Here is a 57215-nt window from a genome sequence, read left to right on the forward strand (position 1 = left end):
CCCGGCTGCCAAGCCACACTGCCCGTTTTAAACTGATAACTTACAGTATATTCATTACCCTGTGCTTCCATATCATTAAAAGGGCGATCGGTATCATCACCACCGGATTTTGAGATAGCTTCGATAGCAAAACCAAAGCCGTTTGCAAAACGATGCGAGATATAGGCACGGTCATAATTTGCCTTACTATCATCAAGATACTCATGGCGAACATCAACATAAACCGCGTGAGCGCTGGTTGCAACCAGAGGTAATAAAAGAAGAAGCGCTTTTTTCATATAATAATATCCCTATTAAATAGATTTTAATATGTACCAATAGCACAGACACTAACGTTAATGTCCTTGAAAAATCAATTCAATAGAGTTCAATATTTTTATTTAAAAATGAGCCAGCATTCAAATATACGAATAAAATAAATGAAAAATATATTCATGACATGAAATAAAACATTAAAAAATAGTCGACTTTATAATATTTAAAAACCTGCTTGATTGGTAAACACATGAATTCAATAGTTATTTTTACATTATTTAAAAAACAAATTGAAAAAACATTGCCATTTTCAACACTAATATATAGTTAATAAGTCTTATTTTTTGAAAGGCAACAGGAGATCTTTGTTTGAATGCCAGATTAAGCTACACCCTGGCACTAACAATAAGGAAAAAATAACGATGCTATGATAGCTGATTTACTCAAGGATGCGGAATAAAGAATATCGTTCATGCCCCACAAGAAAATCAAAAAATAAGCTATTATTGCGTTTTAACGCGATCACGCTGAAATAGCGCCACGCATTCAAGCACCAGAATATTATGCCGGAAGCCGACTCCGTTGCCGCCACTGCCCTGGCGTCATCCCAATTTCGCGGTTAAAGACCACCGAAAAGTAGTTACTATCCTCGAAGCCGCAGCGCATCGCCACTTCGCCAATTAGCAGTTCGGTGTGCTGAAGCAGATATTGCGCGTGGCAAATCCGCAGTTGCCGCAGGTAGTGGTTAACGGTCATGCCGGTCTGGCTGCGGAACTGCTGGCGCAGGGTGCGCTCGCTACAGCCCTGCTGCTCGCAGAAAGTATCAAGCATGAAAGGGCGGTTCAGGCTACCCGCCAGCACGGTCAGCAGCTTATCGAGCAGTGCTTCGCTTTGCGTGGCCGCCTGATTATCGGTGGCATAGCGGTAGCGCTTAAGACAGACCACCAGCTGGGCAAAGAGCAGTTCGGACATTTCATTGGCTAGCGCGTCGTCTTTGCGGCTCTCCTGTTCCAGCTGAGTCATTATCTGCCGTGCCTGCGTCATACCGGTGCTGCCTATGCGCCAATGCGGCGCCCAGTGGGAACCGTGCAGCCCGGGAATATGGGCCACCCAATCAAGATTGAGCTTTAAGCGCTCGGGGCAGTAGATAATATTCTGTAAAACCAGATCGTTAACCGAGGCGTAGGAGTGTTTGTCTTCCGCGCGAATATAAAACAGATCGCCGCGGGTGATGCGATAAGGACGGTCGTTGAGGATGTGTAAGCCGTTGCCGCGCCAGACCAACACCAGCTCGTTAAATTCGTGGGTATGCTCAGCAAAAACGTTTTGCGGGTAGCGGTCAGCCACCGCCACGGCTTGCGCCGGATTGGCAAAAAAATCTGCTTTTCGAAGAATTAACTGGCCTGGCACGCTGGCACCTCACGACTAACAACTCTCTATTATTAGCCGTTTCGAGGCAAAAAACGGTGATTCCCTTCGCGTTACTGAAGCAGGGTATCCCGTCCCTGGCGAATATCTCGCGGCGACCAGTTGAATTCACGGCGAAAAAGGGTCGAAAAGTGGTTACTGTCGCCAAAACCGCAGCGATAGGCGATATCGGTAACGCTCTCATCGCTGTGGCGCAGCAGATGGCGGGCTTTAATCAGGCGCAGGCGGTTGAGATAGCGCTGCGGCGTCAGGCCGGTACAGTGCTTCAGCTGGCGGTGAAGCGTGCGCAGAGACAGCGAGAATCGGTCCGCGACCCCTTCCCAGCACACTTCTTCGGCGAAATGCTCCTCCAGCCATGCCATCAGTTGATTCAGACGAGCGTCGTTATCCATCGCCCCCTGTTCCTGGCTGCCTTTACGCAGCAGCACCAACAGCTGCATAAACAGAATTTCGCGGTTCGCCAGCGACATCATATCGGTGCTGTCATTCGCCTCTTCCATCTGTCCGACAATCGTTCTCACCTGCTGCAAGGTGCTCTGGTTTACGCGCCAATGGGAAGGATAGTGACCATCCTGCTCCTGCGGCAGCAGCTTATTAAGACCTGACAAGAACTGGAAAGCATCCGGCGCACGGTACAGCACGTTGGTCAGACACAGGTTTTCCGTGTGCTCATAGAGGTGCCGGTCGAAGTCACGGACGAAGCAAACCGTGCCGCCGCAAATGGTATGCGGCTGACCATTGAACACGTGAATACCAGTGCCATGTTCAACGATAACAATCTCATTAAAATCATGATGATGTTCAGGAAATGCCGCCTGAGGAAGTCGAGGTTCAATCGCCACGGGCAGCTTACCTGAAGAGAAGAAATCCACGCTGTGTAGTACGGTCATCGCGACCCCCGACAAATGAGAAATGTTATCAGGATAGTAATATCGGATGAGGGATCTGACCTTGACGTTTTGACAGCAAACCGCGCAAAGCCGGTCGTTTTTTCAAGAAACAGCCGGAAAGATCGGGAAATGCGGTCAGCATCACACCCCCTCATCGGCTGAATTTGTGAACTCTCTCACGTTCATCTTTGCTTTCTTGCCAGCGCCGAATTTCGCCTGTCAGTAACGAGAAGGTTGTGGCATTGCGCTTTTTCTAGACTGAGCAGCAATGACTCATAGAAGGACTCTTGCCATGACTTTTCGCCATTGTGTGGCCGTCGATTTAGGCGCCTCCAGCGGACGCGTAATGCTGGCTCGCTTTGATAGCGCGCAGCGTTCGCTTTCACTGCGCGAAATCCACCGCTTCGTCAATAACCTGCATAAGCGCGATGGTTTTGACACCTGGGATATCGACGCGCTGGAAGCCGAAATCCGTATCGGCCTCAACAAAGTGTGCGACGAAGGCATTCTGATCGACAGCATCGGCATCGATACCTGGGGCGTGGACTACGTCCTGCTGGACCAGCACGGCCAGCGCGTCGGCCTGCCGGTGGCCTACCGCGATAGCCGCACCGACGGCGTGATGGCGATGGCGATGGAACAGCTGGGTAAAGACGAGATCTACCGTCGCAGCGGCATTCAGTTCCTGCCGTTCAATACGCTTTATCAGCTACGCGCGCTGGTTGAACAGCAGCCGGAGCTGGTGAGCGAGGCCGCACATGCCCTGCTGATCCCGGATTACCTCAGCTTCCGCCTGACCGGCAAGATGAACTGGGAATACACCAACGCCACCACCACGCAGCTAGTCAATATCGATAGCGATAACTGGGATGAAGACCTGCTGAACTGGACCGGCGCACCGTCGTCCTGGTTTGGCACGCCGACGCATCCCGGCAACGTGATCGGCCACTGGGTCTGCCCGCAGGGCAATGCTATCCCGGTGGTTGCCGTTGCCAGCCACGACACCGCCAGCGCCGTCATCGCTTCGCCGCTGGCTGACCGCGATGCCGCCTACCTCTCTTCCGGCACCTGGTCGCTGATGGGCTTTGAGAGCAAAACGCCGTACACCAGCGAGCAGGCGCAACGCGCCAACATCACCAACGAAGGCGGCGCGGAAGGGCGCTACCGGGTGCTGAAAAATATCATGGGCCTGTGGCTGCTGCAGCGGGTGCTGAAAGAGCAGAACATTGCCAGCCTCCCCGATCTGATTGCCGGGGCAGAGAAGCTACCGGCCTGCCGCTACCTGATTAACCCGAATGATGATCGCTTCATCAACCCGGAAAATATGAGTGCCGAGATTCAGGCGGCCTGCCGCGAAGCCGCGCAACCCATTCCCCATACCCCTGCCGAGTTGGCGCGCTGCATCTTCGACAGCCTGGCGCTGCTGTACGCCGACGTGCTCAACGAGCTGGCGCAGCTGCGCGGTAAACCGTTCAGCCAGCTGCATATCGTTGGCGGCGGTTGTCAGAACCAGATGCTGAACCAGCAGTGCGCCGATGCCTGCGGCATCACCGTGGTCGCTGGCCCGATTGAGGCCTCAACCCTCGGCAACATCGGCATCCAATTAATGACGCTGGACGAACTCACCAACGTCGACGATTTCCGCAAGGTGGTGACCGGCAACTACGGTCTCACCACGTTTACCCCGAATTCAGACCATGAAATTGCCCGCTACGTTGCGCAGTTTCAGCAACAACGACAGACAAAGGAGCTTTGCGCATGACCACTCAACTTGAACAAGCCTGGGAACTCGCGAAACAGCGCTATTCCGCTGTGGGTATCGATGTCGAAGAGGCGTTACGCCAGCTGGACCGCTTACCCGTATCCATGCACTGCTGGCAGGGCGATGACGTCGCGGGTTTTGAAAATCCAGAAGGCAGTTTGACGGGTGGCATTCAGGCAACCGGTAACTATCCGGGCAAAGCGCGTAACGCCACCGAGCTGCGCGCCGACCTGGAGCAGGCGCTGAGCCTTATCCCAGGGCCAAAACGTCTGAACCTGCACGCTATCTATCTGGAGTCTGACACCCCGGTGGCGCGCGACGAGATCAAACCTGAGCACTTCAAAAACTGGGTTGAGTGGGCGAAAAAACACAAGCTGGGCCTCGATTTTAACCCGTCCTGCTTCTCACATCCGCTCAGCGCCGACGGCTTTACGCTGTCTCACGCCGACCCGAAAATTCGCCAGTTCTGGATTGACCACTGCAAGGCCAGCCGCCGCGTTTCCGCCTACTTTGGCGAGCAGTTGGGTACGCCTTCAGTAATGAACATCTGGATCCCGGACGGCATGAAAGACGTGACCGTTGACCGTTTAGCACCGCGCCAGCGTCTGGCCGCCGCGCTGGATGAAGTCATCAGTGAAAAACTGGACCCGGCGCATCACATCGATGCCGTTGAGAGCAAGCTGTTCGGCATTGGTGCTGAGAGCTACACCGTCGGCTCCAACGAGTTCTATATGGGCTACGCCACCAGCCGCCAGACCGCACTGTGCCTGGATGCCGGTCACTTCCACCCAACGGAAGTTATCTCCGACAAAATCTCCGCCGCCATGCTGTACGTGCCGCGCCTGCTGCTGCACGTGAGCCGACCGGTACGTTGGGACAGCGACCACGTGGTGCTGCTGGACGACGAAACCCAGGCCATCGCGAGCGAAATCATCCGCCACGACCTGTTTGACCGCGTGCACATCGGCCTCGATTTCTTCGACGCCTCCATCAACCGCATCGCGGCATGGGTTATCGGTACTCGCAACATGAAGAAAGCCCTGCTGCGCGCGCTGCTGGAACCAACCGAACAACTGCGCCAGTTGGAAGTTGACGGTGACTACACCGCGCGTCTGGCGCTGCTGGAAGAGCAGAAATGCCTGCCGTGGCAGGCGGTATGGGAAATGTATTGCCAGCGCAACGATACCCCTGCGGGCAGCCAGTGGCTGGAGAGCGTGCGCAGCTACGAGAAAGAGATTCTGAACAAGCGTGGGTGATTGACCCTCACCCCGACCCTCTCCCTGAAAGGGAGAGGGAGAAAACCGAACCGTTCCCTCGCCCCTTAGGGGAGAGGGCTAGGGTGAGGGGAAACACCTCACCGAGACAACAGGACAACAAGACTATGCAGACCATTACCGATTCCTGGTTCGTCCAGGGCATGATTAAAGCCACCTCTGACGCCTGGTTAAAAGGCTGGGACGAGCGCAACGGCGGCAACCTGACGCTGCGTCTGGACGATGCGGATATCGCGCCTTTCACCGCCGATTTCCACGCCAAACCGCGCTATATCGCCCTGAGCCAGCCGATGCCAATGCTGGCGAACACGCCGTTTATCGTCACCGGTTCCGGTAAATTCTTCCGCAACGTCCAGCTCGACCCAGCCGCCAACCTCGGCGTGGTGAAGGTCGATAGCGACGGTGCGGGCTACCATATTTTGTGGGGGCTGACTCACGAAGCCGTACCAACCTCCGAACTGCCAGCGCATTTCCTGTCACACTGCGAGCGTATCAAACTGACCGGTGGTAAAGACCGCGTCATCATGCACTGCCACGCGACTAACCTGATCGCGCTGACCTACGTACTGGAAAACGACACCGCGCTGATTACCCGCAAACTGTGGGAAGGCAGCACCGAGTGTCTGGTGGTCTTCCCGGATGGCGTCGGCATTCTGCCGTGGATGGTGCCGGGTACCGATGAAATCGGCCAGGCGACCGCCGTCGAAATGCAGAAGCACTCTCTGGTGCTGTGGCCGTTCCACGGCGTCTTCGGCAGCGGCCCAACGCTCGATGAAGCCTTTGGTCTGATCGATACCGCCGAAAAATCCGCAGAAGTGCTGGTGAAGGTGTACTCGATGGGTGGCATGAAGCAGACCATCACCCAGCAAGAACTGATTGCCCTCGGCCAGCGCTTTGGCGTCACCCCGATGGCCAGTGCATTAAATCTGTACAAGTAAGAACATCGCATAACCCCTGCGGGCAACGATCCGCAGGGGAAACTCTGTTACCTGCAAACCAACTAACTCAAAACCGTGGAGTACAAGCAATGAAAATAAAAGCAAGCTTCATCCTCACCGTTGCCGCCCTGGCGTTGTCCGGTTCCGCTTTAGCTGAAGTGAAAATTGCCCTTGTGGCGAAGTCATTAGGCAATGGCTTCTTCGAAGCCGCGAACGTTGGCGCACAGGAGGCGGCCAAAGAGTTAGGCGATGTAAAAGTCATTTATACCGGCCCGACCACCACCACGGCGGAAGCGCAGATCGAAGTGCTCAACGGGTTGATCGCCCAGGGCGTCGATGCGATCGCTATTTCCGCTAACGATCCCGATGCGGTAGTGCCGGTGCTGAAAAAAGCCATGCAGCGCGGCATTAAGGTCGTGTCATGGGATTCCGGCGTTGCCGCCGGTGGCCGTCAGATTCACCTGAATCCCTCGAACAACCAGCTGATTGGCGAAACCAACGTTAAGCTCGCCGCCGATGCGCTGAAAGCGCTGAACGTCGAGAAAGGCGACGTCGCCATTCTGAGCGCCACCCCTACCTCCACCAACCAGAACATCTGGATTGGCGAGATGAAAAAGGTGCTGCCGAACTATCCGTCCATCAACCTGGTGACCGTGGCCTACGGCGACGACCTGTCGGATAAGAGCTACCGCGAAGCGGTTGGGCTGCTGAAGTCTTACCCGGACCTGAAAGTGATTGTCTCCCCTTCCTCCGTCGGTATCGTCGCGGCGGCGCAGGCGGTGAAGGATCAGGGCAAAATTGGCAAGGTTTACGTCACCGGGCTGGGGCTGCCGTCAGAAATGGCTGGAGCAATTAAGTCTGGCGCGAGCAAAAGCTTCGCCATCTGGAACCCAATCGATCTGGGCTATGCCGCCACCTACCTCGCCGATGACCTGGTAAAAGGCACGGCAACCAAAACCGAAGCCAGCATGGGTAAACTGGGCAAAGTGAAGCTCGATGCTGACGGTAATGGCGCGATGTCCGAGCCGTTCGTCTACGATGCCAGCAATATTGATAAGTTCTCGAAGATTTTCTAATCCTTTGACCTTCACCCCGCCCCTCTCCCTAAATGGGAGAGGGAGAAAAGCAGGCGGCAGTGAGGGGAAATTCTCCGGAGAACTATCATGACCGCATCGACTCCGCTATTGCAGCTTAAGGGGATCACTAAGGTCTTCCCCGGCGTGCGCGCACTTGAAAACGTACAGCTCGATCTCTGGCCCGGCAAAGTCACCGCGTTAATCGGTGAAAACGGCGCGGGCAAATCCACATTGGTCAAAGTGATGACCGGCATCTATCAGCCCGAAGAGGGCGAGATTCTCTACAAAGCCATTCCAATTACCCTGCCCACGCCGGACTCCGCGCACCGGGTGGGGATCACCGCGATTCATCAGGAAACCGTCCTGTTCGATGAGCTCTCGGTCACCGAAAATATTTTTGTCGGCCAGTACCTCTATAAAGGCTGGCTGAAAAAGCTCGACTGGCCTGCCATGCACCAGAAAGCACGGGAAATACTCACCCGCCTCGACGTGCAGATTGACCCGCGCGCCACTTTAAAAACCCTTAGCATCGCCCAGCGCCACATGGTGGCCATTGCGCGCGCACTGTCGTTTGAGGCGCAGGTAGTGATCCTCGATGAACCCACCGCCGCCCTCTCCCAGCACGAGATTCTGGAGTTTTATCAAATCGTTGAGCGCTTGAAGCTGGAAGGCAAAGCCATCCTGTTTATCTCGCACAAGTTTGATGAGATTTTTGAGCTCGCCGATCACTACACCATTTTACGCGACGGCGTGTACGTGGGATCCGGCGCAATCAATGAGATAACCGAAGAGCGAATGGTCGCCATGATGGTGGGCCGTGCGATCACGCAAACCTACCCGAAAGTGGCGTGCGAAAAAGGCAATGTGGTGCTGGAGGTAAAAGACCTTTGTCACCCGACCGAATTTGCCCATATCGACTTCACCCTGCGCAAAGGCGAGATCCTCGGCTTCTATGGCCTGGTCGGCGCCGGGCGCACCGAGCTAATGCAGGCGCTCTCCGGCGTAACGCATCCCTCCTCCGGCGAGATTGTCCTCAACGGCAAGGCAGTGCATTTTCGCCAGCCGGCCGATGCCATCAACGCCGGGATCGTCTGCGTGCCGGAAGAGCGGCAGAAACAGGGGGCGATTATTGAACTGCCGATTGCCCAGAACATCAGCCTGCCGCAGCTTAGCAAACTCAACCCACGCGGTGTGCTCAACGACGCCCGCGAATGGCAGCTGGCCGACGAATACGCGCGCCGCCTGCAGGTGAAAGCCTTTAGCTGGCGGCAGCCGGTGGAGACACTCTCCGGCGGTAACCAGCAGAAGGTGGTGATCGGCAAATGGCTGGCGACCCACCCGGACGTGATCATTCTTGATGAACCCACCAAAGGTATCGATATCGGCTCAAAAGCCGCGGTGCACCAGTTTATGTCCGAGCTGGTTGCTCAGGGGCTGGCGGTGATTATGGTCTCATCAGAGCTGCCGGAAGTGATGGGTATGGCCGACCGTATTATCGTAATGCATGAAGGGCTGATGGTCGCGGAATATCAGGCCGGTGAAGCCACCGCAGAAACCATCGTCAGCGCCGCCAGCGGCGCCGGGAAGGAGGCAGCATAAATGTGGCAATCCTTATTTAAACACCGCGAAGCGCTGCTCGCCGCAGTGATCATTTTGATGATCGGTGCCATCGGCAGCCGCGTGCCGTCGTTCGTTTCGCCGGGCAACCTGGTGGAGATGTTCAACGATACTGCCATCTTAATTATCCTCGCGCTGGGGCAGATGATGGTGCTGCTGACCAAAGGCATCGACCTGTCGATGGCCGCCAATCTGGCGCTCACCGGGATGATCGTGGCGCTGCTTAACTTCCACTATCCAGCCGTGCCGGTCTGGGCGCTGCTGCTGCTGGCGACGGCGCTGGGGCTGGTAATGGGGATGATTAACGGCCTGCTGGTCTGGAAGCTCGGGATCCCGGCGATTGTGGTGACGCTTGGCACCATGAGCATCTACCGCGGCATTATCTTCCTGCTCTCTGACGGCGGCTGGGTTAACTCGCACCAGATGAGCCCCGATTTCCTCGGCCTGCCGCGCACCTCGCTGCTGGGCCTGCCGGTATTGAGCTGGTTTGCCGTCGCCGCGCTGCTGCTGGTCGGCTACTTCCTGCGCTTTAGCCGCACCGGGCGCGCGCTCTACACCGCCGGAGGTAACGCCACCGCCGCCTACTACACCGGGATCAACGCCGGAAAAATGCAGTTCGTCAGCTTCTGCCTCTCCGGCGCGCTGGCCGGGTTCTGCGGCTATTTGTGGATCTCGCGCTTTGCCGTGGCCTACGTCGACGTGGCGAACGGCTTTGAGCTACAGGTTGTCGCAGCCTGCGTCATCGGTGGTATCAGCACCATGGGCGGCACCGGACGCGTCGTCGGCTGCCTGTGCGGCGCGCTGTTCCTCGGCATCATCAACAACGCCCTGCCGGTGATCGGCATTTCGCCGTTCTGGCAGATGGCCATTTCCGGCGCGGTCATTGTGATTGCCGTCCTGCTGAACGAACGCGGCAATAAACGCAAAGGACGGCTGATCCTGCGCGATGCCGCGCTGGCCCGACAGAAACAGGCGGTGCGCTCATGAGAAAAATAATGATGCCGGACGAGATTAAAACCGAAGTCGCCGCACCGTCGTTCTTCCAGCGGCTGCTGTGCTGGGAAGGCTTTTTGCTGGCGGTAACGCTGCTGGTGTTTGTCGGCAACGCGCTGGCTTCACCCTACTTCCTCAACATCTGGAACCTGTCGGATGCCACCTTCAACTTCACCGAGAAGGCGATCATCGTGCTGCCGATGGCGATGCTGATTATCGCCCGGGAGATTGATCTGTCGGTGGCATCGACCATTGCCCTGAGTTCCACGCTGATGGGTTTCTGCGCCGCGGCGGGAGTCGATACGCCGCTGCTGGTCTGCGTTGGATTGGGAGTCGGCCTGCTGTGCGGGCTGTTTAATGGCCTGCTGGTGACCCGCTTTAACCTCTCGTCGATCGTTATCACCATCGGCACGATGAGCCTGTATCGCGGCATTACCTACATTCTGCTCGGCGACCAGGCGCTGAACAAATACCCGGAGAGCTTCGCCTGGTTCGGCCAGGGCTACGTATGGGGCGCGCTGTCGTTTGAGTTCGCGCTGTTCATCGTGCTCGCGGCAGCATTTGCCTTCCTGCTGCACAAAACCAACTTCGGTCGCCGCACCTATGCCATCGGCAATAACCCCACCGGCGCATGGTATTCGGGGATTAACGTCAAGCGTCACAACCTGCTGCTGTTCGCACTGGTAGGGTTGATGTCTGGCCTGGCGGCGGTACTGCTGACCTCGCGCCTCGGCAGTACTCGCCCAACGATTGCGATGGGCTGGGAGCTGGCGGTAGTCACCATGGCGGTGCTCGGCGGCGTCAACATTCTTGGCGGCTCCGGCAGCATGGTCGGCGTGATTATCGCGGCCTTCCTGATGGGGCTGGTGACCTTCGGGCTCAGCCTGCTCAACGTCCCCGGCATCGTGATGTCCATCATCATCGGCGCGATGCTGATTGTGGTGATTTCACTGCCGATTATCGCCCACCGGGTGATGCAGCGACGACGCATTTAAATTTTCCCCTCACCCCACTGGATGAGGGGAACCCAGGATTTCATAAGTTAGGTATTTAAGGAGAAACACCATGAGCTTTATGTTAGCACTGCCAAAAATCAGCCTGCACGGTGCAGGCGCCATTGGGGATATGGTCAACCTGGTTGCCGGTAAGCAATGGGGCAAAGCGCTGATCGTCACCGACGGCCAACTGGTGAAAATGGGCCTGCTGGATAGCCTGTTCGCCGCGTTGGACGCACATAAAATGTCTTATCACCTGTTCGACGAGGTTTTCCCGAACCCGACGGAAGAACTGGTGCAACAAGGCTACGCGGCCTATCAGGCTAATCAGTGTGACTACATTATTGCCTTCGGCGGCGGCAGCCCAATTGATACCGCGAAAGCGATTAAAATCCTGACCGCTAACCCGGCCCCATCCACCGCATACTCCGGTGTGGGCAAAGTGCTGAACGCTGGCGTGCATCTGGTGGCGATTAACACCACCGCCGGTACCGCCGCGGAGATGACCAGCAACGCGGTCATTATCGACACCGCGCGCCAGGTCAAAGAGGTGATTATCGACTCGAACATTATCCCGGATATCGCCGTGGACGATGCCAGCGTGATGCTCGATATTCCCGCTTCCGTCACCGCCGCCACCGGTATGGATGCGCTGACCCACGCGGTTGAAGCCTATGTTTCCGTCGGCGCACACCCGTTAACCGATGCCAACGCGCTCGAAGCCATTCGCCTTATCACCCTGTGGCTACCGAAAGCCGTGGACGATGGTCATAACCTGGAAGCCCGCGAGCAGATGGCATTTGGTCAATATCTGGCAGGCATGGCGTTTAACAGCGCCGGTCTGGGACTGGTACACGCGCTGGCGCACCAACCGGGGGCCACGCACAACCTGCCGCACGGCGTGTGCAACGCCATCCTGCTGCCAATCATCGAAAACTTTAACCGCCCGAACGCCGTGGCGCGCTTTGCCCGCGTGGCGCAGGCGATGGGCGTGGACACCCGCAGCATGAGCGACGAAGCGGCGAGCATGGAGGCAATCAACGCCATCCGCAAGCTGAGTGCGCGCGTAGGTATTCCAGAGGGGTTCAGCAAGCTCGGCGTGACCAAAGCCGATATCGAAGGCTGGCTGGATAAAGCGCTGGCCGACCCGTGTGCCCCTTGCAACCCGCGTACCGCCAGCCGCGATGAAGTGCGTGAGCTGTACCTGGAGGCGTTATGATCCGCAAAGCCTTTGTGATGCAGGTGAACGCCAACGCACACGAAGAGTACCAGCGCCGCCACAGCCCAATCTGGCCGGAGCTGGAAGCGGTGCTAAAAGCGCACGGCGCGCACCATTACGCGATTTATCTCGATAAAGAACGAAACCTGCTGTTCGCTACCGTGGAGATAGAGTCCGAAGAGCGCTGGAACGCGGTGGCGAACACCGACGTTTGCCAGCGTTGGTGGAAGCACATGACCGACGTGATGCCGTCTAACCCGGATAACAGCCCGGTTAGCGCCGAGTTGAAGGAAGTGTTTTACCTGGCGTAAACATTGCCTATCAGGCCTACAAAATCCAGATCGTAGCCCGGCCGAGCGAAGCGACGCCGGGATTTGGCTCCGAACCTCGCTCGAGCCACAGAAAAAAGGCCTCCGTAAACGGAGGCCTTCATTTTTTAGAAGAAGTATTTAAAGCGAACGCGCGCGCCGTAGCGATCGTCAGAACCATCGCCGTTATAACCGTCGCCATCGCTGTTCAGAATGGAGTAATAAGCGCCGAGATAGATATTAAAGTTCTGCATATCCATCACGTTAGCAAACTGGTAGGACGCATGAATGGTGTGAATATCGTAGGTGCCTTCACCGTTTATCCAGCAGTCGTTGTCGCAGACCACGCCGGAATAATCGTCAATCTTGTTATGCGCATAGATATAGCCCAGCTCGAAGCGCTTCCACAGCACGTTCGCCGCGGCGGTAAAGTCTTGTTCGTTGTTCGCATCCAGATAAGCCGTATTGAGGTTAACCACCACGCCATTATCCGGATCGCTCTTCAGGCCGTTCCACGTCATGGTCATACCGTAACCGGTACGGTCAGACTGGTCGACAAACTCGCCTTTCTTGTTGGTATAGCCGTACGCATTATTGACGACGTTGCTTTCCATCGCCGCCGACACCGTAAACTCATCCGTTGGCGACCAGGCGATGACCGGGCGCAGATAGGCCACGTTCTTCTGCTGTTCCATGCTACGGCCATGGTAATCGCCATCGTTGTAGAGCGAGGTACCATCTTCCAGCAGGGTGTTTAATTCGAAATACCAGTTGTCTATCTGCTTGCTCATCAGGAAGTTGCCGCCGGAGTCAGAACGACCGCGACCTTCTTTCATCATATAGATATAACCGCTGCCGTCATCGTAAAGGTCGTTAGCGGTATTGCCTGAGTGCTCAACAAACGTATCCTGATTTAATGGGAACATATCGTAGGCTTCAAAACGGCCCACTTTGATTTTCCAGTCATCCTCTTTACCAAAGAAGAACACTGCATCATCAATATTCACCGTCCCGGATAGATCGCCCAGCGGCTGCGCGGAGAAACCGGCAAAGTAGCCGTTATTCAGCTTACGCATACCGTCGAATCCCAGCAGAATACGCCCGTTAACGTCCCATTTTTCATTGCTCGGGTCGCCGTCGTAGTTAGGGTTGGTCATAGCGAGTAAGCCATGCTTACTTTCTGCATCCATATTAAATTCTACGTCGCCGTAAATTTTCAGATCGCCGTAACCGGACAGAATGAGATTAGGTTTATTGGCGTTGATGTGGGTCTCCTCGGCCGAAGCCTGACCGTTCACCGGCGTATTACCCTGTACTGCCTTAATCTCTTTAATTTCAGCTGCCTGCTGAACGCGTAGCGTTTCAACCTGCTGCTCTGCTTTTGCAGCGCGATTCTCTGCTGCTTCCAGACGTGATTCTAACTGCGCCAGCCTTTGCTCTAACGTCATGTTCGTTGTTTTCGCAAAACCGGTATTGGCCACCAGCAATAATCCTATTGCCAGCGAGAGCGTCGATTTCTTCATTATTTGCTTTCCTTGAAATAAAGAATACCCCGAAAAATCACAATGCGATTTTTTGGTATTTTTATAACGACTATGAATGTATTTTTATTATTCATCTGTCGGTAGAAATCGCCAGTTACGTACGGACATATTTCATAACAAGCATCAAGACACTAGCTAATATATTTTAGCCGGTAAACATCTCTGATTTTAAGATCGTGAGCGAGGTAACACGGCGGAGAAAGAAAAGAGAAGGATGGTCATGATATATAATTTTTGGTGATTATAGTTAGCCACCAATAAAATTAAAATATTAGTTATTGAGTATAAATATAAAAATATACGCAGTGATTAATATATCACTGCGCATCTCTACGATCAGTTTTGCTCGGCGACCAGAATGGCCAGCGTATCTGGCTCTAGCGCTTTAAAAAGATGCGGTTCGTCGGCGGGATAGCAGATGTAATCACCGGCATTCAACTCTTCCGGCGCGGCGGTCAGGCCAACCAGCGCTCGCCCCTGCGTCACAATAATATGTTCGATAGAACCCGGTGGATGCGGATGTGAAATACGGTCTGCGCCCGGCTGCGTGGTCAGTAGATAAATATCGCGACGCGCCCCCGGCGGGCAGGTAGCAAGCAGCGTAGCCTGATAGTTGGCCTGTTCGGCAATAACCTTTGTTCCCTCCCCCCGGCGGATCACCTGGGTTTTATTGGGCTGTGGCTCAAGCAGGCGCGCAAAAGGGATGTCCAGCGCGACGCAGAGCGCCCATAGGGTTTCCAGGCTAGGATTACCGTTCCCGGCCTCAAGCTGGGAAAGCGTCGATTTGGCAATACCGGCGCGACGCGCGATTTCGGCCAGAGACAATCCGGTCCTCGCTCGCTCACGCACCAGGCTTTTGGCAATCACGCTGATTGGCTGTGTCATACACAACTCCATCGTTTTATATATCGAACGAAACGTTCATCTTGAACTACCACACTGATTCGTTCATTATAATGGATATATCGTTCGATATGGTAAATTTAGATGTCATTAAAAATGTTCTCCTGCCTGAAAGGCAGCACGATTAAGGCGATTTTCCTCGTCTGTCTGGCGGTCGGCGTGGTCGGCGTCTCTTATGGTTCACTGGCAATGGCGTACGGTTTCCCGCTGTGGGTGCCGCTGCTGCTGTCAGTTTCCGTCCTCGCGGGCGCGTCAGAGTTTATGTTTATCGGCATCGTCGCCAGCGGCGGTAACCCGTTAGCGGCGGCGGCGGCCGGCCTGTTAGTCAATGCCCGCCATATTCCTTTCGGCGTGACGGTGCGTGACCTGGTCGGCAAGCGCGCCGCTAGCTTTATTGGCTGCCATATCATGAATGACGAGAGCGTGGTCTTTGGCCTCTCGCAGCCTACACCCGAGCAGCGCAAAGCGGCCTTCTGGCTCTGCGGGGTTGGCGTCGCCATTTTCTGGCCGCTCGGCGCGCTATTTGGCGCAGCAGTAGGGCGATTACTCCCAGCCCCGGAAACCATCGGGCTGGATGCCGTTTTCCCGGCCATCCTGTTGGCGCTGGTGATCCCCGCCTTTAAAAACCGAACCACGCTGATTCGTGCCTGTAGCGGTGCGGCACTGTCGCTTGCCGCCGTACCGTTCGCGCCGGTTGGATTACCGGTTCTGCTTTCCCTGTTTGGCCTGCTGGCGAGGAAAAAATAATGGGTAACATGACGCTGTTTATCGCCGGGATCGTCATTCTTTCGCTGGGAACCTATCTGATGCGTCTCGGCGGCGCAAAGCTCGGCAATCGCCTGGCCTTTTCGGAGCGCTCTCAGGCACTGCTTTCCGATGCCGCCACGGTACTGCTCTTTTCCGTCGCGCTGGCGACCACGTTTTATGAGGGTGAGCATTTCTCCGGTGCGGCGCGCGTGCTGGGGGTCGGTTTTGCGGTGTTTCTGGCCTGGCGCAAAGCGCCGCTTATCGTCGTGATTATTGCCGCTGCGGTGGCGACCGCGCTGCTGCGTCTGGCAGGTATTAACTGAAACGAAAAAAGCGCCCCAGGGGCGCTCTTTCAACAGTAACTAATGACTTATTTGGTCAGTTCAGCGGTCATGTGCACGCGGTTACCAGCATAAGCCTGAGTAATTTTATAGGCGCTTGCGCCAGCCTGTTCCGCCTGAGCGGCAATTTTCGCTTCTGCACCATCAATTGTGGAGGCCGTTGCGGTCACGGTCTGAGCAGCGAAGGTACCGAAAGAAGCGGCGAGTGCGATAACTGCGACAAAAGTTTTGATGCTTTTCATGATGTAAACCCTTTCACTTGGTTGTTTGAATAAGGCATGTTGCCTTGATGTGATAAATAATAGCCCTCACATCGTTCAACGAAAAGCGGAAGGATTTGTTGTCATCATTCAAATTAATTGATTAATTTTTCAACTGCACATCAACCCAGTCGCAGACCTCTTCAATATCGGGCTGTGCCTGCTGATCGACGCAGTACACGGCCCCCAGATGCATCGGTTTGGCTCGCTCGGCCAGCAGCGCCAGTTCGGGTAGATACTCTTCTCCGGGATGACCCGGTAAGCGCTGCGCTAACCGCTGAGCGTAGCGTGCTACCGCGATCTCAGGAGGGATCTGGTTCCAGACTTCGATAATCCGCTCAACCCCGGCGTCCTGGACTAATCGCTGCAGCATCTCTTTAGGCTGGAAACCAAACCAGGCATCAATCACCCAGACACAGCCCGCCGGAGACTGTTCCACAATAGACCAGATAGCCTCGTAGGCAGCACAGCCGAGCTGGCGGTTGAAGGGGCGATCGATATCGGTAAAGCGCGCCATAAAGGGCTCTTTGATTCCGTCGATAGTCAGCAGCGGCAGGCCAAAGGTCTGCGAAAGCTGTCGGGCAATGGTACTCTTTCCAGAGGCGGGTATGCCGTTCACCAGAATGACGGTTTTACAGCTCGGCGTAAGATCTCTTTTCATAGCAGCGCCACAACCTCCTCTTTCGAGTTTGCTGCCCGCAGTTTGGCCATGCGCTCATCGTTATCCAGCAACGAGATAATGGCGCGGATCCCCTCTTCAATATGCGCATTACTGTCCTGCGCGCCGAACATAATGACAATATCCGCGGCCTCGCTTTCGGCAAACCGAATCGGTTTCTCTAACAGCACCAGGCTAAAACAGTTCCGCTTCACGCCGCACTCAGGGCGCGCATGCGGAATAGCAACCCCTTCGTCAAACACGTAATACGCGCCGTGATTCAGGGTATTCTCAATAACGGCCTGGCCGTAATCAGCCGAAATATAGCCGTTTTCAATCAGCGGCGTGGCGGCCAGCTGTATCACTTTCTGCCAGTCCGACTCAGTGACACCAACCTGAATAGCATCGGCTTCTATGAGTAGTTCTTTTATCGTCATACCCACTCCCTAAATATTACGGCGAATAATGTTGCGTAATTCATCAATACGGATAAACAGAGCATCAATTTCCTGTCGGTGCGTTTTGCTTTTGGCATATACCGACAACGCCCGGTTATAAATCAACATTAATGCTTTCTGTACCTCGCCATCACTCGGGTTACCCTGTAATTCACCTTCTAATCGGGATATTTCTGCCGCCAGCAGAAGCGACCGTTCATCATAATTTTCTGACGGACTATCTTGCTTTTTCCACAACGTTTTCAATGATTCAAACATAGCGAATCCCCTCCCTGATGAACAACAGGGTAACGAAATATCGAGTAATAAAGAGACGTTTATTTAAATAAAGCGATCTTTTCCATTAATACATGAGTGACGGCATTATTTGCTGGAATTAAAAACTTCCGCACGCTGTCATTCACTTTGCCTTTTTCAAATGCGGTTTTGCATTGATCAACCCACTGCACATTCATTTCTGTGCCGACGTTGACCTTGTTAATTCCCTCAGTCACCGCCAGGCGCATATCCTCATCGCTCACGCCAGTGCCGCCGTGCAACACCAGAGGCACGCCGGTTGCCGCACTAATCTCCTTAAGCCGCTGGTGCTGGATTTTTGCCTTGCCGGTATACAGCCCGTGCACCGTCCCCACAGAGACCGCCAGCATATCGACCTGGGTTTCATCCACAAAACGTTTCGCATCTTCTACCGTGGTGAAGCAGATATCCTCTACGGCGACGGCTTTGCCGTCTTCAGATCCACCAATGGCGCCCAATTCTCCCTCAACCGTAATATTACGCGGGCGCGCCATTTCAACCACGATGCGCGTGTTGCCAATATTCTCCTCCAGGTTGAGATGGGAACCGTCATACATCACCGACGAGAACCCAGCGTTCATTGCCGTTTCAATGGCGCTGATATCCGAGCAGTGATCCAGATGCAGGCAGGTTGGCACATTTTCACTTTCGGCCAGCGAGCTAACGGCATCCACGAGTAAACGATAGCCTAAATATTCCGCCGTCCCGGTAGAGATTTGGATCATTAGCGGGCTGTCGCTCTGCTGCGCGGCTTTAAAAAAAGCGGGCAGCATTTCAATACAGTGCAAATTAAACGACCCGATGGCTTTAAAATTTCTCTGCTGGGCAATGTTAAGAATATCGTTGAAGTTATACAGACTCATGAACGTTTTCCCCTTTCGGCTTAGCTGATTTACCGTTTACAAACCATGCCAGTGCGGCGACAAAGACAATAAATAACGCGACAAATAACCAGTTATTCTGGAAGGCGTGGCCTAATACCAGCCCAGAACTAATCACATCCGAATCGCTGAACGTCACGCCGGTAAAGCCGTAACTTTCAAGCATCGGCACCAGAATGGCGGGCAGGAAGGTGATAAACAGCCCGTGCACCACGCCGCCAATCATCGCTCCGCGACGACCGCCCAACGCATTGCCAAATACACCCGCCGTGCCGCCCGCAAAGAAGTTAGTGAGCAGGCCGGGCAGAATCATCGCCAGACCGAACATCGGGAAGACCAGCATGCCAATGATCGAACCGACCGTTGTTGCCAGGAAGCCAACAATCACGGCGTTAGGCGCATAAGGGAACAGCACCGGGCAGTCCAGCGCTGGCTTGGCATCGGGGACGATGCGCATTGCAATCCCGCGAAACGCTGGCACCAGTTCATTGAGCAGCAGGCGCACGCCGCTATAGAGAACGAAGACCCCGGCCACAAACTGGATGGACTGCATAAAGGCGTACATCAGGTAGTTAATGCCGTTAGAGAACTGGCCGATATACGCCGGGCCTGCCGCCACTGCCGGGATGAGGTACATCGGCACCATGACCACTGCCATAGCGAGATAGGTGTCCTGCAGAAACTTGAAGTTATCCGGTAATTCAAGATCTTCCGTGGAGCGAGAGCCTTTGCCGACCACTTTAGCGACCGCCGCCTGCACCAGGTAACCAATGGTGCAGAAGTGCCCCAGCGCAACGTCATCTGAGCCGGTGATCCGCCGAACCACCGGTTGCGCCAGCGCAGGCATCAGTACCGCCATTACGCCGCCGAAGATCCCGCCGGTCAAAATCAGCGGCAGCCCCGTCAGCCCGGCTTTATAGCCGATAACGGCGCCAATAGTCGCCATCCACAGCAGCGCCTGGCCGGTCAGGAAGATATATTTCAGCGGCGTCAGGCGAGCGATGATGATGTTGACGGCAAAAATCACCAGCAGGGTCAGCGCCACCTCGGAACCCAACTCACGGTTGGCTAAACCGGCAATCGCCGCGACATCGGTAATGTAGCCTTTCATGCCAAAACCCTGAGTGAAGATGTCATTCAGGAACGTCAGCGTGGCCACAATGATGTTGATACCGGCCATCATGATTAAAAAACCGAGCAGGGTTTTAAACGTGCCCTCAGCCGTTTTGCCCGGTGATTTTTTCTGTAGGATAAGCCCCAGCATCGCAATAAAGGCGATGAGTATTGAAGCCTGGCCGAGCAAATCTTTGACGATAAACTCAACGACACTATTCATAGTCGGCTACCTGTAAATTACGTTCATTTAAAAACGCGACAATCTTTTGTTCGATCTCATCTTTGTCCGTCAGCTTATTTAAAATCACCACGCGTTTTATCTCTTCTTCGCTGGCATCGGCTGTCAGAATATCGGCAAAGGTTTTTTGCGTCAGAATCATGTCAGATTTAAATGCCCCGGCCTCCGATACCGTGGTGTGTTCAATATGCGCCGGAATTTCCAGTTTTTTTAAAACGGCCTTTGCAGTCATTTCAATAGCAAAGCTTGAGCCGAGGCCGCAGCCACATACGCAGAGAATTTTCAGCATGTAGGGTCTCCTCAAATTATATTGAGTTGTTTGGCAAGTTTATAATAATGTCCGTCGGTATCAACCAGACGTTTTTTCATACTGACTAAATCAATCGGAATAGGTTTATTGCTTGAATTAATAATAACGGCTTTATTTCTCATACCAGATTGAATACAGCGAACCACTTCATTCGCCATAATTGTACCCTGATAAATCTCCTCACAGGTCGGGTCGCCACTGCGTAAACCGTAACCAATGATAGTTTTGCGGATACGCACGCCAATACGCGGTTCGAGTTGTTTTATCATGGTATCTATGGCGCCCTGAAAGCCAGGAGAGTACTCGCGGGTGTAGCCTTCAGAGCACAGAATAACGACGCTATTCTGGCTTACCAGTTTTTGCTTAACACGCTCTGCCAGAGCGTCCAGAGGGATCTGCGCTTCTGGAATCAGCGCAATATCGGCGTTCGATTTTATCGCCGATTGCAGCGTTAACTCGCCGCAGTAACCGCCCAGAATCTCCGCCATAAAAACGCGCCCTGGAAGTGCTCTACCGGTATTTCTTAAGCGCGATACCTCTTTGATAATTTGCTCGCAGGCGGTAGAAAAGCCAATGGTGTAGTCGCTGCCATAAACATCATTGTCGATCGTCATACCGACGCCGAAGCAGTTAATATCAAATTCGCTGAGCGTATTCAGGAATTGCAGACTGCCATCACCGCCAGCCATAATCAGCACATCAATCCGTAACGACTTTATTTTCTTCGCAATGGTTTCATACTCACTGCGCTGTAAATTTCGTGCTGTACGTCCAGACGTAATAAGTGGAATAGAGGAAATAGAAAAGTCCACTAAATCTGACCAGGAGACTTCTCGGTGATTTTTATCTAATAAACCCGGTATGCCACCGTTAAATAGCGTGATCTGTGCACAGGCAAGTCTCGCGACCTGAAAAATAAAATTATTTATTCCAGAGACATCTCCACCGCTAATGACAATACCGATTTTCATCTTCTGCCCTCACCTGTTTCCGTGAAAGCATTTTTCCCTGACTTCAAGACCTCTATTTGCAACGAAGATCACATAATTGCGATAATTTAGGTCAGCCCTAATATTGACACCTATTAAAACAACCTGTTTTTTGTGATTAATATCTCATTTATAAATTGAGATTATCACCACATTTATTAATTAAAAACTTTATTTATCATTAGGTTATTTTCTTTCTTAATATCCGCAATTAAACCAATGGTTTTCCGGGCAAATGGCTTTTTGATGAGAACGCAAAACCGTGACCATCAACACATATTTTTGCCTCAAGAGGGAGAGCAAGGTCAGGAACTGACCGGTTGCCCGGAACGGCAGCCGCAACTGAAGCGTTCGCGCCCACCCACAGATTTCAGCAGTAAATCATCGGTCGATCGCGATCACATTCCAGTTAAAACAGGGTTTCACTTTGCTATATAAGCGAGGAAAGTATCGAGTGTCTAATAAAAACATTAGTGTCTAGTGTCCAATTATTTTCGACGCTATTTTCTACTCTATGCAGGACATTGAAAAATGGCGCTGTCAGCAAAAGAAAAATTATTCCACAAAATACTCACGCACTATGCGGAAAGCCCTTCAGGATTCACGGCCCAGGACTGTGCCGACTTCATGCAGGTTAACCGTAGCGTCATTAGCCATTATCTGAACAGGCTATGCGACGATGGTCGTTTGAGTAAGGAAAACACTCGCCCGGTTCGCTTTCATGTGCAACATAACGGGGAGCAACGTGTACTACCGTCCAGATTAGTGTCGAAACTGGACGATGCCTTTATGAATTTGACCGGTGCCGAAGGTAGCCTGGCTGAAGCCGTCGCATTGTGCCGCTCGGCGGTAGACTATCCCGGAGAAGGTCTACCGATACTGATCTCTGGCGAAAGAGGCGTGGGGAAAAGCCACCTTGCATCGCTCATCTACCAATACGCATTGGATCGCGGCGTTATTGCGGCCGATAAACCTTTCGTCGAACTTAACTGCGCCGACTACGCCAACAACCCCGAACTGCTGTCCGCCACCCTGTTCGGCTATACCCGCGGAGCCTTCACCGGAGCCGACCGCGACAAGCGTGGTGCGTTTGATGATGCGAACGGCGGTTTTCTTTTCCTGGATGAGGTGCACCGACTGTCCGCAGAGAATCAGGAAAAGTTGTTCCTGTTTATGGATAAAGGCTATTTCTACCGCCTGGGCGATAACCGCACGCGCCACCCTGCCTCGCTGCGATTTATCTTCGCCACCACCGAAAATATCGAAACGGTACTGCTCAATACCTTCCGCCGTCGTATTCCGGTACGCGTGACGCTGCCCAATTTTATCTCCCGTCCGCTGACCGAGCGGGTGGCGCAGGTGAATCTGTTCCTGCATCAGGAAGCGATGAGCCTGCGGCGAGATATCCACCTGGATACCCAGCTCATGCATCAGCTCGTCACCTCCCCCGTACGGGGGAATATTGGCGAGCTGAAAAACCAGATCAAAGTCATGTGCGCCAGCGCCTGGAGCGATAACCGCGACGCCGATGCCATCACGCTCCACGGCGCACATCCTGGCGGGCAGACGCTGGTGATTTCGGCCAGCAAGCCGGGAGACAGCCTGAATGCCCACGCCCTGCTGCCTAAAGCCATGCATGACGAGGTCATTTTTCGCGAGTTTTGCCACAGCGGCAACGTGATGCTGCTCAATCGCAAAATTGAACATCTGATCACGACGGTAAACGGCATCGTCTCCCAGGAAGCACTCTACAGCGGCTACATTTGGCAAAACACCATGCACGCCGTTAATGAGCTGGAGAACCTGACCGGCGTGGCCTGCGGGCAGGAGATCCGCAAAGCAGTCTGGCTGTGCCTGACCTATGCATTGCATGCCCCTCAGCACGTCGAGCAAATTGATGAGCTCCAGACCATCGCTGACTATGTGTCCGGGAAGGCGCGCCTGCTGGCTGAAGAGTGTATGGCTCTGCTGGAAAGGCATGTGAACCACGCACCTCTACCGCTGCTGCTCCCCCTGCTGAGCTGCGCCTTCCATTCGCTGGCAGGTGAAGATTCGCCGATTCAGGGCATTATCGTCTCCCACGGGCGTTCGACCGCCTCCAGTATCGCCGGCATCGCTAACCAACTTACCGGCGGCTACTATTTCAAAGCCTTCGATATGCCGAACGCTACCTCCACCCGCGAAATTATCGATTTGCTGATTGCGCATCTATCGCGTCTTAAGCAGGGGGCTGGGCTAATCATCCTGGTCGACATGGGGTCGCTCAAGGAGATCTACGAAGAGATTAAGCTGCATCTGCACGGCGAACTGCTGGTCATTAATAACGTCAGTACCGCCATGGCGCTGGATATTGCGGGAAAAATCCAGGATAAGCTGCCGATGGAGGCGATCATCGAAGGCGCTAAGGGCGCTTATGAGGTGGAAACGCGCTACTACGCGGGGATGCTGCCAGGTAATAAGATCATCATTTCCTGCATCTCCGGTGAAGGTATTTCCCGCAAGCTGAAAGATATCGTCCAGCGCTACCTGCCGCAGGAAGAGATCGACATCCTCACCATGGAATATGACGACCTGAAGTGGAAAATCGCCCGTGCTGACCCGGCGCTCAACGGCACGCGACTCATCATCACGACCACCGATCTGGAAGCGGGTTACATCCCGCTCATCAGCGTCGAACAATTGATCAAAGAAAAAGCCCAGGTACTTAAACGAGACTACTTTAACGGCTTGCTGATGGAAGGTGGGTTAGAACCCATGGTCGAAGAGGTGGTGAAGCTCTTTACCGTCGAGGGCGTTGCCAGCCGCCTGAACTTCCTCAACCCGGTAGTGATTATCGATGAAGTCGAAGCCGTGATTAAACAGTATGAGGCGTTCTACAAAATTCATTTTGAGAGCTACCTGCGCATTAACCTGTTTATGCACATCGCGCTGATGATTGAACGTGTCATGGTCAATAATGGCGTTCGCCATCGTGAAGAGACAGGGCTGACGCTTGAGCAGCAGGCCTTTGTCGCCGTGCACGACACCTTCTTCCAGGCGCTCAACCGTAAGTACAACATCACCCTGCCGCTCACCGAAGTCCTGATGATTTATGAAATCATGGAACCGTGGATTGCGCCCGACCCGCTCAACTAAACGTTCTGCCAGCGCAGGCTGGCAGACGCTTCGACACTGCCATTATTGCCGCTATCAACACCACCAACACCGCTGGACACTAATTATTTTCCCTATTAAATCATATAGATAAAAATATGGCACGGCGGTTGCAATATCCTCAACAGATACCGAAAAAAATGAAGGAATTCGACATGCGAGAGATGTACATCGCAACCCACGGGCGCTATGCGGAAGGGATTGTGTCAGCGCTGAACCTGCTGGTTGGAGACGATCATGGCGTCACGCCCATCTGCGCCTACTGCGGCGAGATTGGTTCCACGGCCGAACTGGCGGTGCGCTTTGAGGCCCTCGCCCAACAGACGCTCAACCAGCAAAAAGAGCTGGTGCTGTTTACCGATATGCCCGGGGGCAGCGTCAACAACACCGCCGTGCAGATGCTGGTGAAATACCCACATGTTCAGGTTATTAGCGGCGCCAATCTGATTATGCTGATGGAGTTTTGCCTCTCCGATCATACGGATACCCCATCACGCCTTCAGGACGCCATCGCCGCCGCCAGCGGCGCGATGCAGTACATGAACGTGCAACCGGAAATTCTCGCCGCTCGTCAGGCCGCCCAGCCTGCCGCTGATGATGATATCGACGACTTTTTTGCCACGGAGACACAGCCATGAACGTTGCGCTGGAAACCCTCGATCGCCGCTACCTTACGACGCAGCCGGGCTTAGACTCACGCTGGCTGAACGAAGCGCTCCGCGAGGTACTCGCCAAGGTTGATGCCATGCTGCCGCGCTTTACCGCTACCTTTCCGGCGGCCAGCGCGACGGATGGCTGCTACCCGGCGGTAGAAAAGGTCGATTGGACCGAAGGATTCTGGACCGGGATGCTGTGGCTGGCCTGGGAAGTGACCGGCGACGACAAATACCGCACGGTAGCGGAAGGGCTGCTCGACAGTTTTGAAGAGCGTCTTGATAAGCAGATTAAAGTCGATACCCACGACCTGGGCTTTCTCTATCTGCTCTCCTGCGTCAACGCCTGGAAGCTCACCGGCAACCTTCGCGCCCGCGGTCTGGCGCTGCGCGCCGCTGAGCTGCTGTATCGCCGCTTTAACGAAACGGCGGGCGTGATCCAGGCCTGGGGCGATCTCAACGACCCGGCTCGCCAGGGACGCATGATCATCGACTGCAACCTCAACGTGCCGCTGCTGTTCTGGGCCGCCAATGAGACCGGCAACGCCGCGTGGCGGGAAGCCGCGACGCGTCACCTGGCGCAGGCCGCGCGTTATCTGGTGCGCGAAGATGCTTCCAGCTTCCACACTTTCTATATGGATGTGCACAACGGCCAACCGCTGCGCGGCGATACCCATCAGGGCTTTAGCGACAGCTCGTGCTGGGCGCGCGGTCAGGCGTGGGGGATTTACGGTTTCGCGCTGGGCTTCCACCATACCGGTGACGCCGCTCAGCCGGAGCTGGCGCGTAAGCTGGCGCACTATTTTCTCAACCGTCTGCCGGAAGATTTTGTCTGCTATTGGGATCTGATTTTCACGCCGCAGGATAACGCGCTGCGAGATACCTCCGCTGCCGCCGTTGCTGCCTGCGGTCTGGCGGAGCTGCTTACTCTGCTGCCGTTAACCGACCCGCTGCGCCCCGCTTACGGCAATGCCATCGAACTGATGATGCGCAATTTGCACGAGCGCTATTTTGCCCACACGCAGGACGGCCTGCTGCGTGAAGGTGTTTATAACTTTGGCCGCAACATGGGCATTAACGAACCTAACCTCTGGGGCGATTATTTCTATTTCGAAGCCCTGGTTCGCCTTTCCCGCGTCTGGACCCCCTACTTTTGCTAACTGGAGCTACACATGATTTCTTTAGTACGAATTGACGATCGCCTGATTCACGGCCAGGTTGCCGTGGTCTGGACCAAACATCTCGGTGTTAACCGCATTCTGGTCGCCAACGATCAGATCGTGAATAACGAAGTGCAGAAGATGTCGCTGCGCATGGCGGCTCCTGATACCGCGAAGTGCGCAATCATGGCAGTCAAAGACGCGGGCGATATTCTCAACGACCCGCGCTCCGAGGCGATGAAAATTATGGTGATCGTCAACAATGCCGCCGATGCGCGTCGCCTCGTTGAACAGGCCGACGGCATCAAAACCCTGAATGTCGCCAACTTTGGGCGCATCACCGACAATCTGGCGGCGAAAAAACGCATCAGCGACACCGTGTACGTGACGCCGGAAGACGTGGCTGATTTTCATGCCATCGCCGCACGCGGCGTGAAGGTGGAATACCAGGTACTGCCCTCTCATCCGGTGAAAAACCTGATTGAGATGCTGGATAACGCTGCTAGCTAAGCGAGGTCGCTATGTTAACGTCTGCACTACTTGTCGCGCTGGTGATGTATATCGCCAAGTTCGCTGACCATACGCTCGGCCAGCCGCTGATTGAACGCCCGCTAATCTGCGGCGCGATGGTCGGTTTCGTGCTGGGAGATTTTCAGCAGGGAATTATCATCGGCGCCACGCTGGAGCTAATTTTTCTCGGCACCATCACCATCGGCGGCTCGGTGCCTGCCGATCTGGCGGTGGGTTCGGTTCTGGCTACTGCGTTCACCATTCTCACCCACGCTGAACCTGCGGTTGCGGTGGCATTAGCCCTGCCGATCAGCCTGCTGGCGGTTTTCGTTTACCAGGTGCTGAAGCTGGTTTATACCGCGCTGGTTGAGAAATATGACGCCTTGCTTGAAGAGGGGCGCGACCGCGCCGCGCTCGGCATCACCCTCGGAATGACGATGTTCTACGGCGTGCCGTTTGCGGTACTGGCCTTCTTCGGCATTCTGTTTGGTACCGATGTGATCCGCAGCCTGGTGGAAAGTATTCCGGATACCGTTATGCGCGGTATGACGGCGGTTGGCGGCATTCTTCCCGCTCTGGGCTTTGCCATTTTGCTCAAGGCGCTGTGGAACCGAAATATCGCGGCCTTCTTCTTTATCGGCTTCGCCATGGCGGCTTATCTGCAACTGCCGATTATGGGCATCGCGATTATCGCCGCTTCCGTTGCCGTTTATATCTGCTTCAACGAATTCAACCAGTTGAAAGCCAATAAACAAGCCACCACTGCCGCAAGTGCGTCGGTTGACGATAAGGACGGGTTCTTCAATGACTGATATCCACAACAGCGCGGTAAGCGCAGGCGACGACAGCAAGGGCGAGAAAAAGATGTTCCGCCAGCTGTTCTTCCGCCAGTTCCAGCTGCTGGGCTCCATGAACTTCACCCGTATGGAGGGGCTGAGCTACGGCTGGATCCTGGCGCCGCTGCTCAAGAAGATCTATACCGGCAACCCGCACGGCTATATTGAGTCGCTCAAACGCAACAGCCAGTTCTTCAATACCAACCAGCATCTGGCGCCGTTCATTATGGGCCTGACGTTGTCGATGGAAAAAGAGAATGCCGCTAACCCAGAATTTGATACCTCCAGTATTAACGGTATCAAAGTGGCCTTAATGGGGCCATTCGCGGGCGTCGGCGATTCCTTCTTCTATGGCGTGCTGCGCATCATTGCAACGGGGATTGCGATCGGCCTGGCATCGCAGGGGAACCCGCTGGGGCCGCTGCTGTTTCTGCTGATTTACAACATCCCAAGCTTACTGCTGCGCTACTACGGTGGAGTCATGGGCTATCGGCTGGGTTCGAAGTACATCGCCGAAGCGACGCAGTCTGGATTGCTTTCCTGCATCACCAAAGCCTCGGCCATGATGGGCCTGATGATGGTGGGCGCAATGAGCGCCAGCATGGTGAAGTTTACCACCACCTTTAAAACCACCATCGCCGGGCAGCCGTTTGTATTGCAGGAGATCCTCGACAAAATCTGCGTCGGGCTGATTCCGCTGCTGCTGGTGTTGGGCTGCCTGAAGCTATTGAACAAAAAAGTGAGCCCGAACAAAGTGCTCATCATGCTGATTGTCTTCGGTTTCGCCGCCGCAGGCGTTGGGATTATTTAACCCTTCCCAGGCTCCCTTCAAGACAAGGGAGCCTGGCACGGAGTATTTATGGTCTGGCATGCCGCTCTGTTCTCCGCTCAACCGGAGAAGTTTCATCAGGTTTATCAACCGCTTCATCTCGCTGCAATCTCTGCACGCTGCAATCTCTATCCAACGTTAATCACCCCAGACAATATTGACCGTCATCTTGGCGAGCTGGCCGAGGTTGAGTTTCTCTTTTCGACCTGGGGAATGTTTACGCTCAATGAATCGCAGCTGGATCGTTTACCTCGCTTGAAGGTAATTTTTTATGCCGCTGGTGCGACCGATTACTTCTCACCCCCCTACCTTGCACGCGGAATAAAAGTGGTCAGCGCCTGGCGCGCCAATGCCATACCAGTGGCTGAATTTTGTCTGGCGCAAATCTTATTGGGCTGTAAAGGCTATTTTCGCAACCAACGGGAATATTGCGGCCCTGAGGATTTTCCTGCCTTGGCAAACCATCATTTCGCACCCGGTAATTACCAGGAGCAAGTGGCACTTATTGGTGCGGGCGCCATTTCACAGGAATTACAAAAGCTGCTGCGCCCTTTCTACCTCAATGTCATCGTCGTACCGTCTCGTCCCGAAAAACGCACCTTGTCTTTAGCAGATGCTTTCGCCAGCGCCTGGGTCATCAGCAACCATTTGCCTAATCGGGAGGATAATATTGGCGTACTAAATGGCGATCTTTTTCGCCGCATGCGTCAGGGCGCTGTATTTATCAATACTGGCCGTGGACGGCAGGTAAATGAATCCGAACTGATTCAAGTGTTGAAAGAACGTCCCGACTTGACCGCCCTGCTCGATGTAACCAAGCCGGAGCCGCCAGAAGCGGGGTCTGCCCTGTATACACTTCCGAACGTACAGTTAACCAGTCATATTGCTGGTGCGCTAAATAATGAAACTCGACGTTTAGCGAACTGTGTTATGGATGAATTTCAACGTTGGCTTATGGGTCAGCCCTTGTTGTGTGAGGTTTGAACAGAAACCCGGACATGAAAACTTTATTTACATTATTTATATGTGAGCATAGAAATAAGTGTCCAGGTAAATAAAATGACCGTCTAAATAATATATTCCCACCGTGATTACCCTAACAAACAGTGTTCAAATATATAATTCACCTCTGGACACTCTTTAAATAAATCATTGTTCACGTAGAAACAATTTACATCCCATTGTTTTTATTGGATTTATAACCAAAAAAATAAATGGCACGCTTATTGCTGACAAAGAGATAGTGATAAACCTTGGCAAGTTGACATTCACTACATGGCTATTTCTTATACTTTTCACTCTGTGTTAAAGGATATGTCACAATGAATAAGAGAGCAGTTGCATTAATTGTTACTAGTTTACTTATTACAGGAAGCGTTTATGCATCAGTGCCGGAGGAGCATTCATTTCAGGCAGAGAACCTCTTCCAGGAAAACTCTGTTCTACCTAAACTCAATAAGCAGCACCCGAGGTTACTTGTAAATTCGGAAACATTTAATAATATAAAAGAGAAAAGTAAAACCAACAAGGATATGAAGCAGCTTGTTGATGAGATTATCAGACGTGCAAACCTTACGTTAGATAAACCGACTATCTCATTTAAGTTAACTGGAAATGATGCCTCACCATCATTGCTAGATACTTCAAGGAATGCTATCGAGATTATATTAGATAATGCATTCGCATGGCAGATAACACATGATCAACGTTATTCTAAAAAAGCCATAGAGACTATGATGGCAATCGCCACATTTCCCGACTGGAATGCAAGATCGAGATATCTTGATGCTGGGGAAATGATGTTTGCTCAGGCAATTGGGTACGATTGGCTGAATAGCCAATTAACGCCACCGGAGAATGAAACCATTCGCAATGCTCTATTTGAGAAAGGGATCAAATGGGGAATTGATGCCTATGTGGCGCATAATCCAAAAGCAAGTAGCACAGGCTTCCCATGGTGGGCTACAAACTGGAATGAAGTTTGCAATGGTGGGACATTAGCGGCGGTGCTTGCGACTGCTGAGTACTGGCCAAAAGAATCAGCGATGCTACTGAATAATATCATCCCATCATTAAAAATGGGACTTGATGCTTATAAACCAGATGGCGCCGGTACTGAAGGGCCTGTTTACTGGAGCTATGGTATGACATACCGCGTCATCGCCCAGGAGATGCTCAAAAGCGCCTACGGTAGCTATTTTGGATTAACGTCCGATCCTGTCTTATCTAAAACACCGTGGTATCGGTATGCAATTGAAGGGTTAACAGGGGCTGGTTTTAATTACGGTGACGCTGTTGAAGATCAGGGATACACGCCTGCTTTTGCATGGCTGGGAGAACATTTTAAACAAAGTGCCATCGTTTCCTTAGCCTCTCAACAAATGGAAAAAGCGGTTCAGCGTTCAAAAGAAGGCAAGCCTTGGGGAGAGTTTGACCGATTCCTCGCACTATATGCATTATGGTTTCCAGAACCAACGGTTTCCATTCAATATAAAATACCAACAGCCTTTTTATTCAATGGCAATTCCGCATTATTCATTTATAAAAATGCAGAAAAAAATATCTGGCTGGGTGTTAAATCTGGAACTAATGAAACAAACCATGCACATCAAGATCTAGGTTCTTTTGTCTTTGAAATGAAAGGAGTGCGTTGGGCTACCGACTTAGGGAAAGATCATTACAATCTTCCAGGATATTTTGATAATGCCAAGCGTCCATCTTACTACAGAATATCTGCATTAAGTCATAATACAATGACGTTTGATAATAGAAATGAAGATCCTCATGGATACTCGTTGCTATCATTTGAACCAAATAATTCTATTAAAGTTGACATGACCAGGACCTGGTACGATAAGGTTGCAGATAAAGTCTATAGAGATTATTCAATCTCTAAAGATAATTCCATCCATATTTCTGACTATATAGAGAACAGTAACGGTAGCCATGATTATAGGTGGGCTATGATCACGACGGCAAACATTAAAATTGACAATAACAAAGCAATACTAACTAAAGATAATAAGAGTATCACCATCACCCATTCCGGGAGCGATCCTTTTATTATCCTGTCAACAAAACCTGAAGATGCAAGACAAAAAGATAATGCAGGAACCAAAATGCTTGCATTTAAACATCACATTTCTTCAGGTACTAATTATAAAGTCGAAGTTACAATTAACTAATAATTTGTAGGAATTTTAAAATGGCAATGAAAGCAGCCAAACTAAGCCTGGCTATACTGGCATCACTCGTTTCTATTAACTCATACTGTGCTGATGGACAGGATAGCGCTATCAACAAATCTGACTTCTATCAATTAAATGAAGGCCAATGTTCATCAACCGTAAAATATGTAGATCGCGTGCCATTTTCAAAAGTTCAATTTAATGAACGCACGCAATATCGCACCGGAAGCAAAGCATTCTTACAAATGTTCAGACTTGCTGGAGTAATAACTCAACCTGATAGCATCCTAAAGGGTACATACTGGAGCATAGAAACTGACTCAAATATGGGCCAACATGCCGACCAATTCAGTTCCAGTTACCAGGAAATCGAAATTAACAAGGGTATCTATTTTAATAAATTTTATGTAATGCCTGGTTTTGTATGGCATACAGAATCTGCAGGTACACAATTCGATCCCTATTTTCAGGTTGGCTATAATTGGACCAAAACATTTACTACGGGAATAAGGTATCGCTATAATTATTGGACTTATTACACTAAAGACATAAATAAAAAATGGGATCGTTCAGCCGAACATCGCATTGACCTGTATGTCACAAAACAATTCTCCGATAAATTCTCAATTCAATATAACCCTACATTTTATCAGAAAGTTGCTGATACACAATATTATTATAAGAATGACCAAAGGCATACATTACAACATAACTTCATATTCTCATATAAAGCTACAGACCGCTTCACTCCTTATACCGAGTTGGGTTATCTCGATAAGACCAAAAATGATAAAGGCGAAAAAGTTGGTGAATATCAAATCAGGATCGGGTTCAGATATGACCTCAACTAAGCCTCATGCAACTATGTTTATCAGATAACAATCAGGTATTATAGATGAAAAAGTATAAATTAAATAAAATTGCCACATCAATTCTATTCACTACATCAACTCTCGCCATGAGTCAGGGTATTGCATTTGCTGATACAACATCATGCTCTCAGAATGCATCAGGGCAAACCTGTACATTTAAAGATACATCCAATGTAACGATGCCTTCGGATACAAGTGGCAATGATGACATTACACTTGATAATGCTTACTTGCCTTCTGGAGTGAAAACACTGGCCACCGGAGATGGTAATGATTCATTGATTATAAAAAATTATAATGCACAAGATATTACCACCAGTGCGACCTTTGATGGCGGCAACGGTAACGATACAATCGTCTTTAGCAATATGACACCAGATGCTACTGGAGAAAGTAATCTATATGGCACGCTATTTACCGGGAACAACGGGAATGACAATATCACCGTACAGGATAACCAAAATCTTAAAAATGTTAAAATTCATGGTGATGCCGGAAACGATACTCTTAATCTTATAAATAACGATAATATTTCAAACGTCTCAGTGATTGGTGGCAGCGGTAATGATACTATATTAGTAAAAAACACCACCTGCACCTCAAATTGCTATCTCGATGGTGAAGATGGTTTTAAATCAACAGGAGGCAATAACAGTCTTAATCTGGATAATAGTGACGTCGATATTATATATAAAAACTATGACACTAAAAACACTAACTATAACACCAGTGGACTACATAACTTCACTGAAGTGGATGTTGATAACAACAGTCATTTAGATATTAATGGTGAAAACAATACCGTTTCAGGAAATGCTACAGTTTCTAATATTGGTAACATAACAGTGAATAATAATAGTTCATTGACACTTTCGGGTTCTGCAACAGATATACTCGAAGATACTTCTGTTAACTTGTCGACGGATAGTCATCTTACCGTTGATGGTGATATTGCTGCTGGTTCAACAGAAAATATCACGTTTAGTACATTTAGCACTGATAATGCCGCAGGAAGTGTTACTTATACACCTACGACTGCCAATGCAGGAGATATGCAAGTCACCTTTTCCAATGGCAAACAATCGGTAATAGCCCAGTCTGGGGCTTATAATTATGATGCCAATATCACCACAATAACTGACGCAGGCACTGAAACCTCAACAGTATCCCAGCAAAAAATGGGATTAGGAAGCGATGTACAAGCTGCATTAGCCGGCTTAGACGCCGCAAAACAAACCAGTAATTTTATCGCCAGAAACATCTCCAGCCATATTGATAATGTGAATAATAATATTCTTCTTCACGGTGAAAAAGAAGGGAACAATGTTTGGGGAAATTTCCTTTATCAGAATGGCAACGTACAAAGTGATGTTAACTATAAAAACGTTCTGGAAGGCGTACAGGGTGGTCTTGATTGGACAAATAAACTATCTAATGATAGCAATTTAACGCTAGGTTTTGCGTTAGCTTATATAAGAAATAAAATAAATAGTGATGATTACAATGTTAATTACAAAAACACATTAAGTGGAAACTATTCAAGTTTGTACGCGTCATGGCAGCAATCTTTACAGGATAATTTTTGGGGACTTTTTGCTGATAGTAGCTTCAGTTATGGCGATCTGAATTACTCCCTTTCTGGAAAAGGTTACGGGAGTGACACCACCGGGAATTTACACTCCTATGATGCTTTTACAACCGGAGATTCATACAATACCACGACTCGTCTCGGCGTTAATTTCATGTTGCGTGGCAAGACAATATTACAACCTTACACCATCGTAGGATGGAATAAGTCATCAGCAAAAGATTTTAGCGATGATAATATCAACTTTGGCAATAACTATATCTCCATATGGGATGTTGGTGCGGGTCTTAGGGCTTCAACTGAGGTCGATTTAGCAAAATTGACAATATCACCATGGGTCGATGCCAGCTATATTAGTGAATTTAACAATAGCTCAGATTTCTCTGCCGCTGATTATCACCTTACTGATGGCGATACCATGAGTCTGGGAATATTTGGCGTTGGTCTTAGCACTAACGTAACACCCAACGTAAATTTCAACACAAGCGTCTGGTATAATACTGGCGATATGGATAATGATGTAAGTTTATATGCTGGAATCAACTGTCGCTTCTAAAGTTGGATAAGGCGTTTACGCCGCCATCCGGCAATATGCGCGACTCTGCCGGATGGCGCTTCGCTTATCCAGCCTCTATAACTGAAAACGAAAAAAGCGCCCCAGGGCGCTCTTTCAACAGTAACTAATGACTTATTTGGTCAGTTCAGCGGTCATGTGCACGCGGTTACCAGCATAAGCCTGAGTAATTTTATAGGAGCTTGCACCAGCCTGTTCTGCCTGGGCGGCAATTTTCGCTTCTGCACCATCAATTGTGGAGGCCGTTGCGGTCACGGTCTGAGCAGCGAAGGTACCGAAAGAAGCGGCGAGAGCGATAACTGCGACAAAAGTTTTGATGCTTTTCATGATGTAAACCCTTTCACTTGGTTGTTTGGATAAGGCGTGTCGCCTTGATGTGATAAATAATAGTCCTCACATCGTTCAACAAAAAGCAGAAGAATTTGCTGATATCATTCAAATTAATTGAAAATAAATTACTCACCGATAAGACGCTGTGGATGGGTGTAGATTGTCGCTCTACCCGGCTTACAAAAACCCACCAGCGTCAGGTTGCAGCGTTCGGCAACTTCCACCGCCAGCGTGGTAGCTGCAGAGACCGCAAACAAAATCTCGACCCCGCACATAGCGGACTTCTGCACCATTTCATAGCTGGCGCGGCTGGAAACCAGCGCAGCGCCCCGCTGCCAGCGCATGCCTTCTTGCGCACGATGGCCCAGCATTTTATCCAGTGCCACATGGCGGCCCACATCTTCATGCCCGCCCGCCAGTTCACCCGACGGCATCACCCAGGCCGCCGCATGGGTACAGCCCGTTTCACGACCAACCGGCTGCACGTCGTTTAAGTGTCTAAGCGCATGATCAAGGTGGGCCAGGTCGAAGGTCTGGCTGAAAGGTAGCGGCTGAATAGGCTTACCGATATCGTTGAGCTGTTCAACACCGCAGACGCCGCACCCGGTACGCCCGGCGAGCGCGCGACGGCGCTCTTTGAGCCCCATAAAACGGCGGCTGGAGAGTTCGATTCTGACTTCCACACCGTTACAGGCCGGCACCACGTCCATGCCAAAAATTTCACGCGGGTGTTCGATGATGCCCTCAGACAGAGAAAAGCCAATCGCAAATGCTTCGAGGTCTTTCGGCGTCGCCATCATCACGACGTGGGAAATGCCGTTGTAGACCAGCGCAACGGGAACTTCTTCAGCAAGAATATCCTGTGTCGGTTGCATAATTTTTGGCCTTCTGAAGACGGAACGCTCGACCGCGCCAATCAGCTGCAACGAGGGTTCGACTTCATCTTTAACATTAAACACGGCAAGTACTCTGAACGACATCAAAAATAAGGGGCGTCTATTCCATCACAACAGGAGGGAATTGAGGCTTATTATGGATCAACTTTGTGGTGCAATAACGCACAGTACGCATTTTTTAGCGGCATTCTGCTACAAAATGGCTGTTTAAACTATAGGTACCACCTTGTGGTTATCGTCGTTAATCATCCGCCAAATTAGTACGATAAACAGGGTTAAATGTGATAAATCTCACGATTCAATGTTAATCCGCGCAAAATCCATTCACCTATCATTAACCGCATTGGAACAAGCCTACCGATATTGTGGTATTCTGAACCAAAGCCCTCCTGGAACTGAGGGCATCTTAGTATTCAGAATCTTCGTCTGACTACGACGGAGAACAACTACAAGCAATGACAATGTCGAAACAAGGAGCGAACCATGCAGGTCAGCAGAAGGCAGTTCTTTAAGATCTGCGCTGGCGGTATGGCAGGAACCACGGCAGCCGCACTGGGCTTTGCCCCAGGCATCGCACTCGCGGAAACACGGCAGTATAAATTGCTGCGCACCCGTGAGACCCGTAACACCTGCACTTACTGCTCTGTCGGTTGTGGGCTTTTAATGTATAGCCTCGGCGACGGCGCAAAAAACGCAAAAGCCTCAATTTTCCACATCGAAGGGGATCCGGATCACCCGGTCAACCGCGGCGCACTGTGCCCGAAAGGCGCAGGTCTGGTGGACTTTATCCACTCTGAAAGCCGTCTGAAATACCCTGAATATCGCGCACCTGGCTCCAATAAATGGCAGCAAATCAGCTGGGATGAAGCGTTCGACCGCATCGCTAAGCTGATGAAGGCCGACCGCGACGCCAACTTTATCGAGAAAAACGAAGCAGGCACCACCGTTAACCGTTGGTTGACCACCGGTATGCTGTGCGCCTCTGCTTCCAGTAACGAAACCGGCTTCTTAACGCAGAAATTCACCCGCGCGCTCGGTATGCTCGCGGTCGACAACCAAGCGCGTGTCTGACACGGACCAACGGTAGCAAGTCTTGCTCCAACATTTGGTCGCGGTGCGATGACCAACCACTGGGTTGACATGAAGAACGCCAACCTCATCGTCGTGATGGGTGGGAACGCGGCAGAAGCGCATCCGGTGGGATTCCGCTGGGCGATGGAAGCCAAGATCCATAATGGCGCGAAGCTGATTGTTATCGACCCCCGCTTTACGCGAACCGCGTCAGTGGCGGATTTCTACGCCCCAATTCGCTCCGGTACCGACATTACCTTCCTGTCGGGCGTGATGCTGTACCTGTTGAATAACGAAAAATTCAACCGCGAGTACACCGAAGCCTATACCAACGCCAGCCTTATCGTGCGTGAAGACTTTAGCTTCAACGACGGCCTGTTCAGCGGCTACGACGCCGAAGCGCGTAAGTACGATAAAACTTCCTGGAACTACGAACTGGATGAGAACGGCCACGCGAAACGCGATACCACCCTCACCCATCCGCGCTGCGTCTGGAATCTGCTGAAACAGCACATTTCCCGCTACACGCCGGAGATGGTCGAGAAGATCTGCGGTACGCCAAAAGCCGACTTCCTGAAAGTATGTGAGTACATCGCAGAGACCAGCGCGCACGATAAAACCGCCTCGTTCCTGTATGCACTGGGCTGGACGCAGCACTCCATCGGTTCGCAGAACATCCGTACCATGGCGATGATCCAGCTGCTGCTCGGCAACATGGGTATGGCGGGCGGCGGCGTGAACGCCCTGCGCGGCCACTCCAACATCCAGGGTCTGACCGACCTCGGCCTGCTGTCGACAAGCCTGCCGGGCTACATGACGCTGCCAAGCGAGAAACAGACTGACCTGCAAACCTACCTCACCGCCAACACGCCTAAACCGCTGCTGGATGGTCAGGTGAACTACTGGGGCAACTACCCGAAATTCTTCGTCTCGATGATGAAGACCTTCTACGGCGATAAAGCGACGGCGGAAAATAGCTGGGGCTTTGACTGGCTGCCGAAGTGGGACAAAGGGTACGACGTCCTGCAGTACTTCGAGATGATGAACGAGGGCAAGGTCAACGGCTATCTCTGCCAGGGCTTTAACCCGGTGGCTTCATTCCCGAACAAAAACAAAACCGTCGCGGCGCTTTCTAAACTGAAGTTCCTCGTCACCATTGACCCGCTCAACACCGAAACGGCGACCTTCTGGCAAAACCACGGCGAGTCGAACGATGTTGATCCGTCGAAAATCCAGACTGAAGTGTTCCGTCTGCCGTCCACCTGCTTCGCTGAAGAGAACGGTTCTATCGTTAACTCCGGTCGCTGGCTGCAGTGGCACTGGAAAGGCGCGGACGCCCCGGGGGATGCCGTCACCGACGGTGAGATCCTGGCCGGTATCTTCTTACGCCTGCGTAAGATGTACGCCGAAGAGGGCGGCCCGGTACCTGAGCAGGTACTGAACATGAGCTGGAACTACTCAACGCCGGATGAGCCTGCGTCTGAGGAAGTGGCGATGGAGAACAACGGTAAGGCGCTGGCCGATATTATCGACCCGGCCACCGGCGCGGTTATCGTGAAGAAAGGCCAGTTGCTGAGCTCGTTCGCCCAACTGCGCGATGATGGTACCACCGCCAGCGGCTGCTGGATCTTCGCCGGTAGCTGGACGCCGGACGGCAACCAGATGGCGCGTCGTGATAACGCCGATCCATCCGGCCTTGGCAACACGCTGGGCTGGGCCTGGGCATGGCCGCTGAACCGTCGCATCCTCTATAACCGTGCCTCCGCAGACCCACAGGGTAATCCTTGGGATCCGAAGCGCCAGCTCCTCAAGTGGGACGGTGCGAAATGGGGCGGCGTGGATATTCCGGACTACAGCGCCGCGGCACCGGGTAGCAACGTCGGGCCGTTTATCATGCAGCCGGAAGGGATGGGTCGCCTGTTCGCCCTCGATAAGATGGCAGAAGGTCCGTTCCCGGAACACTACGAGCCGTTTGAAACGCCGCTGGGTACTAACCCGCTGCACCCGAACGTCATCTCAAACCCTGCCGCCCGTATCTTTAAAGGCGATAGGGAAGCGTTGGGTAAAGCGGACAAGTTCCCGTACGTCGGTACCACCTACCGTCTGACCGAGCACTTCCACTACTGGACCAAGCATGCGCTGCTTAACGCCATCGCACAGCCGGAACAGTTCGTGGAGATTGGTGAGAAGCTGGCCGATAAGCTCGGCATCGGCCACGGCGATACCGTGAAGGTCTCCTCTAACCGCGGCTATATCAAAGCCAAGGCGGTGGTGACCAAGCGTATCCGCACGCTGAAAGTTGACGGTAAGGATATCGATACCATCGGTATTCCAATCCACTGGGGCTATGAAGGCGTGGCGAAGAAAGGGTTTATTGCCAACACCCTGACGCCGTCCGTCGGTGATGCGAACTCGCAGACGCCGGAATTCAAATCCTTCCTGGTGAACGTGGAAAAGGTGTAACGGAGACGACCTATGGCTTATCAATCGCAGGACATTATCCGTCGTTCCGCCACTAACGGTTTTACTCCCGCGCCTCGCGCGCGGGATCACCAGGAAGAGGTGGCGAAGCTTATCGACGTGACCACCTGTATCGGCTGTAAAGCCTGTCAGGTGGCCTGTTCAGAGTGGAACGACATCCGTGACGAGATTGGCAGCAACGTCGGGGTGTATGATAACCCGGCGGATTTAACCGCCAAATCCTGGACGGTAATGCGTTTCTCGGAAGTGGAGCAGAACGACAAACTAGAGTGGCTCATCCGTAAGGATGGCTGTATGCACTGCGCCGACCCGGGCTGCCTGAAGGCATGCCCGTCAGAAGGGGCTATCATTCAGTATGCCAACGGCATCGTCGACTTCCAGTCAGAGCAGTGCATTGGCTGCGGCTACTGTATTGCTGGCTGCCCGTTCAACGTGCCGCGACTCAACCCGGAAGACAACCGCGTCTACAAATGTACGCTGTGCGTCGACCGCGTGAACGTCGGGCAAGAACCGGCATGCGTGAAAACCTGTCCAACCGGCGCAATCCACTTTGGTTCCAAAGAGGATATGAAAGTGCTGGCGGGCGAGCGCGTAGCCGAGCTGAAAACCCGTGGTTACGACAATGCGGGCCTGTACGATCCGGCTGGCGTTGGCGGTACGCACGTGATGTACGTGCTGCACCATGCCGATAAACCGAATCTGTACCACGGTCTGCCGGAGAACCCGGAAATCAGCGCCACCGTGAAGTTCTGGAAAGGCGTCTGGAAACCGCTGGCCGCCATCGGCTTTGCCGCTACGTTCGCCGCGAGCATCTTCCACTACGTCGGGGTCGGTCCGAACCGCGCGGAAGAGGAAGAAGACAATCTGGATGAGAAAGACGATGAGGTGCGCAAATGAAAAAACGTGACACCATCGTGCGCTACACGGCGCCGGAACGCATCAACCACTGGGTCACCGCCTTCTGCTTCATGCTGGCGGCGATAAGCGGGCTGGGATTTTTCTTCCCCTCCTTCAACTGGCTGATGCAAATCATGGGGACTCCGCAGCTGGCGCGAATTCTGCACCCGTTTGTCGGGGTCATCATGTTTGCCTCGTTTATCATCATGTTTTTCCGCTACTGGCACCACAATCTAATCAATCGGGATGATATCTTTTGGGCGAAGAATATTCGTAAGATCGTCGTCAACGAGGAAGTAGGTGACACCGGGCGTTATAACTTCGGCCAGAAATGCGTATTCTGGGCGGCGATTATCTTCCTGGTGCTGCTGCTGGTGAGCGGTGTGGTTATCTGGCGTCCGTACTTTGCGCCTGCTTTCTCAATCCCGGTGATCCGATTTGCGCTAATGCTGCATTCATTTGCCGCAGTGGCGTTAATTGTGGTTATCATGGTGCATATCTACGCCGCCCTTTGGGTGAAAGGCACCATTACCGCGATGGTGGAGGGATGGGTTACCAAAACGTGGGCGAAGAAACACCACCCGCGCTGGTACCGTGAAGTCCGCCAGAAACAGGAAAAGTCATCTGAATGAGTATTCGCATAATCCCGCAAGATGAGCTGGGTTCGAGCGAGAAACGTACGGCGGAAGTCATTCCGCCGTTGTTGTTCCCCAGACTCAAGAACCTCTACAACCGCCGCGCCGAACGTCTGCGCGAGCTGGCAGAGAATAATCCGCTGGGTGATTACCTGCGCTTTGCTGCGCTGATCGCCCACGCTCAGGAAGTGGTGCTGTATGACCACCCGCTGAAAATGGATCTCACCGCGCGTATCAAAGAGGCGAATGACCAGGGCAAACCGCCGCTGGATATTCACGTTCTGCCGCGCGACAAGCACTGGCATACGCTGCTGCAATCGATGATTGCCGAGCTGAAGCCTGAGATGAGTGGCCCAGCGCTGGCGGTCATCGAGAACCTGGAGAAAGCCTCCGAGCAGGAGCTGGAGCAGATGGCGAGCGCGCTGTTTGCCTCTGACTTTGCCTCCGTGAGCAGCGATAAAGCGCCGTTTATCTGGGCTGCTCTGTCGCTCTACTGGGCGCAAATGGCCAGCCTGATACCGGGAAAAGCCCGCGCCGAATACGGCGAACAGCGCCAGTTCTGCCCGGTCTGCGGTTCAATGCCCGTTTCAAGCATGGTGCAAATAGGCACCACTCAGGGGCTGCGCTATCTGCACTGCAACCTGTGTGAAACAGAATGGCACGTGGTGCGCGTGAAGTGCAGCAACTGCGAACAGAGCCGCGACCTGCACTACTGGTCGCTGGATAACGAGCAGGCTGCCATCAAAGCCGAAAGCTGCGGCGACTGCGGCACTTACCTGAAGATTCTGTATCAGGAAAAAGACCCGAAAGTCGAAGCGGTTGCCGACGACCTAGCCTCACTGGTACTGGACGCGCGAATGGAGCAGGAAGGGTTCGCCCGCAGCTCGATTAACCCGTTCTTGTTCCCGGGGGAAGGGGAGTAATTCCCCACAAGCCCGGCTAGCACACATGCTGCCGGGTTCTTCCTCAGTCGCTCAGCGCCTGCAAAACATTTCTGGGATCGTTAGCAATAGCGCGTAGCAGCGCTTTTGCTGGGCCCGTTGGCGAACGCCTGCCCTGCTCCCAGTTACGCAGCGTATCGACACTAACGGAGATAAGCTCTGCAAACCGAGGCTGGGATAATCCTGAAGCCTGTCGGATGGCTTTGATCTTCATCGCATCAATGCAAAAGGTCCGTGAAGGTTCCCGGTCTCCTTCAATGATCTCATTCATTTGCGCCATGCTTTGGGTTAACCGCTCAAAGAGTGCCTTGTCCATCTACCACCTCTCATTCAATACACGCAGAATCGCTTTCTCCTGCGGCGTGATATCGTCCTTAATGCCCTTTTGATAAATCAGCAACAAGCGAATCTCAAATTTATGGCTCTGATAAAAATAGATAATACGCACACCGCTGCGCTTTCCCTTGCCTCGCGACCGCCAGCGAATTTTTCGCAGACCGCCTGTATCCTGAATCAGATCGCCGCAATCAGGGTGCTGTGCCATGAATAATTGCAGCCGGTGATACTCACCGTCATTCAGCAGTTTTTTGACATCTTCAGTAAAGAATTCCGTTTCTATAAATAGCATATTCAGTACGCCATTGGCTTATATTAGTCAAACCAGACCATACGTCAATGGCGTATGGTTGATATAACTTACCGTACCGAAATTAAATCCAGGAAACTAACGGCCTTCCTATTTTTGCGAGCCGCTATCCACAATCACCACCCTACCCAATTTCCCCATTTTCATTCGCGATAAACCAGGCTATAAAGCTGTATGTTTATACAGCGAAAAGGACATCATCATGGCATTGGAAAACGGCATTGCGCAGTTAGTTGCTGAGTTTATTGCAGCGGGTCGCCCCTCTTCACGCAAGCAGAATATTGATGACCGGAGAAAGGGTTATATTGCCAGCACTGCGCTGGCAGGCGAAAAAGAGATTCGCGTCAAATCAGAAGATATTGTGCTGGAAGAGATGACATTTCGCGTCATTTCGCCACTCAATGCAGCATCCTCACTCCCCTGCATTATCTACTTTCATGGCGGCTGCTTTGTCAGCGGTGGGTTTATCACCCATGATAATCAGCTGCGACAATTAGCCTGGCATAGCGGGTGTCGGGTCATTGCAGTGCAGTACCGGCTGGCGCCAGAACACCCTTTTCCCGCAGCCCACGATGACGCCGAGCAAGGCGCCAACCTCATCCACAAATACGCACAGCAGCTAGGTATTGACCGCCAGCGGGTGACGCTGATGGGGGACAGCGCGGGCGCGCATCTGGCGCTGGTAACCGCGCTGCGGCTGAAGGCTTCCGCCGTGTGGGCTCCCGCGAAACTCGTACTGATTTACCCTATGCTTGACGCAACAGCCAGCTTTACAAGCTATGTCAGCAATGGCCAGGACTACATCATTACCCGCGACACGCTGCTCTCCGGCTTTGAAATGTATCTTCAGGAAAACGACCCATTGCACCCGGAAGCCAGCCCGCTCTGGCGCGACGATTTTAACGGCCTGCCGCCGGTGCATATCATCACCGCCGAGTACGATCCGCTGCGGGATGAAGGAGAAGCTCTTTTTGAACGGCTCACCCGGCAAGGCGTTTCATGCACCTGCCAACGCTATCTCGGCGTTATTCACGGCTTTTTCCAGCTGGGTGGTGTGAGCCGGACAGCGCGGGAGGCAATGCGGGATGTGGCCCAACGGGTGGCGGGCCACTGAGTATGTTGGGCGAAGAGAGATACCCTACTCCTCTTCGTTCCCGCCCTCGACATACGAACCGAATGGTTTTGCTGGCAGCACGATATAGGTTCCCTCAAACACCACGCCAGGGGTGTCATCGCCGAACAGTCCAACCTGCATCTGCACGCGCGCTTTACGCCCTCGGGCCAGCCGGTCCAGGTCGCCGCTAAGCGATCCGAGGTCGGCGATGGCGGTCGGTTTACCGGTGATAGGTTTTCGATAGCGGATATGGGCATCGGCAAGAATAATGGTGCCGCCCAGGTGGCGTTCACGCAGCATCAGCCAGATGAGCCCCCATCCGGTGAGCGTCGCCAGCGAAAAGAGGCTACCGGCAAACAGCGTATGGTGCGGGTTCTGGTTGCCGGTTTCCGGCATGGTGGTAATAAATTTTTGCCCGGTGTACTGCTGAATGCGCACACCCATTTTTTCGCTGAGCGGAATATGATCGTACCAGGCCTGCTGCAGCTGCGCACACCAGTCGCCGCGGTGCAGAATATCGTCCAGCGAGGCAACGGGCTTAATCATCAGGAAGTGGCGAACGGGGGTGGTCTGCGGGGTCGTTATCTCCCCTTCGTTCTTGAATCCTAGCTTGGAAAAGAACGGCACGGCGTCTTCACGTGCGCTACAAGTGACGCGTTTCACCCCTTCCTGGCGCGCGACGGACTCCAGCGTCATCGCGATAAGCGTCCCCAGTCCTTTATCCTGAACCTCAGGATGCACTGCCATAAAGCGGATGGAGGCTTCGTTATCCGCGTTAATGTACAGTCGCCCTACGGCGACCAGCTTTCCCAGCTCATCAACCACCATCTGATGGTGTGCCATGGCATCCCAGGCATCACGTTCGGAACCTTTGGGCTGATGCAGGGGTTTACGCAGCATTTCCCAGCGGAACTGGTAATACTGCTCTAACTCTTCTTCAGTCTGCGGTACTCGGAGATGGTACATAATGGCACTCTCTTTTGTCGCCCACGTCCTAACGGGAAGCGTGGTCATACTTGTAACCAGAACGTCACGGGGCCGTCATTGACCAGCGACACCTGCATATCCGCTGCGAATCGTCCTGTTTGCGTGTTCATGTCCTGTTGGCGACAGCGTTGTACAAAATAGTCATAGAGCGCTTCGGCACGATCCGGCGCAGCGCCTTTTGAGAAGCCCGGGCGCATACCGCGTTCGGTATCGGCCGCCAGCGTAAACTGCGACACCACCAGCACGCTGCCACCGGCCTGCTGCACGTTCAGGTTCATCTTACCGTCAGCATCGCTGAAGATACGGTAGCCCAGCACGCGCTCGCACAGGCGGTTTGCCTTCTGCTCGTCATCATCCTTCTCTACGCCCAGCAGCACCAACAGCCCCAGGCCAATCTCTCCCGTCACTTCGTCCGCCACGCTGACGCTGGCGCGGGTGACTCGCTGAATTAATGCAATCATGATTCTTCGGCTTCTTGTTGTTCTGTTTTCAATTTTCGGTATTCACCGAGAGTGACAGTTATTTCGGCACCTAGCAAGACGATACACCAGGTCCAGTAGACCCAGACAAACAAAATGGGGATCACCGCCAACACGCCGTAAATCAGCTGATAGGATGGAAACGCGGTGATATAGAGCGAGAACACCTTCTTACCCAGTTCGTGCAGCAACGCCGCGACCAGCGCCCCAATAATCGCATCACGATTCGGCACCTGGGTGGTCGGCACCACGCTATAGAGCAGCCAGAACGACAGCCAGGAGAGCAGCAGCGGGAAAACCCGCAGCAGATTATCAATCACGCCGTTCAGTTCGCTGGCCCAGCGTAGCGACAGCAAATAGGAGCTGATTGCCAGGCTCACCCCGGCCAACAACGGCCCCAGGGTCAGAATCATCCAGTAGACGGCAAATGAGTAAACCTTTGGGCGCGTGCGTTTACTCCGCCAGATGGTGTTCAAGGCGCTATCGATGGAGTACATCAACAGCAGCGCGGTAATAATCAGGCCGCAGGCACCAAACGCGGTCATCCTGTTGGAGTTAGCGACAAACTGCTCGATATAGCGTTGAATAACGTCGCCGGTTGCAGGCAGAAAGTTAGCGAACACAAAATGGCGAATCTGCAGGCTAACTTCCGAAAACATAGGAAATGCCGCGAACAGGGCAAAAATCACCGCCACTAGCGGCACAATGGAAAGCAACGACACGTAGGCCAGGTTGCCCGCCAGCGTCGTCATATTATCTTCTTCTATGCGCCGCCAGAGGAATTTACTCCACGCCACCAGCGGCCGGGTATGATGAATCAGTTTTTGATGAACGGTTTTTAGCATAACGACTTCATAAAGTAGTCGGGTAGGGTTTCTCTCCCGGTCACCAGTATACTGGTGATCCCCAACTGGTTAGCGCCCTCTATATTATCGGCGTTATCGTCAAAAAAGACCGCATCGGCGGCAGAAAAACCTTCAGACTCCAGTACGCGCTGGTAAATCCGTGCTTCTGGTTTACGCATTCCCATCTCCTGGGAGAGATAAACGTGGTCGGCAGCGGCATAGATTTCCGGGTATTCATCCGGCCAGAAAGTGGTGTGCAGTGCGTTGGTATTAGACAGGACGACGACACGATGCCCCTGCTCGCGCAGCGTTTTCATTATGTCGATAACTTCAGGGCGCAGCGACACAAAAACCGCCTGCCAGCCGTGAGCAAACTGCTCGTAGCTGAGCGGTAGCTCCATATCGTGGCACATGGCTTTTGCAAACGCTTCATCCGATATTTCACCGCGCTCATGTTGATGAAATACCACTCCCATAGTGAAACTCTGCTTTAGCCGGGCCAGCGGAACGCGGGCGAGATCGCTCCACGTTCCCAGAACACGGTTGAAATCAATGTCGACAATCACATTACCTAAATCAAAGATATAGAGCATTTTTGCCTCCGTTCACGCCGTGGAAATTTCACTCTAGCGGGAAAGGAGAACTTTGACCATGAACAAACGCTCTCTATTTCAAAAAGAAAAACCCCGCCATATAGGCGGGGTTTTAGGTCATGACAAAAGAGAGAAATTAATCTTCTTTTGGACCGCGCATCGCGCGTTTACGGTCGTTTTCAGTCAGGTGACGCTTACGGATACGGATAGAAATTGGGGTAACTTCTACCAGTTCGTCGTCATCGATGAACTCCAGAGCTTGTTCCAGAGTCATTTTCTGAGCTGGGACCAGCGTGGTAGCTTCATCAGTACCGGAAGCACGCATGTTGGTCAGTTTTTTACCGGTCAGGCAGTTTACAGTCAGGTCGTTAGAACGGCTGTGAATACCGATGATCTGGCCTTCGTAAACTTCTGCGCCGTGGCCCAGGAACAGCTTACCGCGGTCCTGCAGGCTGAACAGTGCGAACGCAACCGCTTTACCCTGACCGTTGGAGATCAGTACGCCGTTCTGACGCTGGCCAACTTCACCTGGACGAACGTCGTCGTAGTGGCTGAAGGTGGAGTACAGCAGACCGGTACCGGAGGTCATGGTCATGAATTCTGAACGGAAGCCGATCAGACCACGGCTTGGGATCACGTAGTCGAGACGTACGCGGCCTTTTCCGTCTGGATTCATGTTTTTCAGGTCGCCTTTACGCTCACCCAGTGCCTGCATGACAGAACCCTGGTGCTGCTCTTCGACGTCCAGCGTTACGTTTTCGAATGGCTCTTGTTTACGGCCATCGATTTCGCGGAAGATAACTTTCGGACGGGAAACCGCCATTTCGAAACCTTCACGACGCATGTTTTCAATCAGAACGGACAGGTGCAGTTCACCACGGCCAGAAACGCGGAATGCGTCTGCATCCGGAGTTTCTTCAACGCGCAGTGCCACGTTGTGTACCAGTTCTTTCTTCAGACGGTCCAGAATCTGGCGAGAGGTAACGTACTTACCTTCTTTACCGCAGAATGGAGAGGTGTTGACGTTGAAGAACATGGTTACCGTCGGTTCATCAACGGACAGCGCTGGCAGCGCTTCGACGTTCTGCGGGTCGCAGATGGTGTCGGAGATGTTCAGCTCGCCCAGACCGGTGATTGCGATGATGTCGCCAGCTTCAGCCAGGTCGCTATCGATACGCTCCAGACCCAGGTGAGTCAGTACTTTACCGACTTTACCGTTACGGGTTTTACCTTCGCTATCGATGATAGTGATCTGCTGGTTTGGCTTCACTTTACCGCGTTTGATACGGCCGATACCGATAACACCAACGTAGTTGTTGTAGTCCAGCTGGGAGATTTGCATCTGCAGCGGGCCATCCAGGTCTACGTCTGGAGCCGGTACACGATCAACGATGGTCTGATACAGCGGGGTCATGTCTTCCGCCATATTTTCGTGATCCAGACCTGCGATACCGTTCAGCGCGGAAGCGTAAACGATAGGGAAGTCCAGCTGTTCGTCGGTCGCATCGAGGTTAACGAACAGGTCGAATACCTGGTCAACAACCCAATCAGGACGCGCGCCTGGACGGTCAACTTTGTTGATAACAACAATTGGCTTCAAACCATGAGCAAATGCTTTTTTGGTCACGAAGCGCGTCTGCGGCATCGGGCCATCCATTGCATCAACTACCAGCAGCACAGAGTCAACCATGGACATGACGCGCTCAACTTCACCACCGAAGTCGGCGTGCCCTGGGGTATCAACGATGTTGATACGGTAATCATTCCATTTGATTGCGGTGTTTTTCGCGAGGATGGTAATCCCACGCTCTTTCTCCAAATCGTTGGAGTCCATCACACGTTCTTGAGTTTCAGCACGTGCATCAAACGTACCGGATTGCTGCAGCAGCTTATCGACCAGGGTAGTTTTACCATGGTCAACGTGCGCGATGATGGCGATGTTACGCAAATTTTCGATCACAACTTTGCCTCGGGCATTAGAAATAGCGCGTTATTGTACACGGATTAATCGCACTACAAAACAGGATCACAGAGATCCTCCGCAAACAAGTATTGCAGAGTTCCTTTGTGATCGCTTTCACGGAGCATAAAAAGGGCACCCAATCACAATTTGCACCAATATGGTGCTCATCGCTTCAGGATAAGCACTATAATGGTGCAAAGACGCTATCGTGGTGCAGCCCTTTTGCACTATGGTGCGCATGATAACGCCTTTTGGGGGTGATTTAAAAGTTGGCACAGATTTCGCTTTGTATATTTCAGGGCAACAACGCCACTTTAAGCAGTGATTGAAGACCTCGTTACCACGACGACAATGATAAATCCGGGAGATGTTAAGTATGTCCGCTGAACACGTTTTGACGATGCTGAATGAGCACGAAGTGAAGTTTGTCGATCTGCGCTTCACCGATACCAAAGGTAAAGAACAGCACGTCACTATTCCTGCGCATCAGGTAAATGCCGAATTCTTCGAAGAAGGCAAAATGTTTGACGGCTCCTCTATCGGTGGCTGGAAAGGCATTAACGAATCCGACATGGTTCTGATGCCAGACGCATCTACCGCTCTCATCGACCCGTTCTTTGAAGAGTCTACCCTGATCATTCGTTGTGACATCCTGGAACCAGGCACACTGCAGGGCTACGACCGTGACCCGCGCTCCATCGCTAAACGCGCTGAAGAGTACCTGCGCGCTACCGGCATCGCGGATACCGTTCTGTTCGGGCCAGAGCCAGAATTCTTCCTGTTTGATGACATTCGCTTCGGCGCATCCATCTCCGGTTCTCACGTTGCTATCGATGACATCGAAGGCGCATGGAACTCCTCCACCAAATACGAAGGTGGTAACAAAGGTCACCGTCCAGGCGTTAAAGGCGGTTACTTCCCAGTTCCTCCGGTTGATTCCTCACAGGACATCCGTTCTACCATGTGTCTGATCATGGAAGAGATGGGCCTGGTTGTTGAAGCGCATCACCACGAAGTTGCGACTGCTGGCCAGAACGAAATCGCCACCCGCTTCAACACCATGACCAAGAAAGCGGACGAAATTCAGATCTACAAATATGTTGTGCACAACGTCGCTCACCGCTTCGGTAAAACCGCGACCTTTATGCCAAAACCAATGTTTGGCGATAACGGTTCCGGCATGCACTGCCACATGTCCCTGTCCAAGAACGGCGTAAACCTGTTCTCCGGCGACAAATATGCTGGCCTGTCCGAGCAAGCGCTGCACTACATCGGCGGTGTTATCAAACACGCTAAAGCTATCAACGCCCTGGCTAACCCGACCACCAACTCCTACAAGCGTCTGGTCCCAGGTTACGAAGCACCGGTTATGCTGGCTTACTCTGCCCGTAACCGTTCTGCATCCATCCGTATTCCGGTTGTTGCTTCTCCGAAAGCGCGTCGTATCGAAGTGCGCTTCCCGGACCCAGCGGCTAACCCATACCTGTGCTTCGCAGCACTGCTGATGGCTGGCCTGGACGGCATCAAAAACAAAATCCACCCTGGCGAAGCCATGGACAAAAACCTGTACGACCTGCCGCCAGAAGAAGCGAAAGAGATCCCACAGGTTGCTGGCTCTCTGGAAGAAGCGCTGCAGGCTCTCGACGCAGACCGCGAGTTCCTGACCGCAGGTGGCGTGTTCACTGATGAAGCTATCGACGCTTACATCACGCTGCGCACCGAAGAAAACGACCGCGTACGTATGACTCCGCACCCGGTTGAGTTCGAGCTGTACTACAGCGTCTAATCGTATTTTGAGTTGTACTTTCCAGCTGAAGCCGCGCCATTGCCCTTAGGTTCTGGCGCACTCCCTGGAATTAAGTTGCCGTGGAAACTTTCAGCCCATCTCAGGATGGGCTTTTTTCTCCACCAACAACCTGATATCTCGCGCTTTTTACCCGTAAAAAGCTATACTGCACTAAAACAGTGCAAGCCTTTTCAGGAGACTGCTAAATGGCAACAGGCGCACTGCCCGATGCTGGGCAGATCCTTAACTCGTTAATCAACAGCATTTTACTGGTCGATGATGACCTGGCCGTTCACTATGCGAACCCTGCCGCACAGCAACTGCTGGCGCAGAGCGCGCGCAAACTCTTTGGTACGCCCTTACCCGAGCTTCTGAGCTATTTCTCGCTGAACATTGGCTTGATGCAGGAGAGCCTGCAAACGGGCCAGGGGTTTACCGATAACGAAGTGACACTGGTGATTGACGGGCGCTCGCATATTCTTTCGCTGACCGCGCAGCGTTTGCCAGACGGTTTCATCCTGCTGGAAATGGCGCCAATGGATAATCAACGCCGCCTCAGCCAGGAGCAGCTCCAGCACGCTCAGCAAATCGCAGCGCGCGATCTGGTACGTGGGCTCGCCCACGAGATTAAAAACCCGCTGGGTGGCTTACGCGGCGCTGCGCAGCTACTCAGTAAGGCGCTGCCTGACCCAGCGCTGACCGAGTACACCAACGTTATCATTGAGCAGGCCGACCGCCTGCGTAACCTGGTCGACCGTCTGCTTGGCCCGCAGCATCCCGGTACGCACATCACCGAGAGCATTCATAAAGTGGCGGAACGCGTCGTCAAACTGGTTTCGATGGAACTGCCGGAGAACGTCACGCTGGTGCGCGATTACGATCCAAGTTTACCGGAACTTCCGCACGATCCAGACCAAATTGAACAAGTTCTGCTAAATATTGTGCGTAATGCGCTGCAGGCGCTTGGCCCGGAAGGGGGCGAAATTGTCCTGCGCACCCGCACCGCATTTCAGTTAACGCTGCACGGCGTGCGCTACCGGTTGGCTGCCAGAATTGATGTCGAAGATAACGGCCCCGGTATTCCACCGCATTTGCAGGATACGCTGTTTTACCCGATGGTCAGCGGCCGCGAAGGCGGCACCGGGCTGGGTCTGTCGATAGCGCGCAGCCTTATCGATCAGCACTCCGGCAAAATTGAATTTACCAGTTGGCCAGGCCATACCGAGTTCTCGGTTTTCCTGCCAATCAAGAAATAAGGTGTGTTTATGCAACGAGGGATAGTCTGGGTCGTTGATGACGATAGCTCCATCCGTTGGGTGCTTGAACGCGCGCTCACCGGCGCGGGGTTAACCTGCACCACGTTTGAAGGCGGAAAAGAGGTGCTGGATGCGCTGGCCACCAAAACGCCTGACGTGCTGATGTCCGATATCCGCATGCCCGGAATGGACGGCCTGGCGCTGTTAACGCAAATTAAGCAGCGCCATCCGATGCTTCCGGTCATCATAATGACCGCGCACTCCGATCTGGATGCCGCCGTTAGCGCCTACCAGCAAGGGGCGTTTGACTACCTGCCAAAGCCGTTTGATATCGATGAAGCGGTAGCACTGGTAGAGCGGGCGATTAGCCACTACCAGGAGCAGCAGCAGCCGCGCAACGTGCAGGTCAATGACCCGACCACCGATATCATCGGTGAAGCACCCGCTATGCAGGACGTGTTCCGCATTATCGGTCGCCTCTCACGCTCGTCTATCAGCGTGCTGATTAACGGCGAGTCCGGTACCGGTAAAGAGCTGGTTGCCCATGCGCTGCATCGCCATAGCCCTCGCGTTAAAGCGCCGTTTATCGCGCTCAACATGGCGGCAATTCCAAAAGACCTGATTGAGTCTGAGCTGTTTGGCCATGAGAAAGGGGCGTTTACCGGCGCGAATACCGTTCGCCAGGGTCGATTCGAGCAGGCCGACGGCGGCACGCTGTTCCTCGATGAAATTGGCGATATGCCGATGGACGTCCAGACCCGCTTGCTGCGCGTATTGGCCGACGGTCAGTTCTACCGCGTCGGCGGCTATGCCCCAGTGAAGGTCGACGTGCGTATCATCGCGGCAACCCACCAGAACCTCGAACAGCGCGTTCAGGAAGGCAAATTCCGCGAGGACTTATTCCACCGCCTGAACGTGATTCGCGTCCATCTGCCGCCGCTGCGCGAGCGCCGGGAAGATATTCCGCGCCTGGCGCACCACTTCTTGCAGGTTGCCGCACGCGAACTGGGCGTGGAAGCCAAGCTGCTGCACCCAGAAACCGAAGCGGCGTTAACGCGCCTGGCCTGGCCGGGTAACGTGCGTCAGCTGGAAAACACCTGCCGTTGGCTCACGGTGATGGCGGCTGGGCAAGAAGTGCTGATTCAGGATCTGCCGAGCGAGTTGTTTGAAGCCAGCATGCCGGACAGCACCACGGCAACGTCGCTGCCGGATAGCTGGGCAACGCTGCTGGCGCAGTGGGCTGACAGAGCGCTGCGCTCCGGTCATCAAAATCTGCTTTCTGAGGCCCAGCCGGAGATGGAGCGTACGCTGCTGACCACCGCGTTGCGCTACACGCAGGGGCACAAACAGGAAGCGGCTCGCCTGCTTGGCTGGGGTCGCAATACCCTGACGCGTAAGCTGAAAGAACTGGGAATGGAGTAAGGCCAGCGTGAAGTGTAAATATTGCTCGATTTGCGCAAGTTGCTGCAATTTTATACTTTACTGTTTCGATGAGTTCAGTATTATTCAGCCCGCAAATTCGAGGGGACGATAATGTTTGAATCATTGATTAATTTGGCTTCAAGCGGCGCCGCCGGTCATTCACCACAGACGGCCGTTGCTGCTGTACTGTGTGCTGCGCTGGTCGGGCTGTTTAGCTAAGCCGGATGACGCTTGCGCTTATCTGGCTTGTTGGCCCGGTAAGCGTAGCGCCACCGGGCAATATCATCGCTAAATCACCCGCGAGAACTGCTGCATCCGCGCCTTCTGTCGCAGATAGGCATCAAAGCACATGCAGATATTACGAATTAACAGACGACCTTTCGCCGTCACCTTAATCCCCTTCTCATTCACATCCACCAGCCCATCCTGCGCCAACGGTGCCAGCAGCTTCAGGTCTTCGGCAAAATAGTCGCTAAACTTCAGCGCCCACTGCTGCTCTATTGCCACAAAATCGAGGCTGAAGTTACAGATAAGCGCTTTGATAACATCGCGGCGGATGCAGTCATCACGAGTCAACGCAATGCCGCGCCACAGCGCATTACCCTGCTCGGCAACCTGCTGGTAATAGAGCTTCAGCTCTTTTTGGTTCTGCGCGTAGCAGTCACCAATCATGCTGATCGCGGATACGCCCATACCCAGCAGGTCGGTATCGCCCTGGGTGGTGTAGCCCTGGAAGTTGCGATGCAGCACGCCTTCGCGTTGAGCCACGGCAAGTTCGTTATCCGGGCGGGCAAAGTGATCCATACCAATAAACTGGTAGCCAGCCTGAGTCAGCGAGCCGATGGTTTCCTGCAAGATATCCAGCTTCTGCTGCGCCGACGGCAGGTCGGCATCTTTGATTTTACGCTGCGCGGCGAACAGGGTCGGCAGGTGCGCGTAGTTAAACACGCTTAAGCGATCAGGGTTCAGCTCAGCGACACGCTGCAGCGTGAACGCAAAGCTCTCCGGCGTTTGCTTCGGCAGGCCGTAGATAAGGTCGATATTGGTCGAGGTGAAGCCAATTTCGCGCGCGTGGTTGAGCAGCGCGAAGATAAAATCTTCGTCCTGCTCACGGTTCACCAGCCGCTGCACTTCTTTGTTGAAGTCCTGTACGCCCATACTCAGGCGGTTAAAGCCCTCAGCGCGTAGGTGGTCGATAACATCCAGCTCAATTTCGCGCGGGTCGACTTCAATGGAAATTTCCGCGTCGGCATCAAAGTGAAAATGCGCGCGCAGCAGCGTCATCAAGCGGCTGATTTGCGCCTTGTTCAGATAGGTTGGCGTACCGCCGCCCCAGTGAAGCTGGCTGACGTGACGGCCGGTAAACAGCGGCGCGCGCTGGCGGATTTCCTGCTCCAGCACGTCGAGATACTGGTCAGCTTTATGCTGCTGGCGGGTAACAATTTTATTGCAGCCGCAGAAATAGCAGAGCTTGTGGCAGAACGGAATATGCACGTACAGCGACAGCGGACGTTCGGGGTAACGCGCAACGGCGTTATTAAACTCAGGCTCGCCAAAGGCGTCAGAGAATTCCAGTGCGGTGGGATACGAGGTATAGCGCGGCCCGGAATAGTTATATTTCTGGATCAGGGCCAGATCCCAGTCGATTAACTGCTCAGACATGCTCACTCCTTCCGATGGTGTCGCGAACGACGACGGCGTGCCGGTGCTGCTCCGTTACGAAGCAACAGCCGGTTGCGCAGCCACTTTTGACGCCGCGACAACCGTCGTAGTTTAACGAATAACCACACCAGATAACATACAACCAAAAGGGTTATAAGCAGGACTGGCAAGCCAATACACAAAATCATTCAGGTTGCATCACAAAACGCTAGAGCGTTTTGAACAGCGCTCGCGCTGGCCCCGAAGGGGCGAGGCTGCAAGCCGAGTAACGCGGCAAGGGAATGAATCCCCAGGAGCGTACAAAAGTACGTGACTGGGGTGAATGAGCGCAGCCAACGCAGAGGCAACGTGAAGGATAACGTGTATATCGGGTGCAAACGTTAGTTGCCGCCCCTCAGCAGGCGCATCATGTCTTCCTTGCCCTCTTCTTCCTCTTCTTCTTCGTCATCATCGTAAGAGAGGCCGAGTTGCTGCATCAGTTCATCGATGCGATCCAGTTTAGCGTCTACCCATTTCTGCTCTTCAGCGGTCAGGGTTTCGTCATTTTCCAGACGTTCCAGCAGCGCGTCCAGGCGCTCATCTCTCTCCAGCATATCCAGCTCGGCCTGCGGTGAAAGCATAGGTTTCTCGCTCTTCGGTTTGGGCTGTTTCACGACCGGTGCGTCAGTAACGCCCAGCGCGATAGGTTTTTTACTGCCAATACGAGGATCTTTTTGCTGCTTTTGTTTATTGGAGCCGGATGCACCGTCAGAGCCAGTCGCACGGCTACCCGCCGCGTTACCACGGTGTTTTTTATCGTTTTTACGCTCGCGAGCTTCCAGGTTCAGTTCTTCACGCGTTTTACGGCGCTGTTTACCTGGAGTTTTACCGCGCGGTGCAGAGGTTGGTTTTTTCATGATGTCTGTCTTTAAGCCGTTTTATTCAGTATAGAATTGAGCCGGAATCTAGCAGAAAGCAAACAAAGAAAAAAGGCGACAGAGTAATCTGTCGCCTTTTTTCCTGACTCACAACCCTTTACGGGTTCTACATTCCATGTTGGCTTTCAACGCGCCCTGTCTATCCGTTAGCTCTATAACAGTCCCTGTTATGGTCCCTATCCGTGTTTAACGTCTCCAGACGCTCGCCTTCCTGGCTGATTCCTTCGGTCTTCGCCTCCTGGCGCTCCTGACCGCTCATCCTGAGTCTATATTCCTTCCGGCGCCCTTGCCGATGGGTGCTACTTTACAGCGTTGGGCTAAACTAACAAGCAACGAAACGGCGAAAAATGGACAAATCAGAATATTGCCCAACAATAACTATATGATTTAAAATGATTTGAATATTATATCGCCTCCGTTTTTTCCTAAATTTCGCATAGAGACAATGGCAAATGTCTTACAAACGAAAGGGCATCGTCTTACAGTCAATGCGCGAAGAGGAAAACCAGTCTTTTTTTGCCGATCGGGTATAATCGCCCACATTGCCTGATTTAACGGAGAAGACCGTTTTGACTAACTGGAACTATCAACAGACGCACTTTGTGACCAGTGCGCCTGATATCCGCCACTTACCTTCCGATACCGGAATCGAAGTGGCCTTTGCTGGCCGCTCCAACGCAGGGAAATCCAGCGCCCTGAATACGCTCACCAACCAGAAAAGTCTGGCGCGTACTTCAAAAACGCCGGGCCGTACTCAGCTGATTAACCTGTTTGAAGTCGCCGATGGCAAACGCCTGGTCGACCTGCCGGGTTATGGCTATGCGCAGGTTCCGGAAGAGATGAAGATCAAATGGCAGCGTGCGCTGGGTGAATACCTGGAGAAACGTCTGTGTTTGAAAGGATTAGTGGTACTGATGGATATTCGCCATCCGCTGAAGGACCTCGACCAGCAGATGATCGAGTGGGCCGTCGCCAGCGAAATCCCAGTACTGGTGCTGCTGACGAAAGCGGACAAGCTGGCGAGCGGCGCGCGTAAGGCGCAGCTGAACCAGGTTCGTGAAGCAGCGTTGGCCTTTAACGGCGACGTGCAGGTTGAAGCTTTTTCTTCACTGAAAAAGCAGGGTGTTGATAAGCTGCGTCAGAAGCTGGATAGCTGGTTTAACGATATTCCGCCGCAGGAAGACGTTGAGGCTGCAGAAGAGTAATCCCCCGCTTTTATCCCGGATAGCGGCGCGCAGCGCCCTGTTCCGGGCTCGCTCTATCCCACTGATTTAACGCAATACCTTTCAATTTTATCGCGCCGAAAACTTTTCTTTCGCCCAATAAAAAACGCCCCAGTCATTACTGACTGGGGCGGCTAAAATATTCAGCCAAATCCGATTACGTGAAGTAAAAGGTCTGAAAGATAGAACATCTTACCTCTGTACCCTACGA

The 57215-nt window shown here is 52.8% G+C and carries 56 protein-coding genes (1 of these 56 only partly in view); 31 read left to right on the top strand and 25 right to left on the bottom strand.

Annotated elements, in window-relative coordinates; genetic code table 11:
• The 3 genes from V6944_RS17895 to rhaS (V6944_RS17905) all read right to left on the bottom strand — a co-directional run.
• Positions 1–278 carry the 5' end (the start) of an oligogalacturonate-specific porin KdgM family protein gene (locus V6944_RS17895; RefSeq protein WP_333499934.1) on the bottom strand. The gene continues 394 nt to the left of window position 1, outside the view, so only the first 278 of its 672 coding nucleotides appear in the window; the start codon lies at positions 276–278; its stop codon lies beyond the left edge, outside the window.
• 538 nt (positions 279–816) lie between these two features.
• Entirely contained in the window at positions 817–1665 is an 849-nt protein-coding gene (gene rhaR / locus V6944_RS17900) for an HTH-type transcriptional activator RhaR (RefSeq protein ID WP_333499935.1), read from the bottom strand.
• A gap of 71 nt (positions 1666–1736) precedes the next feature.
• Positions 1737–2573 carry an HTH-type transcriptional activator RhaS gene (gene rhaS, locus V6944_RS17905; protein ID WP_333499936.1) on the bottom strand — a complete coding sequence of 279 codons (837 nt, stop codon included), beginning with the start codon at positions 2571–2573 and terminating at the stop codon, positions 1737–1739.
• Positions 2574–2865: 292 nt separating this feature from the next.
• Here rhaS (V6944_RS17905) and rhaB point away from each other — a divergent pair, with 292 nt between their 5' ends.
• The 9 genes from rhaB (at position 2866) to rhaM (ending at position 12758) form a co-directional block, all read left to right on the top strand.
• The gene (gene rhaB / locus V6944_RS17910; RefSeq protein WP_333499937.1) at positions 2866–4335 is read left to right on the top strand and encodes a rhamnulokinase; all 1470 of its coding nucleotides are present in this window, start codon (positions 2866–2868) and stop codon (positions 4333–4335) included.
• Complete coding sequence (gene rhaA, locus V6944_RS17915) at positions 4332–5591, top strand: L-rhamnose isomerase (RefSeq protein WP_333499938.1); 1260 nt, start codon at positions 4332–4334, stop codon at positions 5589–5591. Before rhaB ends, rhaA begins: the two co-directional genes overlap by 4 nt.
• Positions 5592–5716: 125 nt before the next feature.
• The gene (rhaD, locus tag V6944_RS17920; protein ID WP_333012791.1) at positions 5717–6547 is read left to right on the top strand and encodes a rhamnulose-1-phosphate aldolase; all 831 of its coding nucleotides are present in this window, start codon (positions 5717–5719) and stop codon (positions 6545–6547) included.
• 89 nt (positions 6548–6636) lie between these two features.
• Positions 6637–7623: a rhamnose ABC transporter substrate-binding protein gene (rhaS, locus tag V6944_RS17925; RefSeq protein WP_035892339.1), complete on the top strand. Its 987-nt coding sequence runs from the start codon at positions 6637–6639 to the stop codon at positions 7621–7623.
• 87 nt (positions 7624–7710) lie between these two features.
• Complete coding sequence (locus V6944_RS17930) at positions 7711–9222, top strand: sugar ABC transporter ATP-binding protein (RefSeq protein ID WP_333499939.1); 1512 nt, start codon at positions 7711–7713, stop codon at positions 9220–9222.
• Positions 9223–10227: an ABC transporter permease gene (locus tag V6944_RS17935; protein WP_333499940.1), complete on the top strand. Its 1005-nt coding sequence runs from the start codon at positions 9223–9225 to the stop codon at positions 10225–10227.
• A complete protein-coding gene (locus tag V6944_RS17940; protein ID WP_333499941.1) occupies positions 10224–11228 on the top strand; it encodes an ABC transporter permease in 1005 nt (334 codons plus the stop codon). Before V6944_RS17935 ends, V6944_RS17940 begins: the two co-directional genes overlap by 4 nt.
• Positions 11229–11298: 70 nt before the next feature.
• Positions 11299–12447, top strand: coding sequence for a lactaldehyde reductase (gene fucO, locus V6944_RS17945; RefSeq protein WP_333499942.1), 1149 nt, complete (start codon positions 11299–11301; stop codon positions 12445–12447).
• A complete protein-coding gene (gene rhaM / locus V6944_RS17950; RefSeq protein ID WP_185668828.1) occupies positions 12444–12758 on the top strand; it encodes an L-rhamnose mutarotase in 315 nt (104 codons plus the stop codon). Before fucO ends, rhaM begins: the two co-directional genes overlap by 4 nt.
• 125 nt (positions 12759–12883) lie before the next feature.
• On the opposite strand, the gene V6944_RS17955 is transcribed toward rhaM, so the two are convergent.
• Both V6944_RS17955 and V6944_RS17960 read right to left on the bottom strand, forming a co-directional pair.
• Positions 12884–14278 carry a carbohydrate porin gene (locus V6944_RS17955; RefSeq protein WP_333499943.1) on the bottom strand — a complete coding sequence of 465 codons (1395 nt, stop codon included), beginning with the start codon at positions 14276–14278 and terminating at the stop codon, positions 12884–12886.
• Positions 14279–14635: 357 nt separating this feature from the next.
• Positions 14636–15184, bottom strand: a complete 549-nt coding sequence (locus V6944_RS17960) for a helix-turn-helix domain-containing protein (RefSeq protein WP_185668830.1) — start codon at positions 15182–15184, stop codon at positions 14636–14638.
• Between the two features lie 114 nt (positions 15185–15298).
• On the opposite strand from V6944_RS17960, the gene V6944_RS17965 reads away from it, so the two are divergent.
• Together V6944_RS17965 and V6944_RS17970 are read left to right on the top strand one after the other, a co-directional pair.
• Positions 15299–15949 (top strand): AzlC family ABC transporter permease, encoded by a 651-nt coding sequence (locus V6944_RS17965; protein WP_333499979.1) that lies wholly within the window; start codon positions 15299–15301, stop codon positions 15947–15949.
• Positions 15949–16272, top strand: coding sequence for an AzlD domain-containing protein (locus V6944_RS17970; RefSeq protein WP_333499944.1), 324 nt, complete (start codon positions 15949–15951; stop codon positions 16270–16272). Before V6944_RS17965 ends, V6944_RS17970 begins: the two co-directional genes overlap by 1 nt.
• Positions 16273–16319: 47 nt before the next feature.
• Here V6944_RS17970 and V6944_RS17975 read toward each other — a convergent pair whose 3' ends face one another.
• From V6944_RS17975 to V6944_RS18010, 8 genes are all read right to left on the bottom strand, one after another.
• Positions 16320–16532 (bottom strand): DUF1471 domain-containing protein, encoded by a 213-nt coding sequence (locus tag V6944_RS17975; protein WP_333499945.1) that lies wholly within the window; start codon positions 16530–16532, stop codon positions 16320–16322.
• Positions 16533–16653: 121 nt separating this feature from the next.
• Positions 16654–17211, bottom strand: a complete 558-nt coding sequence (locus tag V6944_RS17980) for an AAA family ATPase (RefSeq protein ID WP_333499946.1) — start codon at positions 17209–17211, stop codon at positions 16654–16656.
• Complete coding sequence (locus tag V6944_RS17985; RefSeq protein ID WP_185668834.1) at positions 17208–17645, bottom strand: PTS sugar transporter subunit IIA; 438 nt, start codon at positions 17643–17645, stop codon at positions 17208–17210. Before V6944_RS17985 ends, V6944_RS17980 begins: the two co-directional genes overlap by 4 nt.
• 9 nt (positions 17646–17654) lie before the next feature.
• Positions 17655–17924: a hypothetical protein gene (locus V6944_RS17990; protein ID WP_333499947.1), complete on the bottom strand. Its 270-nt coding sequence runs from the start codon at positions 17922–17924 to the stop codon at positions 17655–17657.
• 59 nt (positions 17925–17983) lie between these two features.
• Positions 17984–18826 carry a class II fructose-bisphosphate aldolase gene (locus V6944_RS17995; protein WP_333499948.1) on the bottom strand — a complete coding sequence of 281 codons (843 nt, stop codon included), beginning with the start codon at positions 18824–18826 and terminating at the stop codon, positions 17984–17986.
• Entirely contained in the window at positions 18813–20180 is a 1368-nt protein-coding gene (locus tag V6944_RS18000; protein ID WP_333499949.1) for a PTS sugar transporter subunit IIC, read from the bottom strand. Before V6944_RS18000 ends, V6944_RS17995 begins: the two co-directional genes overlap by 14 nt.
• The gene (locus V6944_RS18005; RefSeq protein WP_185668838.1) at positions 20173–20487 is read right to left on the bottom strand and encodes a PTS sugar transporter subunit IIB; all 315 of its coding nucleotides are present in this window, start codon (positions 20485–20487) and stop codon (positions 20173–20175) included. The genes V6944_RS18000 and V6944_RS18005 overlap by 8 nt, the downstream gene beginning before the upstream one ends.
• 11 nt (positions 20488–20498) lie before the next feature.
• Positions 20499–21479, bottom strand: coding sequence for a 6-phosphofructokinase (locus V6944_RS18010; RefSeq protein ID WP_333499950.1), 981 nt, complete (start codon positions 21477–21479; stop codon positions 20499–20501).
• Positions 21480–22028: 549 nt separating this feature from the next.
• On the opposite strand from V6944_RS18010, the gene V6944_RS18015 reads away from it, so the two are divergent.
• From V6944_RS18015 to V6944_RS18060, 10 genes are all read left to right on the top strand, one after another.
• A complete protein-coding gene (locus V6944_RS18015) occupies positions 22029–24632 on the top strand; it encodes a sigma 54-interacting transcriptional regulator (protein WP_333499951.1) in 2604 nt (867 codons plus the stop codon).
• Between the two features lie 173 nt (positions 24633–24805).
• Positions 24806–25288 (top strand): PTS sugar transporter subunit IIA, encoded by a 483-nt coding sequence (locus V6944_RS18020; protein ID WP_333499952.1) that lies wholly within the window; start codon positions 24806–24808, stop codon positions 25286–25288.
• Complete coding sequence (locus V6944_RS18025) at positions 25285–26463, top strand: glycoside hydrolase family 88 protein (protein ID WP_333499953.1); 1179 nt, start codon at positions 25285–25287, stop codon at positions 26461–26463. Before V6944_RS18020 ends, V6944_RS18025 begins: the two co-directional genes overlap by 4 nt.
• A gap of 12 nt (positions 26464–26475) precedes the next feature.
• Positions 26476–26973 (top strand): PTS system mannose/fructose/N-acetylgalactosamine-transporter subunit IIB, encoded by a 498-nt coding sequence (locus V6944_RS18030; protein WP_333499954.1) that lies wholly within the window; start codon positions 26476–26478, stop codon positions 26971–26973.
• An 11-nt stretch (positions 26974–26984) separates the two neighbouring features.
• Positions 26985–27785 carry a PTS mannose/fructose/sorbose/N-acetylgalactosamine transporter subunit IIC gene (locus V6944_RS18035; RefSeq protein WP_333499955.1) on the top strand — a complete coding sequence of 267 codons (801 nt, stop codon included), beginning with the start codon at positions 26985–26987 and terminating at the stop codon, positions 27783–27785.
• Positions 27778–28620 (top strand): PTS system mannose/fructose/sorbose family transporter subunit IID, encoded by an 843-nt coding sequence (locus V6944_RS18040; protein WP_333499956.1) that lies wholly within the window; start codon positions 27778–27780, stop codon positions 28618–28620. The genes V6944_RS18035 and V6944_RS18040 overlap by 8 nt, the downstream gene beginning before the upstream one ends.
• A gap of 48 nt (positions 28621–28668) precedes the next feature.
• Complete coding sequence (locus V6944_RS18045) at positions 28669–29622, top strand: hydroxyacid dehydrogenase (RefSeq protein ID WP_333499957.1); 954 nt, start codon at positions 28669–28671, stop codon at positions 29620–29622.
• Positions 29623–29960: 338 nt separating this feature from the next.
• Positions 29961–31823 carry a DUF4962 domain-containing protein gene (locus V6944_RS18050; protein ID WP_333499958.1) on the top strand — a complete coding sequence of 621 codons (1863 nt, stop codon included), beginning with the start codon at positions 29961–29963 and terminating at the stop codon, positions 31821–31823.
• A gap of 20 nt (positions 31824–31843) precedes the next feature.
• A complete protein-coding gene (locus V6944_RS18055; protein WP_333499959.1) occupies positions 31844–32677 on the top strand; it encodes an oligogalacturonate-specific porin KdgM family protein in 834 nt (277 codons plus the stop codon).
• A gap of 44 nt (positions 32678–32721) precedes the next feature.
• A complete protein-coding gene (locus tag V6944_RS18060; RefSeq protein WP_333499960.1) occupies positions 32722–34842 on the top strand; it encodes an autotransporter outer membrane beta-barrel domain-containing protein in 2121 nt (706 codons plus the stop codon).
• 132 nt (positions 34843–34974) lie between these two features.
• On the opposite strand, the gene V6944_RS18065 is transcribed toward V6944_RS18060, so the two are convergent.
• Positions 34975–35187, bottom strand: a complete 213-nt coding sequence (locus tag V6944_RS18065; protein WP_123651601.1) for a DUF1471 domain-containing protein — start codon at positions 35185–35187, stop codon at positions 34975–34977.
• 128 nt (positions 35188–35315) lie between these two features.
• Positions 35316–36065, bottom strand: a complete 750-nt coding sequence (gene fdhD, locus V6944_RS18070) for a formate dehydrogenase accessory sulfurtransferase FdhD (protein WP_333499961.1) — start codon at positions 36063–36065, stop codon at positions 35316–35318.
• 504 nt (positions 36066–36569) lie between these two features.
• Between fdhD and fdnG the strand changes: the two genes are divergently transcribed.
• The 4 genes from fdnG to fdhE are packed head-to-tail and all read left to right on the top strand — an operon-like array spanning position 36570 to position 42093.
• Positions 36570–39620 (top strand): formate dehydrogenase-N subunit alpha, encoded by a 3051-nt coding sequence (gene fdnG / locus V6944_RS18075; protein ID WP_333499962.1) that lies wholly within the window; start codon positions 36570–36572, stop codon positions 39618–39620.
• Positions 39621–39632: 12 nt separating this feature from the next.
• Positions 39633–40535 (top strand): formate dehydrogenase subunit beta, encoded by a 903-nt coding sequence (gene fdxH, locus V6944_RS18080; protein WP_035892321.1) that lies wholly within the window; start codon positions 39633–39635, stop codon positions 40533–40535.
• Positions 40532–41167, top strand: a complete 636-nt coding sequence (gene fdoI / locus V6944_RS18085) for a formate dehydrogenase cytochrome b556 subunit (protein WP_035892320.1) — start codon at positions 40532–40534, stop codon at positions 41165–41167. Before fdxH ends, fdoI begins: the two co-directional genes overlap by 4 nt.
• Entirely contained in the window at positions 41164–42093 is a 930-nt protein-coding gene (gene fdhE, locus V6944_RS18090) for a formate dehydrogenase accessory protein FdhE (protein ID WP_185668846.1), read from the top strand. Before fdoI ends, fdhE begins: the two co-directional genes overlap by 4 nt.
• 43 nt (positions 42094–42136) lie before the next feature.
• Here fdhE and nadS read toward each other — a convergent pair whose 3' ends face one another.
• Positions 42137–42427 (bottom strand): NadS family protein, encoded by a 291-nt coding sequence (gene nadS / locus V6944_RS18095; protein WP_333499963.1) that lies wholly within the window; start codon positions 42425–42427, stop codon positions 42137–42139.
• Positions 42428–42739, bottom strand: coding sequence for a type II toxin-antitoxin system RelE/ParE family toxin (locus tag V6944_RS18100; protein WP_333499964.1), 312 nt, complete (start codon positions 42737–42739; stop codon positions 42428–42430).
• A gap of 220 nt (positions 42740–42959) precedes the next feature.
• Between V6944_RS18100 and V6944_RS18105 the strand changes: the two genes are divergently transcribed.
• Complete coding sequence (locus tag V6944_RS18105) at positions 42960–43871, top strand: alpha/beta hydrolase (protein WP_333499965.1); 912 nt, start codon at positions 42960–42962, stop codon at positions 43869–43871.
• 24 nt (positions 43872–43895) lie between these two features.
• Here V6944_RS18105 and fabY read toward each other — a convergent pair whose 3' ends face one another.
• From fabY to typA, 5 genes are all read right to left on the bottom strand, one after another.
• Positions 43896–44837 carry a fatty acid biosynthesis protein FabY gene (gene fabY, locus V6944_RS18110; RefSeq protein WP_333499966.1) on the bottom strand — a complete coding sequence of 314 codons (942 nt, stop codon included), beginning with the start codon at positions 44835–44837 and terminating at the stop codon, positions 43896–43898.
• Between the two features lie 44 nt (positions 44838–44881).
• Positions 44882–45319, bottom strand: a complete 438-nt coding sequence (gene dtd / locus V6944_RS18115; protein ID WP_185668851.1) for a D-aminoacyl-tRNA deacylase — start codon at positions 45317–45319, stop codon at positions 44882–44884.
• The gene (locus V6944_RS18120) at positions 45316–46182 is read right to left on the bottom strand and encodes a virulence factor BrkB family protein (protein WP_220439035.1); all 867 of its coding nucleotides are present in this window, start codon (positions 46180–46182) and stop codon (positions 45316–45318) included. The genes dtd and V6944_RS18120 overlap by 4 nt, the downstream gene beginning before the upstream one ends.
• The gene (gene yihX, locus V6944_RS18125; RefSeq protein WP_333499967.1) at positions 46176–46775 is read right to left on the bottom strand and encodes a glucose-1-phosphatase; all 600 of its coding nucleotides are present in this window, start codon (positions 46773–46775) and stop codon (positions 46176–46178) included. The genes V6944_RS18120 and yihX overlap by 7 nt, the downstream gene beginning before the upstream one ends.
• A 136-nt stretch (positions 46776–46911) precedes the next feature.
• The gene (gene typA / locus V6944_RS18130) at positions 46912–48735 is read right to left on the bottom strand and encodes a ribosome-dependent GTPase TypA (protein WP_333499968.1); all 1824 of its coding nucleotides are present in this window, start codon (positions 48733–48735) and stop codon (positions 46912–46914) included.
• 379 nt (positions 48736–49114) lie between these two features.
• On the opposite strand from typA, the gene glnA reads away from it, so the two are divergent.
• The 4 genes from glnA to V6944_RS18150 all read left to right on the top strand — a co-directional run bounded on the left by glnA (position 49115) and on the right by V6944_RS18150 (position 53421).
• Positions 49115–50524 (top strand): glutamate--ammonia ligase, encoded by a 1410-nt coding sequence (glnA, locus tag V6944_RS18135; RefSeq protein WP_035892307.1) that lies wholly within the window; start codon positions 49115–49117, stop codon positions 50522–50524.
• 206 nt (positions 50525–50730) lie between these two features.
• Positions 50731–51780 (top strand): nitrogen regulation protein NR(II), encoded by a 1050-nt coding sequence (glnL, locus tag V6944_RS18140; protein ID WP_333499969.1) that lies wholly within the window; start codon positions 50731–50733, stop codon positions 51778–51780.
• A 9-nt stretch (positions 51781–51789) separates the two neighbouring features.
• Positions 51790–53202: a nitrogen regulation protein NR(I) gene (gene glnG, locus V6944_RS18145; RefSeq protein WP_035892305.1), complete on the top strand. Its 1413-nt coding sequence runs from the start codon at positions 51790–51792 to the stop codon at positions 53200–53202.
• 111 nt (positions 53203–53313) lie between these two features.
• A complete protein-coding gene (locus V6944_RS18150; RefSeq protein ID WP_147281518.1) occupies positions 53314–53421 on the top strand; it encodes a YshB family small membrane protein in 108 nt (35 codons plus the stop codon).
• Positions 53422–53490: 69 nt separating this feature from the next.
• Here the strand turns inward: V6944_RS18150 and hemN are convergent, their stop codons facing one another.
• Positions 53491–54864: an oxygen-independent coproporphyrinogen III oxidase gene (gene hemN, locus V6944_RS18155; RefSeq protein WP_333499970.1), complete on the bottom strand. Its 1374-nt coding sequence runs from the start codon at positions 54862–54864 to the stop codon at positions 53491–53493.
• A gap of 380 nt (positions 54865–55244) precedes the next feature.
• Positions 55245–55760, bottom strand: coding sequence for a Der GTPase-activating protein YihI (gene yihI, locus V6944_RS18160; RefSeq protein WP_185668856.1), 516 nt, complete (start codon positions 55758–55760; stop codon positions 55245–55247).
• 590 nt (positions 55761–56350) lie between these two features.
• On the opposite strand from yihI, the gene yihA reads away from it, so the two are divergent.
• Positions 56351–56986 (top strand): ribosome biogenesis GTP-binding protein YihA/YsxC, encoded by a 636-nt coding sequence (gene yihA / locus V6944_RS18165; RefSeq protein WP_333499971.1) that lies wholly within the window; start codon positions 56351–56353, stop codon positions 56984–56986.
• A 161-nt stretch (positions 56987–57147) separates the two neighbouring features.
• Here the strand turns inward: yihA and V6944_RS23355 are convergent, their stop codons facing one another.
• Positions 57148–57195, bottom strand: a complete 48-nt coding sequence (locus V6944_RS23355; protein ID WP_071892919.1) for a spot 42 RNA, inhibition of DNA synthesis — start codon at positions 57193–57195, stop codon at positions 57148–57150.
• Positions 57196–57215 lie beyond the last annotated feature (20 nt).

Origin of the sequence: Kluyvera sp. CHPC 1.2972 (assembly GCF_036759925.1) — a bacterium.
Classification (GTDB): domain Bacteria; phylum Pseudomonadota; class Gammaproteobacteria; order Enterobacterales; family Enterobacteriaceae; genus Kluyvera.

Excerpts from the sequence above, each read along its gene's own strand:
- rhaS (WP_333499936.1), bottom strand. The coding sequence starts at position 2,573 with ATGACCGTACTACACAGCGTGGATTTCTTCTCTTCAGGTAAGCTGCCC.
- rhaB (WP_333499937.1), top strand. The coding sequence starts at position 2,866 with ATGACTTTTCGCCATTGTGTGGCCGTCGATTTAGGCGCCTCCAGCGGA.
- rhaA (WP_333499938.1), top strand. The coding sequence starts at position 4,332 with ATGACCACTCAACTTGAACAAGCCTGGGAACTCGCGAAACAGCGCTAT.
- rhaD (WP_333012791.1), top strand. The coding sequence starts at position 5,717 with ATGCAGACCATTACCGATTCCTGGTTCGTCCAGGGCATGATTAAAGCC.
- rhaS (WP_035892339.1), top strand. The coding sequence starts at position 6,637 with ATGAAAATAAAAGCAAGCTTCATCCTCACCGTTGCCGCCCTGGCGTTG.
- V6944_RS17930 (WP_333499939.1), top strand. The coding sequence starts at position 7,711 with ATGACCGCATCGACTCCGCTATTGCAGCTTAAGGGGATCACTAAGGTC.
- V6944_RS17935 (WP_333499940.1), top strand. The coding sequence starts at position 9,223 with ATGTGGCAATCCTTATTTAAACACCGCGAAGCGCTGCTCGCCGCAGTG.
- V6944_RS17940 (WP_333499941.1), top strand. The coding sequence starts at position 10,224 with ATGAGAAAAATAATGATGCCGGACGAGATTAAAACCGAAGTCGCCGCA.
- fucO (WP_333499942.1), top strand. The coding sequence starts at position 11,299 with ATGAGCTTTATGTTAGCACTGCCAAAAATCAGCCTGCACGGTGCAGGC.
- rhaM (WP_185668828.1), top strand. The coding sequence starts at position 12,444 with ATGATCCGCAAAGCCTTTGTGATGCAGGTGAACGCCAACGCACACGAA.
- V6944_RS17955 (WP_333499943.1), bottom strand. The coding sequence starts at position 14,278 with ATGAAGAAATCGACGCTCTCGCTGGCAATAGGATTATTGCTGGTGGCC.
- V6944_RS17960 (WP_185668830.1), bottom strand. The coding sequence starts at position 15,184 with ATGACACAGCCAATCAGCGTGATTGCCAAAAGCCTGGTGCGTGAGCGA.
- V6944_RS17965 (WP_333499979.1), top strand. The coding sequence starts at position 15,299 with ATGTTCTCCTGCCTGAAAGGCAGCACGATTAAGGCGATTTTCCTCGTC.
- V6944_RS17970 (WP_333499944.1), top strand. The coding sequence starts at position 15,949 with ATGGGTAACATGACGCTGTTTATCGCCGGGATCGTCATTCTTTCGCTG.
- V6944_RS17975 (WP_333499945.1), bottom strand. The coding sequence starts at position 16,532 with ATGAAAAGCATCAAAACTTTTGTCGCAGTTATCGCACTCGCCGCTTCT.
- V6944_RS17980 (WP_333499946.1), bottom strand. The coding sequence starts at position 17,211 with ATGAAAAGAGATCTTACGCCGAGCTGTAAAACCGTCATTCTGGTGAAC.
- V6944_RS17985 (WP_185668834.1), bottom strand. The coding sequence starts at position 17,645 with ATGACGATAAAAGAACTACTCATAGAAGCCGATGCTATTCAGGTTGGT.
- V6944_RS17990 (WP_333499947.1), bottom strand. The coding sequence starts at position 17,924 with ATGTTTGAATCATTGAAAACGTTGTGGAAAAAGCAAGATAGTCCGTCA.
- V6944_RS17995 (WP_333499948.1), bottom strand. The coding sequence starts at position 18,826 with ATGAGTCTGTATAACTTCAACGATATTCTTAACATTGCCCAGCAGAGA.
- V6944_RS18000 (WP_333499949.1), bottom strand. The coding sequence starts at position 20,180 with ATGAATAGTGTCGTTGAGTTTATCGTCAAAGATTTGCTCGGCCAGGCT.
- V6944_RS18005 (WP_185668838.1), bottom strand. The coding sequence starts at position 20,487 with ATGCTGAAAATTCTCTGCGTATGTGGCTGCGGCCTCGGCTCAAGCTTT.
- V6944_RS18010 (WP_333499950.1), bottom strand. The coding sequence starts at position 21,479 with ATGAAAATCGGTATTGTCATTAGCGGTGGAGATGTCTCTGGAATAAAT.
- V6944_RS18015 (WP_333499951.1), top strand. The coding sequence starts at position 22,029 with ATGGCGCTGTCAGCAAAAGAAAAATTATTCCACAAAATACTCACGCAC.
- V6944_RS18020 (WP_333499952.1), top strand. The coding sequence starts at position 24,806 with ATGCGAGAGATGTACATCGCAACCCACGGGCGCTATGCGGAAGGGATT.
- V6944_RS18025 (WP_333499953.1), top strand. The coding sequence starts at position 25,285 with ATGAACGTTGCGCTGGAAACCCTCGATCGCCGCTACCTTACGACGCAG.
- V6944_RS18030 (WP_333499954.1), top strand. The coding sequence starts at position 26,476 with ATGATTTCTTTAGTACGAATTGACGATCGCCTGATTCACGGCCAGGTT.
- V6944_RS18035 (WP_333499955.1), top strand. The coding sequence starts at position 26,985 with ATGTTAACGTCTGCACTACTTGTCGCGCTGGTGATGTATATCGCCAAG.
- V6944_RS18040 (WP_333499956.1), top strand. The coding sequence starts at position 27,778 with ATGACTGATATCCACAACAGCGCGGTAAGCGCAGGCGACGACAGCAAG.
- V6944_RS18045 (WP_333499957.1), top strand. The coding sequence starts at position 28,669 with ATGGTCTGGCATGCCGCTCTGTTCTCCGCTCAACCGGAGAAGTTTCAT.
- V6944_RS18050 (WP_333499958.1), top strand. The coding sequence starts at position 29,961 with ATGAATAAGAGAGCAGTTGCATTAATTGTTACTAGTTTACTTATTACA.
- V6944_RS18055 (WP_333499959.1), top strand. The coding sequence starts at position 31,844 with ATGGCAATGAAAGCAGCCAAACTAAGCCTGGCTATACTGGCATCACTC.
- V6944_RS18060 (WP_333499960.1), top strand. The coding sequence starts at position 32,722 with ATGAAAAAGTATAAATTAAATAAAATTGCCACATCAATTCTATTCACT.
- V6944_RS18065 (WP_123651601.1), bottom strand. The coding sequence starts at position 35,187 with ATGAAAAGCATCAAAACTTTTGTCGCAGTTATCGCTCTCGCCGCTTCT.
- fdhD (WP_333499961.1), bottom strand. The coding sequence starts at position 36,065 with ATGCAACCGACACAGGATATTCTTGCTGAAGAAGTTCCCGTTGCGCTG.
- fdxH (WP_035892321.1), top strand. The coding sequence starts at position 39,633 with ATGGCTTATCAATCGCAGGACATTATCCGTCGTTCCGCCACTAACGGT.
- fdoI (WP_035892320.1), top strand. The coding sequence starts at position 40,532 with ATGAAAAAACGTGACACCATCGTGCGCTACACGGCGCCGGAACGCATC.
- fdhE (WP_185668846.1), top strand. The coding sequence starts at position 41,164 with ATGAGTATTCGCATAATCCCGCAAGATGAGCTGGGTTCGAGCGAGAAA.
- nadS (WP_333499963.1), bottom strand. The coding sequence starts at position 42,427 with ATGGACAAGGCACTCTTTGAGCGGTTAACCCAAAGCATGGCGCAAATG.
- V6944_RS18100 (WP_333499964.1), bottom strand. The coding sequence starts at position 42,739 with ATGCTATTTATAGAAACGGAATTCTTTACTGAAGATGTCAAAAAACTG.
- V6944_RS18105 (WP_333499965.1), top strand. The coding sequence starts at position 42,960 with ATGGCATTGGAAAACGGCATTGCGCAGTTAGTTGCTGAGTTTATTGCA.
- fabY (WP_333499966.1), bottom strand. The coding sequence starts at position 44,837 with ATGTACCATCTCCGAGTACCGCAGACTGAAGAAGAGTTAGAGCAGTAT.
- dtd (WP_185668851.1), bottom strand. The coding sequence starts at position 45,319 with ATGATTGCATTAATTCAGCGAGTCACCCGCGCCAGCGTCAGCGTGGCG.
- V6944_RS18120 (WP_220439035.1), bottom strand. The coding sequence starts at position 46,182 with ATGCTAAAAACCGTTCATCAAAAACTGATTCATCATACCCGGCCGCTG.
- yihX (WP_333499967.1), bottom strand. The coding sequence starts at position 46,775 with ATGCTCTATATCTTTGATTTAGGTAATGTGATTGTCGACATTGATTTC.
- glnA (WP_035892307.1), top strand. The coding sequence starts at position 49,115 with ATGTCCGCTGAACACGTTTTGACGATGCTGAATGAGCACGAAGTGAAG.
- glnL (WP_333499969.1), top strand. The coding sequence starts at position 50,731 with ATGGCAACAGGCGCACTGCCCGATGCTGGGCAGATCCTTAACTCGTTA.
- glnG (WP_035892305.1), top strand. The coding sequence starts at position 51,790 with ATGCAACGAGGGATAGTCTGGGTCGTTGATGACGATAGCTCCATCCGT.
- V6944_RS18150 (WP_147281518.1), top strand. The coding sequence starts at position 53,314 with ATGTTTGAATCATTGATTAATTTGGCTTCAAGCGGCGCCGCCGGTCAT.
- hemN (WP_333499970.1), bottom strand. The coding sequence starts at position 54,864 with ATGTCTGAGCAGTTAATCGACTGGGATCTGGCCCTGATCCAGAAATAT.
- yihI (WP_185668856.1), bottom strand. The coding sequence starts at position 55,760 with ATGAAAAAACCAACCTCTGCACCGCGCGGTAAAACTCCAGGTAAACAG.